47 protein-coding genes and 1 pseudogene are annotated in these 54401 nt (G+C 72.4%); 30 read left to right on the plus strand and 18 right to left on the minus strand.

The window, feature by feature from the left end; genetic code table 11:
• On the minus strand, window positions 1–195 hold the full coding sequence (locus IPZ69_RS29440) for a DUF397 domain-containing protein (RefSeq protein ID WP_235457643.1): 195 nt from the start codon (window positions 193–195) through the stop codon (window positions 1–3).
• Window positions 155–998 (minus strand): annotated as a pseudogene (locus IPZ69_RS29445) (helix-turn-helix domain-containing protein). Before IPZ69_RS29445 ends, IPZ69_RS29440 begins: the two are co-directional and overlap by 41 nt.
• A 119-nt stretch (window positions 999–1117) precedes the next feature.
• Here IPZ69_RS29445 and IPZ69_RS29450 point away from each other — a divergent pair.
• From IPZ69_RS29450 to IPZ69_RS29490, 9 genes are all read left to right on the plus strand, one after another.
• Window positions 1118–1912: a TIGR03084 family metal-binding protein gene (locus IPZ69_RS29450; RefSeq protein ID WP_235457645.1), complete on the plus strand. Its 795-nt coding sequence runs from the start codon at window positions 1118–1120 to the stop codon at window positions 1910–1912.
• Window positions 1909–3582, plus strand: a complete 1674-nt coding sequence (locus IPZ69_RS29455) for an acyclic terpene utilization AtuA family protein (RefSeq protein WP_308407556.1) — start codon at window positions 1909–1911, stop codon at window positions 3580–3582. The genes IPZ69_RS29450 and IPZ69_RS29455 overlap by 4 nt, the downstream gene beginning before the upstream one ends.
• Complete coding sequence (locus tag IPZ69_RS29460; RefSeq protein WP_235457646.1) at window positions 3579–5177, plus strand: acyl-CoA carboxylase subunit beta; 1599 nt, start codon at window positions 3579–3581, stop codon at window positions 5175–5177. The genes IPZ69_RS29455 and IPZ69_RS29460 overlap by 4 nt, the downstream gene beginning before the upstream one ends.
• 5 nt (window positions 5178–5182) lie before the next feature.
• Window positions 5183–7024 carry an acetyl/propionyl/methylcrotonyl-CoA carboxylase subunit alpha gene (locus IPZ69_RS29465; protein ID WP_235457647.1) on the plus strand — a complete coding sequence of 614 codons (1842 nt, stop codon included), beginning with the start codon at window positions 5183–5185 and terminating at the stop codon, window positions 7022–7024.
• An 83-nt stretch (window positions 7025–7107) separates the two neighbouring features.
• Window positions 7108–8268 (plus strand): acyl-CoA dehydrogenase family protein, encoded by a 1161-nt coding sequence (locus tag IPZ69_RS29470; protein ID WP_235457648.1) that lies wholly within the window; start codon window positions 7108–7110, stop codon window positions 8266–8268.
• A gap of 39 nt (window positions 8269–8307) precedes the next feature.
• Window positions 8308–9921, plus strand: coding sequence for a 4-coumarate--CoA ligase family protein (locus IPZ69_RS29475; RefSeq protein ID WP_235457649.1), 1614 nt, complete (start codon window positions 8308–8310; stop codon window positions 9919–9921).
• A complete protein-coding gene (locus IPZ69_RS29480) occupies window positions 9918–10700 on the plus strand; it encodes an enoyl-CoA hydratase family protein (protein WP_235457650.1) in 783 nt (260 codons plus the stop codon). Before IPZ69_RS29475 ends, IPZ69_RS29480 begins: the two co-directional genes overlap by 4 nt.
• Before the next feature lie 7 nt (window positions 10701–10707).
• Complete coding sequence (locus tag IPZ69_RS29485) at window positions 10708–11310, plus strand: TetR/AcrR family transcriptional regulator (RefSeq protein WP_235457651.1); 603 nt, start codon at window positions 10708–10710, stop codon at window positions 11308–11310.
• Window positions 11311–11728: 418 nt separating this feature from the next.
• Window positions 11729–12760 carry an isopenicillin N synthase family dioxygenase gene (locus tag IPZ69_RS29490; RefSeq protein WP_235457652.1) on the plus strand — a complete coding sequence of 344 codons (1032 nt, stop codon included), beginning with the start codon at window positions 11729–11731 and terminating at the stop codon, window positions 12758–12760.
• Between the two features lie 69 nt (window positions 12761–12829).
• Here the strand turns inward: IPZ69_RS29490 and IPZ69_RS29495 are convergent, their stop codons facing one another.
• Complete coding sequence (locus IPZ69_RS29495; RefSeq protein WP_235457653.1) at window positions 12830–13930, minus strand: citrate synthase 2; 1101 nt, start codon at window positions 13928–13930, stop codon at window positions 12830–12832.
• Between the two features lie 256 nt (window positions 13931–14186).
• Between IPZ69_RS29495 and pdxH the strand changes: the two genes are divergently transcribed.
• From pdxH to IPZ69_RS29515, 4 genes are all read left to right on the plus strand, one after another.
• Window positions 14187–14861: a pyridoxamine 5'-phosphate oxidase gene (gene pdxH, locus IPZ69_RS29500; RefSeq protein WP_235457654.1), complete on the plus strand. Its 675-nt coding sequence runs from the start codon at window positions 14187–14189 to the stop codon at window positions 14859–14861.
• A 337-nt stretch (window positions 14862–15198) separates the two neighbouring features.
• On the plus strand, window positions 15199–15585 hold the full coding sequence (locus tag IPZ69_RS29505; RefSeq protein ID WP_235457655.1) for a RidA family protein: 387 nt from the start codon (window positions 15199–15201) through the stop codon (window positions 15583–15585).
• Between the two features lie 29 nt (window positions 15586–15614).
• Window positions 15615–16055: a GNAT family N-acetyltransferase gene (locus tag IPZ69_RS29510; RefSeq protein ID WP_235457656.1), complete on the plus strand. Its 441-nt coding sequence runs from the start codon at window positions 15615–15617 to the stop codon at window positions 16053–16055.
• Window positions 16056–16203: 148 nt separating this feature from the next.
• Window positions 16204–17655, plus strand: coding sequence for a PAS domain-containing protein (locus tag IPZ69_RS29515; protein ID WP_235457657.1), 1452 nt, complete (start codon window positions 16204–16206; stop codon window positions 17653–17655).
• A gap of 20 nt (window positions 17656–17675) precedes the next feature.
• On the opposite strand, the gene IPZ69_RS29520 is transcribed toward IPZ69_RS29515, so the two are convergent.
• Window positions 17676–18431, minus strand: a complete 756-nt coding sequence (locus tag IPZ69_RS29520; protein WP_235457658.1) for an SIS domain-containing protein — start codon at window positions 18429–18431, stop codon at window positions 17676–17678.
• Between the two features lie 238 nt (window positions 18432–18669).
• On the opposite strand from IPZ69_RS29520, the gene IPZ69_RS29525 reads away from it, so the two are divergent.
• Window positions 18670–19362: a metal-dependent transcriptional regulator gene (locus IPZ69_RS29525; protein ID WP_116150442.1), complete on the plus strand. Its 693-nt coding sequence runs from the start codon at window positions 18670–18672 to the stop codon at window positions 19360–19362.
• 511 nt (window positions 19363–19873) lie between these two features.
• Window positions 19874–20749, plus strand: coding sequence for an alpha/beta fold hydrolase (locus tag IPZ69_RS29530; RefSeq protein WP_235457659.1), 876 nt, complete (start codon window positions 19874–19876; stop codon window positions 20747–20749).
• A gap of 26 nt (window positions 20750–20775) precedes the next feature.
• On the opposite strand, the gene IPZ69_RS29535 is transcribed toward IPZ69_RS29530, so the two are convergent.
• The 3 genes from IPZ69_RS29535 to IPZ69_RS29545 all read right to left on the minus strand — a co-directional run bounded on the left by IPZ69_RS29535 (window position 20776) and on the right by IPZ69_RS29545 (window position 23941).
• Entirely contained in the window at window positions 20776–22362 is a 1587-nt protein-coding gene (locus IPZ69_RS29535; RefSeq protein ID WP_235457660.1) for a transporter, read from the minus strand.
• Window positions 22359–23156, minus strand: coding sequence for an ABC transporter ATP-binding protein (locus IPZ69_RS29540; RefSeq protein WP_235457661.1), 798 nt, complete (start codon window positions 23154–23156; stop codon window positions 22359–22361). The genes IPZ69_RS29535 and IPZ69_RS29540 overlap by 4 nt, the downstream gene beginning before the upstream one ends.
• A 122-nt stretch (window positions 23157–23278) precedes the next feature.
• Window positions 23279–23941: a bifunctional DNA primase/polymerase gene (locus IPZ69_RS29545; RefSeq protein WP_235457662.1), complete on the minus strand. Its 663-nt coding sequence runs from the start codon at window positions 23939–23941 to the stop codon at window positions 23279–23281.
• Window positions 23942–24195: 254 nt separating this feature from the next.
• Between IPZ69_RS29545 and IPZ69_RS29550 the strand changes: the two genes are divergently transcribed.
• Window positions 24196–25581 carry a transcriptional regulator gene (locus IPZ69_RS29550; RefSeq protein ID WP_235457664.1) on the plus strand — a complete coding sequence of 462 codons (1386 nt, stop codon included), beginning with the start codon at window positions 24196–24198 and terminating at the stop codon, window positions 25579–25581.
• A gap of 201 nt (window positions 25582–25782) precedes the next feature.
• Window positions 25783–27366 (plus strand): hypothetical protein, encoded by a 1584-nt coding sequence (locus IPZ69_RS29555; protein WP_235457666.1) that lies wholly within the window; start codon window positions 25783–25785, stop codon window positions 27364–27366.
• 68 nt (window positions 27367–27434) lie between these two features.
• Here IPZ69_RS29555 and IPZ69_RS29560 read toward each other — a convergent pair whose 3' ends face one another.
• On the minus strand, window positions 27435–28751 hold the full coding sequence (locus tag IPZ69_RS29560; RefSeq protein WP_235457668.1) for an ABC transporter substrate-binding protein: 1317 nt from the start codon (window positions 28749–28751) through the stop codon (window positions 27435–27437).
• A 117-nt stretch (window positions 28752–28868) separates the two neighbouring features.
• Here IPZ69_RS29560 and IPZ69_RS29565 point away from each other — a divergent pair, with 117 nt between their 5' ends.
• Window positions 28869–29369: an SCO4402 family protein gene (locus IPZ69_RS29565; RefSeq protein WP_235457669.1), complete on the plus strand. Its 501-nt coding sequence runs from the start codon at window positions 28869–28871 to the stop codon at window positions 29367–29369.
• Window positions 29370–29415: 46 nt separating this feature from the next.
• Window positions 29416–30300, plus strand: coding sequence for a formyltetrahydrofolate deformylase (gene purU / locus IPZ69_RS29570; RefSeq protein WP_235457670.1), 885 nt, complete (start codon window positions 29416–29418; stop codon window positions 30298–30300).
• 43 nt (window positions 30301–30343) lie between these two features.
• Here the strand turns inward: purU and IPZ69_RS29575 are convergent, their stop codons facing one another.
• Together IPZ69_RS29575 and IPZ69_RS29580 are read right to left on the minus strand one after the other, a co-directional pair.
• Entirely contained in the window at window positions 30344–31579 is a 1236-nt protein-coding gene (locus IPZ69_RS29575; RefSeq protein ID WP_235457697.1) for a zf-HC2 domain-containing protein, read from the minus strand.
• 329 nt (window positions 31580–31908) lie between these two features.
• Window positions 31909–32487, minus strand: coding sequence for a sigma-70 family RNA polymerase sigma factor (locus tag IPZ69_RS29580; protein WP_235457671.1), 579 nt, complete (start codon window positions 32485–32487; stop codon window positions 31909–31911).
• Window positions 32488–32840: 353 nt separating this feature from the next.
• On the opposite strand from IPZ69_RS29580, the gene IPZ69_RS29585 reads away from it, so the two are divergent.
• Both IPZ69_RS29585 and IPZ69_RS29590 read left to right on the plus strand, forming a co-directional pair.
• A complete protein-coding gene (locus IPZ69_RS29585) occupies window positions 32841–33221 on the plus strand; it encodes an STAS domain-containing protein (protein ID WP_235457672.1) in 381 nt (126 codons plus the stop codon).
• A 125-nt stretch (window positions 33222–33346) separates the two neighbouring features.
• Complete coding sequence (locus tag IPZ69_RS29590; protein WP_235457673.1) at window positions 33347–33856, plus strand: EF-hand domain-containing protein; 510 nt, start codon at window positions 33347–33349, stop codon at window positions 33854–33856.
• On the opposite strand, the gene IPZ69_RS29595 is transcribed toward IPZ69_RS29590, so the two are convergent.
• Complete coding sequence (locus IPZ69_RS29595; RefSeq protein ID WP_235457674.1) at window positions 33835–35343, minus strand: class I adenylate-forming enzyme family protein; 1509 nt, start codon at window positions 35341–35343, stop codon at window positions 33835–33837. The two genes, IPZ69_RS29590 and IPZ69_RS29595, sit on opposite strands and share 22 nt — an antisense overlap.
• A 139-nt stretch (window positions 35344–35482) precedes the next feature.
• Here IPZ69_RS29595 and IPZ69_RS29600 point away from each other — a divergent pair, with 139 nt between their 5' ends.
• The 3 genes from IPZ69_RS29600 (at window position 35483) to IPZ69_RS29610 (ending at window position 38546) form a co-directional block, all read left to right on the plus strand.
• Complete coding sequence (locus IPZ69_RS29600; protein WP_235457675.1) at window positions 35483–36637, plus strand: acyl-CoA dehydrogenase; 1155 nt, start codon at window positions 35483–35485, stop codon at window positions 36635–36637.
• Between the two features lie 8 nt (window positions 36638–36645).
• Complete coding sequence (locus IPZ69_RS29605) at window positions 36646–37527, plus strand: acyl-CoA dehydrogenase family protein (protein ID WP_235457676.1); 882 nt, start codon at window positions 36646–36648, stop codon at window positions 37525–37527.
• Window positions 37528–38081: 554 nt separating this feature from the next.
• Window positions 38082–38546, plus strand: a complete 465-nt coding sequence (locus IPZ69_RS29610) for an ATP-binding protein (RefSeq protein ID WP_235457698.1) — start codon at window positions 38082–38084, stop codon at window positions 38544–38546.
• Window positions 38547–38788: 242 nt separating this feature from the next.
• Here IPZ69_RS29610 and IPZ69_RS29615 read toward each other — a convergent pair whose 3' ends face one another.
• A complete protein-coding gene (locus tag IPZ69_RS29615) occupies window positions 38789–39715 on the minus strand; it encodes a cyclase family protein (RefSeq protein ID WP_235457677.1) in 927 nt (308 codons plus the stop codon).
• An 85-nt stretch (window positions 39716–39800) separates the two neighbouring features.
• On the opposite strand from IPZ69_RS29615, the gene IPZ69_RS29620 reads away from it, so the two are divergent.
• The 4 genes from IPZ69_RS29620 (at window position 39801) to IPZ69_RS29635 (ending at window position 44310) form a co-directional block, all read left to right on the plus strand.
• Window positions 39801–40715, plus strand: a complete 915-nt coding sequence (locus tag IPZ69_RS29620) for an SDR family NAD(P)-dependent oxidoreductase (protein ID WP_235457679.1) — start codon at window positions 39801–39803, stop codon at window positions 40713–40715.
• Between the two features lie 31 nt (window positions 40716–40746).
• Window positions 40747–41901 carry an acyl-CoA dehydrogenase family protein gene (locus IPZ69_RS29625; protein WP_235457681.1) on the plus strand — a complete coding sequence of 385 codons (1155 nt, stop codon included), beginning with the start codon at window positions 40747–40749 and terminating at the stop codon, window positions 41899–41901.
• Entirely contained in the window at window positions 41901–42950 is a 1050-nt protein-coding gene (locus IPZ69_RS29630) for a Zn-dependent alcohol dehydrogenase (protein ID WP_235457683.1), read from the plus strand. The genes IPZ69_RS29625 and IPZ69_RS29630 overlap by 1 nt, the downstream gene beginning before the upstream one ends.
• 88 nt (window positions 42951–43038) lie before the next feature.
• Window positions 43039–44310 carry an MFS transporter gene (locus tag IPZ69_RS29635; protein WP_235457685.1) on the plus strand — a complete coding sequence of 424 codons (1272 nt, stop codon included), beginning with the start codon at window positions 43039–43041 and terminating at the stop codon, window positions 44308–44310.
• Here IPZ69_RS29635 and IPZ69_RS29640 read toward each other — a convergent pair.
• Window positions 44212–45234: a GlxA family transcriptional regulator gene (locus IPZ69_RS29640; protein WP_235457687.1), complete on the minus strand. Its 1023-nt coding sequence runs from the start codon at window positions 45232–45234 to the stop codon at window positions 44212–44214. The two genes, IPZ69_RS29635 and IPZ69_RS29640, sit on opposite strands and share 99 nt — an antisense overlap.
• Before the next feature lie 71 nt (window positions 45235–45305).
• On the opposite strand from IPZ69_RS29640, the gene IPZ69_RS29645 reads away from it, so the two are divergent.
• Window positions 45306–46616, plus strand: coding sequence for an MFS transporter (locus IPZ69_RS29645; protein ID WP_235457688.1), 1311 nt, complete (start codon window positions 45306–45308; stop codon window positions 46614–46616).
• 9 nt (window positions 46617–46625) lie between these two features.
• Here the strand turns inward: IPZ69_RS29645 and IPZ69_RS29650 are convergent, their stop codons facing one another.
• Window positions 46626–47228 carry a flavin reductase family protein gene (locus IPZ69_RS29650; protein ID WP_235457690.1) on the minus strand — a complete coding sequence of 201 codons (603 nt, stop codon included), beginning with the start codon at window positions 47226–47228 and terminating at the stop codon, window positions 46626–46628.
• A gap of 97 nt (window positions 47229–47325) precedes the next feature.
• Between IPZ69_RS29650 and IPZ69_RS29655 the strand changes: the two genes are divergently transcribed.
• Window positions 47326–48234 (plus strand): hypothetical protein, encoded by a 909-nt coding sequence (locus tag IPZ69_RS29655; RefSeq protein ID WP_235457691.1) that lies wholly within the window; start codon window positions 47326–47328, stop codon window positions 48232–48234.
• A 25-nt stretch (window positions 48235–48259) separates the two neighbouring features.
• On the opposite strand, the gene IPZ69_RS29660 is transcribed toward IPZ69_RS29655, so the two are convergent.
• From IPZ69_RS29660 to IPZ69_RS29675, 4 genes are all read right to left on the minus strand, one after another.
• A complete protein-coding gene (locus IPZ69_RS29660; protein WP_374294251.1) occupies window positions 48260–49075 on the minus strand; it encodes an enoyl-CoA hydratase/isomerase family protein in 816 nt (271 codons plus the stop codon).
• Window positions 49072–51300, minus strand: a complete 2229-nt coding sequence (locus tag IPZ69_RS29665; RefSeq protein ID WP_235457693.1) for an acetate--CoA ligase family protein — start codon at window positions 51298–51300, stop codon at window positions 49072–49074. Before IPZ69_RS29665 ends, IPZ69_RS29660 begins: the two co-directional genes overlap by 4 nt.
• 149 nt (window positions 51301–51449) lie before the next feature.
• Window positions 51450–52958: a flavin monoamine oxidase family protein gene (locus IPZ69_RS29670; RefSeq protein ID WP_235457694.1), complete on the minus strand. Its 1509-nt coding sequence runs from the start codon at window positions 52956–52958 to the stop codon at window positions 51450–51452.
• 151 nt (window positions 52959–53109) lie between these two features.
• On the minus strand, window positions 53110–54300 hold the full coding sequence (locus IPZ69_RS29675; protein WP_235457695.1) for a flavin-containing monooxygenase: 1191 nt from the start codon (window positions 54298–54300) through the stop codon (window positions 53110–53112).
• Window positions 54301–54401: the final 101 nt, after the last annotated feature.

Genomic DNA, 54401 nt, shown 5'->3' on the forward strand with positions numbered 1-54401 from the left:
TCACTTCGCGGCGTGCGTGAGGAAGCCGGCCCAGGCGGTGGCGGAGAAAGTCACGTAGGGGGCAGTGGGGTTCTTGGAGTCGCGGACGGCCATGTGGGGGGTGAGGTCGGCGACCTCGACACAATCACCGCCGGTGCCTCTGCTGTAGGACGACTTACGCCACTGGGCTTCCGGCAGCTTCCGGCTGTTCGGCATAGCGTTCCTCCCGTACACGGGCGATCAGCTTCGCCGAGTCCTCGATGGAGAGGGCTGCGGCCTGAAGATGATCGTAACGATGCGAACAGTCCTTGGCGACGCGTGGATTGGCGCTCATGTACCCCGAGTCGTAGATCTCCGAATAGACGATGTCCGGGTGGTCGTCGAACCGCAGGACATTGAATCCGCCTGCTGTTGCGGGGTGTTGCCCCACCCCGAGCGGCAGCACCTGCACGCGTACTTCTCGATGTTCTTGGAGGATCAGCAGGCGCGTCAGTTGCTCCCGCATGACCTCCCGGCTGCCGAACGGCCTGTGCAGGACTACCTCGTCCAGCACCGCCCACACCAGCGGCGGCTGCTCCCGTCAGGATCCGCTGCCGCTCCAGTCGTGCCGCCACCTGCTCGTCGACCCTCTTCGTCAAGCCCGCGTCCAGCACCGCGCGTGCGTATTCGGGGGTTTGAAGCAGGCCGTACACCACCTGGGACTGGTAGGTGCAGATGCTCGTCGCCATGGACTCCAGCTCTGCATAGGGCTGAAACCAACTGGGCAATTGGCTCCGCAGAACCAACCCCACCAGCCGAGAAAAGAACCCATCCGTCCCCAGCGCCGCATCCAACCGCTCCGAGAAGTCCCGCCGTGGAACCTTCGCCGCCGTCTCGATCTGGCCGATCAACGACCCGGTGCAGAAGACGACCGACCCCAGCTGCGCCAGAGTGAGCCCCGCCCCCTCCCGAGCCCGCCGTAGCTCGTAGCCGTAGTAGTCCAGGGGTGACGCGCTCGGGTCGAGTTCGCGGCTTCGCATGGTGACCACCTCTGGTCACTGAGAGTAGCGAGACGTGCGCAATCAGGTGACTGGTTGTGGAAAAACAAATTCATGCAAGCGTGCTTGATTGTTTCCGGGGGCGCTGCCATGCTCGCCCCATGTCCGATCCGACCCCCGTGTTCGACGACCTGCGTGACGAAAGCGATGAACTCGACCGGCTCGTGGCCGAGTTGAGCCCGGGACAGTGGGCGCTCCCGACCCCCGCGCCGAACTGGACCGTCGCCCACCAGATCGCCCACCTCGCCTGGACCGACCACTCGGCCCTGCTCGCCGTCACCGACGCGGACGCGTTCCGTGGCCTGGTCGAGAAGGCCCTCGCCGTGGCGGAGACGTTCGTGGACGAGGGCGCCGAGACCGGAGCCCGACTCCCGTCCGCCGAACTGCTGGCGCGGTGGCGGCATGGGCGGGCCGAGCTCGACCGGGCGCTGCGCGCGTCGCAGCCCGGCGCCCGCTTCCCCTGGTACGGCCCGCCCATGTCCGCCGCCTCCATGGCCACCGGCCGGATCATGGAGACCTGGGCCCACGGTCAGGACGTCGCCGACACCCTGGGTGTGGTCCGCGCCCCCACCGACCGGCTGAGGCATGTGGTCCGCATCGGTGTGCGGGCACGGGACTTCGCCTTCGGCGCGCATGGGCTGCCCGCTCCCACGGAGGAGTTCCGGGTGGAGATCATCGGCCCCTCCGGCGACACCTGGACCTACGGCCCCGAGGACGCCCCGCAGCGCGTCACCGGTCCCGCCCTCGACTTCTGCCTCCTGGTCACCCAGCGCGCCCACCGCGCCGACCTCGCCGTACGTGCCGAAGGGCCCGACGCCGACCGCTGGCTCGACATCGCGCAGGCCTTCGCGGGCCCGCCCGGCGATGGACGTTCCCCGAAGGGGGACGCGGGGTGACCCTGCGCATCGGCAACGCGTCGGGCTTCTACGGCGACCGCTTCGACGCCATGCGCGACATGCTCACCGGCGGCGAACTGGACGTCCTGACCGGCGACTACCTCGCCGAGCTCACGATGCTGATTCTGGGCCGGGACCGGCTGAAGGACCCGGCCGCCGGCTACGCCCGCACCTTCCTGCGGCAGCTGGAGGAGTGCCTCGGCCTGGCGCACGAGCGGTCGGTCAAGATCGTGACCAATGCGGGTGGCCTCAATCCCGCCGGACTCGCCGACGCCGTACGGCAATTGGCCGACCGGCTCGGCATCCCGGTGCGCGTCGCCCACGTCGAGGGCGACGATCTCACCGCGGAGCACCCGGGCAGCCTCGCCGCCCATGCCTACCTCGGCGGCTTCGGGATCGCGGAGTGCCTGCGCGCGGGCGCCGACATCGTGGTCACCGGGCGGGTGACCGACGCGGCCCTCGTCACCGGGCCCGCCGCCGCGCACTTCGGCTGGCGGCCGGGGGAGTACGACCGGCTCGCGGGCGCCGTCGTCGCCGGGCATGTACTGGAGTGCGGGACGCAGGCCACCGGCGGGAACTACGCGTTCTTCGGCGAGGGCGACGTGCGCCGGCCCGGCTTCCCGCTCGCCGAGCTCCACGAGGACGGCAGCTGCGTCATCACCAAGCACCCCGGCACCGGCGGGTTCGTGGACGTCGGCACCGTCACCGCGCAGCTGCTGTACGAGACCGGCGGTGCCCGGTACGCCGGGCCCGACGTCACCGCCCGCCTCGACAGCGTGCGGCTCACCCAGGACGGTCCCGACCGGGTGCGCATCGAGGGGGTGCGGGGAGAGGCCCCGCCGCCCACGCTCAAGGTCGGGCTGAACCGGCTCGGCGGCTTCCGCAACGAGGTCGTCTTCGTGCTGACCGGGCTCGACATCGAGGCCAAGGCCGCGCTCGTGCGGGAGCAGATGGACGACGCCCTGGCCAAGTCGCCGCCCGATGACGTGCGGTGGGAACTCGTCCGGACCGACCGGGGCGACGCGGACACCGAGGAGACGGCGAGCGCGCTGCTGCGGCTCGTCGTACGGGACCAGGACCAGGCCGTCGTCGGACGCGCGCTGAGCGGGGCGGCCATCGAGCTGGCGCTGGCCAGCTACCCCGGCTTCCATGTGGTGGCGCCACCGGGGAAGGGGGCGCCTTATGGGGTGTTCGAGGATGTGTACGTCCCCCATGGTGCCGTCGACCAGGTGGCGGTCGTAGACGATGGGCGGCGCATCCATGTGGCCGCGCCCCAGGAGACCGCCGACCTCATGGACGTACCCCGGCCGTCCCTGCCGGAGCCCCTGCCCTCGGGCCCGACGCGTCGCGCGCCCCTGGGCCTGATCGCCGGTGCCCGCAGCGGTGACAAGGGCGGGAACGCCAACGTGGGGGTCTGGGCGCGCACGGACGAGGCCTGGCGCTGGCTCGCGCACGAGCTGACGGCGGACCGGTTCCGGCAGCTGCTGCCCGAGAGCCGCGAGCTGACCGTCGTCCGGCACCCGCTGCCGAATCTGCGTGCCCTGAACTTCGTCGTCGAGGGAATCCTCGGCGAGGGCGTCGCCGCCCAGCACCGCTTCGATCCGCAGGCCAAGGCCCTCGGCGAGTGGCTGCGCTCCCGCCACCTGGACATCCCGGAGGCCCTGCTGTGACCGTTCTGAACACCTCCCTGGACCCCAGGGGCGCCGACTACCAGGCCCATCGTGAGGCCATGCTCGCAAGGCTCGACGACCTGGAGACCGAGCACGCCAAGGCCCTCGCGGGCGGCGGCGAGAAGTACGTCCAGCGGCACCGGGGGCGCGGCAAGCTCCTCGCCCGCGAGCGCATCGAGCTGCTCCTCGACCCGGACACCCCGTTCCTGGAGCTGTCCCCGCTGGCCGCCTGGGGCAGTGACTACGCCGTCGGCGCCTCCCTGGTGACCGGGATCGGCGTGGTCGAGGGCGTCGAGTGCCTGATCACCGCCAACGACCCGACCGTGCGCGGCGGCGCGAGCAACCCGTGGAGCCTGAAGAAGGCCCTGCGCGCCAACGACATCGCGCTCGCCAACCGGCTGCCCTGCATCAGCCTGGTGGAGTCCGGGGGCGCCGATCTGCCGTCCCAGAAGGAGATCTTCATCCCCGGTGGGGCCATCTTCCGGGACCTGACCCGGCTGTCCGCCGCCGGCATCCCGACCGTCGCCGTCGTCTTCGGCAACTCCACCGCAGGTGGCGCCTACATCCCCGGCATGTCCGACCACGTGATCATGGTCAAGGAGCGGGCGAAGGTGTTCCTCGGCGGGCCGCCGCTGGTGAAGATGGCGACCGGCGAGGAGAGCGACGACGAGTCCCTGGGCGGCGCGGAGATGCACGCGCGCGTGTCCGGCCTCGCCGACTACTTCGCCGTGGACGAGCAGGACGCGCTGCGCCAGGCCCGGCGGGTCGTGTCCCGCCTCAACCACCGCAAGGCGCACGAGGATCCGGGCCCGGCGGCCCCGCCGAAGTACGACCCGGAGGAGCTGCTCGGCATCGTCCCGGGCGACCTGAAGATCCCGTTCGACCCGCGCGAGGTCATCGCCCGGATCGTCGACGCCTCCGACTTCGACGAGTTCAAGCCGCTGTACGGCACGAGCCTCGCCACCGGCTGGGCGAGCCTGCACGGCTACCCCGTCGGCATCCTGGCCAACGCCCAGGGCGTCCTGTTCAGCGAGGAGTCGCAGAAGGCCGCCCAGTTCATCCAGCTCGCCAACCAGCGCGACATCCCGCTGCTGTTCCTGCACAACACCACCGGCTACATGGTCGGCAAGGAGTACGAGCAGGGCGGGATCATCAAGCACGGCGCGATGATGATCAACGCGGTCAGCAACAGCCGGGTGCCGCACCTGTCGGTGCTGATGGGTGCCTCGTACGGCGCCGGGCACTACGGCATGTGCGGGCGGGCCTACGACCCCCGCTTCCTGTTCGCCTGGCCCAGCGCCAAGTCGGCCGTCATGGGCCCGCAGCAGCTGGCCGGCGTCCTGTCGATCGTCGCCCGGCAGTCGGCGGTGGCGAAGGGGCAGCCGTACGACGAGGACGCGGACGCCGCCCTGCGCGCGATGGTGGAGCAGCAGATCGAGTCCGAGTCGCTGCCGATGTTCCTGTCCGGGCGGCTGTACGACGACGGCGTCATCGACCCGCGCGACACCCGTACCGTCCTCGGCCTGTGCCTGTCCGCCATCCACACCGCTCCCTACGAGGGCGCGCGCGGTGGCTTCGGCGTCTTCCGGATGTGAGGCTCATGATTTCGACTCTGCTGGTCGCCAACCGGGGCGAGATCGCCTGCCGGATCTTCCGCACCTGCGGTGAGCTGGGCATCCGGACGGTCGCGGTGCACTCGGACGCGGACGAGAACGCGCTCCACGCGCGCGTGGCCGACACGGCGGTACGGCTGCCGGGGGCGACGCCCACGGACACGTATCTGCGCGGCGATCTGATCGTGAAGGCGGCGCTGGCCGCCGGCGCGGACGCCGTGCACCCCGGGTACGGCTTCCTCTCCGAGAACCCGGAGTTCGCCCGTGCCGTCCTGGACGCCGGCCTGGTCTGGATCGGGCCGCCGCCGGAGGCGATCGAGGCGATGGCGTCCAAGACGCGCGCCAAGGAATTGATGGGGATCGCGCCGCTCGGCGAGGTCACCGAGGCCGACCTGCCGGTGCTGGTGAAGGCGGCGGCGGGCGGCGGCGGGCGCGGTATGCGCATCGTGCGCCGCCTGGAGGAGCTGGGCGCCGCCTTGGAGGGGGCGCGTGCCGAGGCCGCGAGCGCCTTCGGTGACGGCGAGGTCTTCGTCGAGCCGTACATCGAGCAGGGGCGCCACGTCGAGGTGCAGATCCTCGCCGACACCCACGGCACCGTCCGGCCGCTCGGCACCCGCGACTGCTCCCTGCAGCGACGCCACCAGAAGGTGATCGAGGAGGCTCCCGCACCGGGTTTGACCTCCGAACTCACCGAGGAGCTGTACACGCTGGCCGTCCGCGCGGCCCGTTCGGTGTCCTACGTGGGCGCCGGCACGGTCGAGTTCCTGGTCGCCGACGGCCGGGCCCACTTCCTGGAGATGAACACCCGTCTCCAGGTCGAACACCCCGTCACCGAGGCGGTCTTCGGGCTCGACCTGGTCGCCGAGCAGATCCGCGTCGCCGAGGGCCACGCCCTGCCGGCCGACCCGCCGCGCGCCGAGGGCCACTCCGTGGAGGCCCGCCTCTACGCCGAGGACCCGGCCCGCGACTGGGCCCCGCAGACCGGCACCCTGCACCGCCTCGCCGTACCCGCGGGCGTCCGCCTCGACACGGGCTACACCGACGGCGACGAGATCGGCGTCCACTACGACCCGATGCTCGCCAAGGTCGTCGCCCACGCCCCCACGCGCGCGGAGGCGCTCCGCAAGCTCGCGGGCGCCCTGGAGCGGGCGACGCTGCACGGCCCGGTCACCAACCGCGACCTGCTGGTCCGTTCGCTGCGCCACCCCGAGTTCGCCGACGGCCGCATGGACACCGGCTTCTACGACCGCCACCTCACCGAACTGACCGCCTCCGCACCCGACCCGTACGCCCCCCTGGCCGCGGCCCTGGCCGACGCGCACGGCCGCTCCCGGTTCGGCGGCTGGCGCAACCTCACCTCGCAGCCGCAGGTCAAGCGGTACGAGATGGGCGGCGAGGAGCACGAGGTCCACTACCGGCACACCCGCCGGGGCCTCGCGGCCGACGGCGTCCGGGTCGTCCACGCCGACGCGCGTCTGGTCGTACTCGAAGTGGACGGCGTACAGCGGCGCTTCGAGATCGCGCGCTACGGCGATCGGATCCACGTCAACGCCACCGCCCTCACCGCCCTGCCCCGCTTCCCCGACCCGACGGCCCAGCTGGCCCCCGGTTCCCTGCTCGCCCCGATGCCGGGCACGGTCGTCCGGGTCGCCGAGGACCTGACCGAGGGCGTCTCCGTGGCGGCCGGCCAGCCCCTGATCTGGCTTGAGGCGATGAAGATGCAGCACCAGATCGCCGCGCCCGCCGCCGGCACGCTCAGCGCCCTGCACGTCAAGCCGGGACAGCAGGTGGAGCCGGGCATGTTGCTGGCGGTGGTCGAACCCGGCTAGAGGCGAGGGGCCGCTGTATCGATCGGCGGCCACCGCCGCGCGAGCGCGAGCAACCACACACAACCCGCACGCGGAGGAATCGCATGACCACCCTCATCGAGCCCGAAGAGCACAAGGCACTGCGAGCCGCGGTCGCCGCCCTCGGCAAACGCTACGGTCGCGAGTACATCGCCCGTACCGTCGCCGAGGGCCGCCACCCCACCGAACTCTGGGCCGAGGCGGGCAAGCTCGGCTACCTCGGGGTCAACCTTCCCGGGGAGTACGGCGGCGGAGGCGGCGGCATCGCCGAACTCTCCATCGTCCTCGAAGAGCTGGGCGCCGCGGGCTCCCCGCTGCTCATGCTCGTCGTGTCGCCGGCCATCTGCGGCACGGTCATCTCCCGCTTCGGCACCGAGGAGCAGAAGCGGGCCTGGCTGCCGGGACTCGCCGACGGCTCCCGGCTGATGGCCTTCGGCATCACCGAACCCGACGCCGGCTCCAACTCCCACCGCATCACCACCACGGCCCGCAAGGACGGCGCCGACTGGCTGCTCACCGGCCGCAAGGTCTTCATCTCCGGCGTCGACATGGCGGACGCCGTCCTGATCGTCGGCCGCACCGAGGACGCCCGCACCGGACGTCTCAAGCCCTGCCTGTTCATCGTCCCGACGGACGCCGAGGGCTTCCAGAAGCAGCCCATCGACATGGAACTCAACGCCGCCGAGAAGCAGTTCGAGCTGGTCCTCGACGACGTACGGCTGCCCGCCGACGCGCTCGTCGGCGACGAGGACGCCGGCCTGCTGCAGCTGTTCGCCGGCCTCAACCCCGAGCGGATCATGACGGCCGCCTTCGCGATCGGCATGGGGCGCTACGCGCTCGCCCGGGCCATCGAGTACGCCCGTGACCGCACGGTCTGGAAGGCACCGATCGGCGCCCACCAGGCCATCGCGCACCCCCTGGCGCAGGCGCACATCGACCTGGAACTGGCCCGGCTGATGATGCAGAAGGCGGCGCACCTGTACGACGCCGGGGACGACATCGGCGCCGGTGAGGCCGCCAACATGGCCAAGTACGCGGCCGGGGAGGCCTGTGTGAAGGCCGTCGACCAGGCCGTGCACACCCTCGGCGGCAACGGGCTCACCCGTGAATTCGGGCTCGCCACCTTGATAACGGCGGCGCGTGTGGCTCGTATAGCTCCGGTGAGCAGGGAGATGATTCTCAACTACGTCTCCCATCAGAGCCTTGGACTGCCCAAGTCGTACTGAGCGCTCACCGTCGCAGCCATCGCCGTACGAGGAGGAACCGTGTTCCGCAGCGAGTACGCAGACGTTCCGGCCGTCGAACTGCCCATCCACGAAGCCGTCCTGGGCCACGCCGCCGAATTCGGCGACCGGCCCGCGCTGATCGACGGCACCGACGGCACCACCCTCACGTACGAACAAGTGGACCGGTTCCACCGGCGGATCGCCGCCGCGCTCGCCGACGCCGGTGTACGCAAGGGCGACGTCCTCGCCCTGCACAGCCCGAACACCGTCGCCTTCCCGACCGCCTTCTACGCCGCCACGCGCGCGGGTGCCACCGTCACCACCGTGCACCCGCTCGCCACGCCCGAGGAGTTCGCCAAGCAGCTGAAGGACTCGGCAGCCCGCTGGATCGTCACCGTCTCACCGCTGCTGGAGGCGGCCCGCCGGGCGGCCGAACTCGCGGGCGGCGTCCAGGAGATATTCGTCTGCGACAGCGCTCCCGGACACCGCTCCCTGATCGACCTGCTCGGCTCCACCGCGCCCGAACCGGACGTCGCCATCGACCCGGCCGAGGACGTCGCCGCGCTGCCGTACTCCTCCGGCACCACCGGCATCCCCAAGGGCGTGATGCTCACCCACCGGCAGATCGCCACCAACCTCGCCCAGCTCGAACCCGCCGTCACCGCCGGACCCGACGACCGCATCCTCGCCGTCCTGCCCTTCTTCCACATCTACGGCCTCACCGCGCTCATGAACGCGCCGCTCAGGCACGGCGCCACGGTCGTCGTCCTGCCCCGCTTCGACCTGGAGACCTTCCTCGCGGCCATCGAGACCCACCGCATCACCGGCCTGTACGTCGCCCCGCCGATCGTCCTCGCCCTCGCCAAGCACCCGGCCGTCGCCCGCTACGACCTGTCGTCCCTGAAGTACGTCATCAGCGCCGCCGCACCCCTGGACGCCCAGCTCGCCGCCGCCTGCGCCCGGCGCCTCGGCCTGCCGCCCGTCGGCCAGGCCTACGGCATGACGGAACTCTCGCCCGGCACCCACGTCGTGCCGCTCGACGCCATGCACCAGGCGCCCCCCGGCACGGTCGGCAGGCTCATCGCCGGCACCGAGATGCGCATCGTCTCCCTCGACGAACCCGGCAAGGACCTCGGCGTCGGCGAGAGCGGCGAGATCCTCATCCGCGGACCGCAGATCATGAAGGGCTACCTGGGCCGCCCCGACGCCACCGCCGCCATGATCGACACGGACGGCTGGCTGCACACCGGCGACGTCGGCCATGTGGACGCCGACGGCTGGCTGTTCGTCGTCGACCGGGTCAAGGAGCTCATCAAGTACAAGGGCTTCCAGGTGGCACCCGCCGAGCTGGAGGCCCTGCTGCTCACCCACCCGGGCATCGCCGACGCGGCCGTCATAGGCGTCTACAACGAGGACAACAACGAGGTCCCGCACGCCTACGTGGTCCGTCAGCCCACCGCCACCGACCTCACCGAATCCGAGGTCATGATGCACGTCGCCGAACGCGTCGCCCCCTACAAACGCGTCCGGCAGGTCACCTTCGTCGACGGCGTGCCCCGGGCCGCCTCCGGCAAGATCCTCCGCCGGGAACTGCGGGAACTGCGGGAACTGCGGGAACTGCGGGAACTCAGGGAACTCAGGGAGAAGTCATGACGTTGATCGGACGTACGCGCGCGCGGGGCGTCGAAACCCTCAGCCTGGACTCGGCCGACACCCGCAACGCGCTGTCGGCCGCGCTCGTCGGCGAACTGGCCGACGCGCTGACCGACTGCGCCAAGGACACCGACGTACGGGCCGTCGTCCTCACCCACACCGGCAACACCTTCTGCGCCGGAGCCGACCTGCGCGACCCTTCCCCAAGTTCTCGGCTTCGCTCGAACAGGGGAGGCCCCCATCACCCCGACGCCCTGGTCCAGCTGCTGCGGCAGATCGTCGAGCTGCGCAAGCCCGTGGTGGCCCGGGTGACGGGGCACGTCCGCGCGGGCGGCCTGGGACTCCTCGGCGCCTGCGACATCGCGGCCGCCTCCGCCGAGTCCAGCTTCGCGTTCACCGAGGTACGCATCGGGGTGGCGCCCGCGGTCATCTCGCTGTCGGTGCTCCCGCGCACCGACCCGCGTGCCGTGGCCCGGTACTACCTCACCGGCGAACGCTTCGACGCCGCCGAGGCGGCCCGGATCGGCCTGCTGACCGTGGCCGGGGCCGCCGGCGAGGACATCGACGCCGTCCTGGAACCCGTACTCGACGGCCTGCGCCGCTCCTCGCCCCAGGGCCTCGCCGAGACGAAACAGCTGCTCACGGCTAGGGTGCTGGAAGTCTTCGACCGGGACGCGGCCGATCTCACCGCGCTCTCGGCCCGGCTGTTCTCCTCCGCGCAGGCCCGCGAGGGGATGACGGCCTTCCTGGAACGACGGGATCCCTCATGGGTGATGTGAGCGCAAGATGAGTGTGAGCACGGCCGAAGGCGACCGCCTTCCCAAGCAGGACCGCAGCAGGGCCACCCGGCAGCGGCTCCTGGAAGCCGCCGTGGCCTGTCTCGCCGAGCACGGCTGGGCAGGCTCCACGGTCTCCGTCGTCGCCGAGCGCGCCGGCGTGTCCCGTGGCGCCGCCCAGCACCACTTCCGCACCCGCGAGGACCTCTTCACGGCGGCCGTCGAGTACGTCGCCGAGGAACGCTCCACCGCGCTGCGCGCCCTGTTCCCCGAGGGCGCCGCCGACCGCCGGGTCGTCGTCGCCGCCCTCGTCGACCTCTACACCGGCCCGCTCTTCCGGGCCGCCCTCCACCTGTGGGTCGCCGCCTCCGACGAGGACCAGCTGCGCCCGCGCGTGACCGAGCTGGAGGCCCGCGTCGGCCGTGAGACCCACCGCATCGCGGTGGAACTCCTCGGCGCCGACGAATCCCGCCCCGGCGTCCGCGAAACGGTCCAGGGCCTGCTGGACATGGCCCGCGGCCTGGGCCTCGCCAACCTCCTCACCAACGACACGGCCCGCCGCGAACGGGTGGTGGCGCAGTGGGGTGCGCTGATGGAGGAGACGCTGGGCTGAGGGGCCGCGCGAAGCCCCGGGAGTCCGGGGCCGGACGCACGGCCGCGGCGGCCGCCGGCGGGATTCGGGGCGTCGAGGGCGGGCCTTGAGCGGGCGTCGAGGGGCCTGGGGATGGCCGGTGGGCTTGAGGGGCGCGTAGACGCGCACAGAGGCACGACGGGCAGCCGCGGGGCCGCGCCGGGCCGGTGACGGGGCCGGGGGCGAGGGCCCCGGGGTTTGTTCGAGGGGCGCGTTACTCTTGGCGCATGCTTCCGATGCTCGTTCGACGCCGCCACGTGGACTACGTGCGCGTCACGAGCATGGGCTGTCGCCTTTCGGCCTGAATCAGCCCCTTTATTCTCCTCTTTCTTACGGCATCCTGGGCGCCGCCCTACCCTCGGCGGCCTGCCCGTGGCCCACACACCCTGTGGACGCATCCATGACGACGCACTCCGCGACGACCCCGTCGTACGACCAGCTCCCGATCATCGACCTGTCGGCCGCCGACCGCGGTTCCCAGGCTCGCGCCCAGCTCCACGCCCAGCTGCACAGCGCCGCCCACGACGTGGGCTTCTTCCAGCTCGTCGGACACGGCGTCACCCGGACGGAGACCGACGCGCTGCTCACGGCCATGCGCGCCTTCTTCGCCCTCCCCGAGGCCGACCGCCTCGCCCTCGACAACGTGCACTCGCCCCACTTCCGCGGCTACACACGCACCGGCGACGAACGCACCCGGGGCGCCCGGGACTGGCGCGACCAGCTCGACATAGGCGCCGAGCGGCCCGCCCACGTCCCCGGCCCGCACGAGCCGCCGTACTGGTGGCTGCAGGGCCCCAACCAGTGGCCCGCCGCCCTCCCCGAGCTGCGCACGGCCGCCCTCGCCTGGATCGACACCCTCAGCGACGTCGCCGGCCGCCTGCTGCACGAGTTGCTGGCCGCCATCGGCGCCCCCGCCGACTTCTACGACCCGGTCTTCGGCGACCACGCCCACCCGCACCTCAAGCTCGTCCGCTACCCCGGCAGCGCCACCGACGGCACCGACCAGGGCGTCGGCGCGCACAAGGACTACGGCTTCCTGACGCTGTTGCTCCAGGACACCGTCGGCGGACTCCAGGTCCAGCGCGAGGACGGCCTTTTCCACGACGTGCCGCCGCTGGAGGGCGCCTTCGTGGTCAACCTCGGCGAGCTGCTGGAGGTGGCGACGAACGGCTATCTGATCGCCACCAACCACCGCGTCGTCAGCCCGCCCGGCGCCACCGAACGCTTCTCCGTGCCGTTCTTCTACAACCCGCGCCTCGACGCCCGCGTGGAACCGCTCCCCTTCCCGCACGCCTCCACCGCCCCCGGTGTCACGGACGACCCGGCGAACCCGCTGTACGCCGAATACGGCTACAACGAGCTCAAGGGCAAGCTGCGGGCCCACCCGCTGGTGGCGGAGAGCCACCACGCGGACCTGCTCAGCCGGGCCTGATCGCGACGCCCGAGGGGCGCGGGCGGTGCCGCACCCGCCCGTGCCCCTTCCGCGATGCGACTCCTTGACCTAGTGGGAGATGTCCGAGAACCCCTCGACGTCCCGCGGGCTGCGCGGCCCCGGTCCCACGTACCGGGCGGACGGCCGCACCAGCCGTCCGGTCCGCTTCTGCTCCAGGATGTGCGCCGACCAGCCCGCCGTCCGCGCGCACGTGAACATCGACGTGAACATGTGCGCCGGGACCTGCGCGAAGTCCAGCATGATCGCCGCCCAGAACTCCACGTTCGTCGCCAGGACCCGGTCCGGACGCCGGTTGTGCAGCTCCTCCAGGGCCGCTTTCTCCAGCGCCTCCGCGATCTCGAAGCGCGGCGCGCCCAGCTCACGGGCGGTACGGCGCAGCACCCGCGCGCGCGGGTCCTCGGCCCGGTACACCCGGTGCCCGAAGCCCATCAGCCGCTCGCCCTTGTCCAGCGCCCGCTTGACGTACGCCTCCGCGTCGCCTGTCCGCTCGATCTCCTCGATCATGCCGAGCACCCGGGACGGAGCGCCGCCGTGCAGCGGCCCGGACATGGCGCCCACGGCACCGGACAGGGCGGCGGCCACATCGGCGCCCGTGGAGGCGATGACCCGCGCCGTGAAGGTGGAGGCGTTCATGCCGTGCTCGGCGGCGGAGGTCCAGTAGGCGTCCACGGCCGCGACGTGCTTCGGATCGGGCTCGCCCCGCCAGCGGATCATGAACCGCTCGACGACCGAACCCGCCTTGTCGATCTCCCGCTGCGGCACCATCGGCAGCCCCTGTCCGCGTGCGGACTGGGCGACGTACGACAGGGCCATCACCGCGGCCCGGGCGAGGTCCGCGCGGGCCTGCTCCACGCCGATGTCGAGCAGCGGTTTCAGGCCCCACACCGGGGCGAGCATGGCCAGCGCCGACTGCACGTCCACCCGGATGTCACCCGAGTGGACCGGGATCGGGAACGGCTCGGCGGGCGGCAGGCCGGGATTGAAGGCGCCGTCCACCAGGAGTCCCCACACATTGCCGAACGAGACGTGCCCGACCAGTTCCTCGATGTCGACGCCCCGGTACCGCAGGGCCCCGCCCTCCCTGTCCGGTTCGGCGATTTCCGTCTCGAACGCGATGACTCCTTCGAGTCCGGGTACGAAATCGGACATGAGGCGGCTCCTAGTGCTCTGTACGCGATGTGTACGGCGGATGGCCGGGAAGGCGGGCGTCCGCGGCTGCCGAGACGGCTCCGCGGTCGTTCTCAGGACTCGCGGTCCGGCACGGTCACCCCGGTGATGCCCCGAGCGGTCGGTGCTCACCCCAACCGGAACGGCATCTGCACGATATCCCCGAGTGCCATCAATGGGGAGTCTGCACGGCACTCAGTGCCACGCAAGTCGTACGTGCATACGGCAAGATGACCGCGTGACCGACCGTGACCCCATCCTCGACCCGGCTGCCATGCGCAAGCAGTACCGCGTCGAGGGCTTCGACGAGACCGACCTGGCCGCACACCCCATGGACCAGTTCACCCGCTGGTTCGAACAGGCGGCGCGGGCAGCCGTACACGGCACGATCTACGAACCCAACGCCATGGTCGTCTCCACGGCCGACGCCGAGGGCCGCCCCAGCTCACGCACGGTCCTGCTGAAGCAGTACGACGCCCAGGGCTTCGTCTTCTACACGAACTACGAGTCCCGCAAGGCCCTCGACCTCGCCGTGAACCCGTACGTCTCGCTGCTCTTCCCGTGGCACCCGCTCGCCCGCCAGGTCGTCGTCACCGGCACCGCCCGCCGCACCGGCCGCGACGAGACGGCCGCGTACTTCCGCACCCGCCCGCACGGCTCGCAGCTCGGCGCCTGGGCCAGTGCCCAGTCCTCGGTGGTCGCCTCCCGCGCCGCGCTCGAAGCCTCGTACGAGGAACTGCACGACCGCTACCCCGAGGGCGAGCAGGTCCCCGTTCCCCCGCACTGGGGCGGCTTCCGCGTCGCACCTCAGATGGTCGAGTTCTGGCAGGGCCGCGAGAACCGGCTCCACGACCGCCTGCGCTATGTCTCCGAGGCGGACGGCTCCTGGCGCGTGGAGCGCCTCAGCCCCTGACCTGCCCCCTCGGGCCGCCGCCCCGCCCGAACGCAGACGACCCGCGAGCTCGGGTCCTCCGCCTGGCGGCGGAGAGCCGGCCGGACGTACCGGCGAGCTCGCGGGTCGGGTGACTGCTGGGATTGGGCCGGCTGCACGCGTCGTTCACGTGCTGGTCCGGCACCGCACTGAGTGTGGTGGCGAGCCGCTAGCCCGCAGTCACCTCACGCGTCCGGTATTCATACATCTGCCGAACCACCTCCCTTCTCGTGTGCTCCATACCCTAGGAACCCTTCGGTCCCCGATCAACAGCTTTTTCCCATGGACGTATCCGCGCAGGTCACCTAGCGTTCGGCGCATGGTGGAGCGGTGGGCCGTGCTGAGCGGGTCGGAGTTCGAGGAGCGCATCGGGTACGCGCGGGCGGTGGTGGACGGGGACTGGGTGCACGTCTCCGGGACCACGGGCTTCGACTACGCGACGATGACGATCTCCGAGGACGTCGTGGAGCAGGCCGAGCAGTGCCTGCGGAACATCGGGGACGCGCTGGAGCGGGCGGGCTGCGGGTTCGGTGATGTCGTGCGGGTGCGGTATCTGCTGCCCGAGCGGGAGGACTTCGAGCCGTGCTGGCCGGTGCTGCGGCGGGCGTTCGGCGAGGTGCGGCCGGCGGCGACGATGATGGTGTGCGGGCTCGCCGACCCCCGGATGAAGATCGAGATCGAGGTGTACGCGCGACGGCCCGCCTAGCGTGCCCCGGTCCTCGTAGTCTTCCCGGTGTGACTGATCTTCGAATAGAGATCGTGGACGGCGAGGCCATGCTCGAACAGTGGCGGCACGTCCACAACACGATCGTTCCGCCCGCCGCGATGGACCTGGACGAGGTGCGGGAGCGGGCGGGGCGCAATCGGCTGGAGAACGCGTACGTCGGCGATGTCCTCGTCGGCAATTCCACGGTGCGCCCGCCGACGGGGGAGGACGGCGTGGCGACCGTGATCGCCCGGGTACTGCCCGAGTACCGGCGGCGCGGGTACGGCGCAGCCCTGTACGCGCACACGCTCGCCCACACGCGCGTGCTCGGCGCGAAGGTGATCGAGACGTGCGTCCTGGCGGTCAACGAGGACGGTCTGCGCTTCGCCGAGCGGCAGGGGTTCGTGGAGATCGAGCGCTACGTGCTCGACGGCGAGAGCGACCAATGGGTCGACCTCAGGCTGGCCTAGGGATCATGGCGGCGCCAGCGGCCCGGCGCTTAACGATTTTCTCAATCTTGTGGGAACCAAGTGTGTGCTGCGTCACGTTCGAGTTGAATGAAGGGGAGTGAGCGAACCTTCGCGCCGTACGTGCGGACGCAGCCTGCAGGGGGTCCAGGTGAGTGCTTCCCGGCGTAGTGGGACGACCGACGAGCTGGGGCCAGACGAGCCCGAGCGCGACGGCGGCTCGGCCTCGGCCGGTCCGGAGAGCCCGGGTGACCCGGGCGACCCGGGCGGTTCCGACCTGCTCGCAGCCCTGCTCGACGGTATGGACGCGGCCCTGTGCGCCTTCGACGCGGACGGGGTGGTGACGCACTGGAACCGCGAGGCGGAGCGCATCCTGGGCTGGACCGCGGCCGAGGCCGTGGGCCGCAAGGGCTTCGCCGGCTGGGCGGTGCGCAGCGCGGACGCCGAGGAGGTCGAGGGGCGCCTGCTGTCCGCCATGCACGCCCCGGGCCGGCAGGTCCACGAGTTCGCGCTGCTGACCAAGGACGGCGGACGGGTGCTCGTCCGGACGCAGTCGGCCGCCGTGCGCGGACCGGACGGCGAGCCCGCGGGCGTGTACTGCGCCTTCAGCGAGGTGCACGCGCAGATCGACCTGGAGCGGTCCATCGCGCTGAGCGAGGCGCTGTTCGAGGACGCGTCGTGGGGTGTCGTCCTGGTCGACGCGGACCTGCGGCCCGCCGTGGTGAACGCCCACGCGGCCCGGGCGCTGGGCACCGGGCGCACGTCCGTGCTCGGGCGGCCGCTCGGCGAGCTGCTCGCGCAGGGCGTCGAGGAGCTGGAGGCCGCGCTCACGCACGTGCTGGCGGAGGGCGCGCCGCCCGCGCCGGCCGAGATGTGGGTGAGCGTGCGGACGCCGGAGGGCGAGAAGCGGCGGTGCTGGCGCAGCGGGTTCGTGCGGCTGGCCTCGCCGCTCGCGGAGGAGCCGGTGCCGCTCGGAGTGGGCTGGCTGTTCCAGGACGTGACCGAGGCCAAGCAGGGCGAGCAGGAGGCGGCACAGCTGCGCTTCCGTGCCAACCAGCTGCACCGGGCGGCGCGGGCCGCGGCGGAGTGCGAGGACCCGGCGGAGGCGGTGACCGTCCACCTGGACTTCGCGCTCGCCGGCTTCGCCGACCACGCGCTGATCGACCGGGTGGCGGGCGGAGCGCGGGCCGACGGGGAGGCCGGTGAGGTGCGGCTGGTGCGGGTGGCCACGACGCCCGCCGGGGCGCCGGGGCCGAGCGTGCTCACCGGGCACGCCGGGCTGCCCCTGCGCTACGAGGAGGGGCATCCGGCCCTGCAGTGCGTCGACCGGGCCGGGACGGTGCGGGCGGACGCCGGTTCCGTGCCGGCCGAGCGGGCGCGCGAGTGGGCGCTGGCCCGCCAGTGGCCCGGTGACTGCGTGCACGCCCTGTGCGCGGTGCTGCGCAGCCGGGGCCGGACGCTGGGGGTCGTGACGTTCCTGCGCGGCGCCGGACGCAACCGGTTCGAGCGGGCCGACGCGACGTACGCGGAGGACGTGGCGGTCCGGATCGCGTCGGCATTGGACCTGGCCTCCGAGGTGGGCGGGGAACCGCCCCTCGGCTGACCCGCCCGGCCGACCGCGCCTCAGCGCTGGTAGAAGATCCGGTCCCGGTACTCCCGCATGATCCGGCGGTTCCACTCGTGGCCGCCGTCGACGTTGCCGGAGCGCAGGAGCGGGGGCTCGGTGCCGCGGTCGGCCAGGGTGCCGGCGGCCGTGGCCATGACGGCCTGGAGCAGGGCGCTGGTGACGACCGTGGAGGCGGGGGCGAAGGGGGCCGGGATGCTGTCCAGGGTGAGCTCCGCGTCGCCGACCGCGATCTTCGAGTCGAGGACGCGGTCGCAGTGGTCCTTCAGGTAGGTGCCCGAGCCGTGCCGGGATTTCGTCTGCGAGGCGTAGGCCACCGAGGTGACGCCGATGACCTTGACGCCCATGGCGCGGGCGGTCATGGCCATCTCCACGGGGAGGGCGTTGCGGCCGGAGAGGGAGATGATCACGAGGGCGTCGCCGGCCCGGAGGGGCGAGGTGTCGAGGACGGCCGTCGCGAGCCCGTCCACGCGTTCGAGGGCGGAGCCGAGGGTGGCCGGGACGACGTCGACACCCAGGGCGCCGGGGACGACGAGCAGGTTCATCAGGGCGAGACCGCCGGCGCGGTAGACGACGTCCTGCGCGGCGAGGGAGGAGTGTCCGGCGCCGAAGGCGAACAGGCGGCCGCCGGACTCGACGGTGTCGGCGAGGAGCGTGCCGGCCGCCGTGATCGCCTCCGACTCCTCGTCGCGGACCCGTTGCAGCAGGCCGATGGCGGCGTCGAAGAACTGGTCGGCGAGCGTGCCGTCGCTCATGCGGTGCCCCTTCGCAGCGTCTGTGTCGCGGATCACCGTGCGGTCTGGACCAGTGTGCTGTCAATACGGCGGTACGTGGCCGGGGCCGCGCCCGGCGCGGGGCCGACGCACCCAGTTGTCACCCGGGGTTTCGGCGGCGCGGCACGGTTGTCAGTGGTATGCGTCAGAATTGAAGCCAGGGCCAGCGCACGCGCCGGATTAGCGGTGAGCTTCCGGCAGAGGTAATCGAGGGGCACGTATGTCCGGACTGATCGACACCACGGAGATGTATCTCCGCACCATCCTCGAACTCGAAGAGGAAGGCGTGGTCCCGATGCGCGCCCGGATCGCGGAGCGGCTCGACCAGAGCGGGCCGACCGTGAGCCAGACGGTGGCGCGGATGGAGCGCGACGGGTTGGTGTCCGTGGCGAGCGACCGGCATCTGGAGCTCACCGACGAGGGACGTCGGCTGGCCACGCGGGTGATGCGCAAGCACCGCCTCGCGGAGTGCCTGCTCGTCGACGTGATCGGCCTGGAGTGGGAGCAGGTGCACGCCGAGGCGTGTCGCTGGGAGCACGTGATGAGCGAGGCCGTGGAGCGGCGCGTGCTCGAGCTCCTGCGTCACCCCACCGAGTCGCCGTACGGGAACCCGATCCCCGGCCTGGAGGAGCTCGGCGAGAAGGACGGGGCGGACCCGTTCCTCGACGAGGGCATGGTGTCCCTGGCCGACCTCGACCCGGGCACGGACGGCAAGACGGTCGTCGTCCGCCGCATCGGTGAGCCGATCCAGACGGACGCGCAGCTGATGTACACGCTGCGCCGCGCGGGTGTGCAGCCCGGCTCGGTGGTGAGCGTGACGGAGTCGGCGGGCGGTGTGCTCGTGGGCAGCGGCGGCGAGGCCGCCGAACTGGAGGCGGACGTGGCCTCCCACGTGTTCGTCGCCAAGCGCTGACCGCCGCGGCGCACGCCACCTCGGGGAAGGCGCTCCACCCCCGGAAATTGGGCCAACTCCCGCTGCGGCAGGGGCAGTTGTGGTGTCCTGTCGAACGCGTCGATGCCAAGATTCAGTGAGCCGAATCGCAGCGCTTCGACGCTTCGCGTGCAAGGCTGTCGCGAGAGGCATATGACCTGAGGGGGGCGGGGAGGATGTGCCGCAGGCATGGGTATGGCCCCGGCGCCGATGAGCGCCGGGGCCAGTCCTCCCCTGTGCTGACCCGGAGCCCCGAGCTCTCAGGGTCATTCCCCTCGGACCGATTTCCCCGAGCGGTCCGCCTCCCGCTGAAGAACTCCCCTCGGCGGCGGCGATCATGCCTCGTGGAGGGTCACTCGTACGAGGGGTGTTGTTGGCCCGGACAGAATTTTCGAATAGATATTCGATAATCTGGGGTCGCCAACAACGGCACGCAGCGGTACGACGGCACAGCAGCGGTACGGTCCGAGCGGAGCTAGGGGGGTGCCAGCCCATGGCACGGCGCATCGACGTGAGGGGAACCGGTGGCGTACGCCTCGCCGCCTGGGAATTCGCCGACCCTCCCAAGGCGGACCCGGTGGAGGCCGGCCCGGGCCCGGGGGAGCCCGGCGTGCTGTTACTGCACGGCCTGATGGGCCGCGCCTCGCACTGGGCGTCCACCGCCCGCCGGCTCTCCGAGCGCCACCGCGCGGTCGCACTGGACCAGCGGGGCCACGGACAGAGTGAGAAGCCCCCACAGGCCGCGTTCACCCGTGAGGCCTACGTCGAGGACGCCGAGGCGGCCCTCGAACAGCTCAATCTCGCCCCGGCCGTCCTCATCGGCCACGCCATGGGCGCGCTGACCGCCTGGCAGCTCGCCGCCAAGCGCCCGGACCTGGTGCGCGGTCTGATCATCTGCGACATGCGGGCCTCCGCGCTCGGCGCGACCTCGCAGCGCGAGTGGGCCAACTGGTTCAAGTCCTGGCCCGTCCCCTTCGCCACCCTCGCCGACGTGCGCAAGTGGTTCGGCGAGGACGACCCCTGGGTGGAGCGCCCGAACCCGGCCCGCGGCGAGTTCTACGCCGAGGTCATGCACGAGTCCTCCGACGGCTGGCGCCCCGTCTTCGAACCCGAGCAGATGCTCAAGTCCCGCGAGACCTGGGTGTACGACGCCCACTGGGAGGAGCTCACCCAGGTGAGGTGCCCCGCCCTGGTCGTGCGCGGCCTCGACGGGGAGCTGGGGCGGGCCGAGGCCCAGGAGATGGTCCGGGTGCTGCCCCTCGGCGAGTACGCGGAGGTCGCGGACGCGGGCCACCTGGTGCACTACGACCAGCCGGAGGCTTGGCGGGGGGCCATCGAGCCGTTCCTCGATCGGGTCCTGGCCGGATGACACCGGGGGCCCGCCGGACCCGCCCGTCAGCCCTTGCTCACCGCCGTCAGGATCTCCGGCAGGTACCGCGCCGTCCGTGGAGCCGCCAGCCGTAGCCCCGTCCCGGTGACCACGGCCCCGTACACCGCCCCCACCGGCAGCAGCAGCCACGTCCACGCGTCCCCGTCCGCGCTCACGTTCACCCAGATGGTCAGCGCTATGACGGGGGCGCAGACCAGGGCCGCCGCGACCATGCCGCCGAAGATGGAGATCCAGGCGAGACCCGCCTGGCCGGGCGCCACGTTCTTGTGACCCTCCTGCGGGATGGAGTACGGGAAGCGGGCCGACGTCCACGCGCCGGTCGCCAGCATCGCCCCGAGCAGCGCGAAGGACAGCCCGAGGACCTCGGGCAGCCGGGCCCAGTCGCCCAGCATCGCCGTGGTCAGCACGGTCACCAGCGTGGCGTACGGCAGGGTGATCACCAGCAGGGCCAGCGCTCGGCCGCGCAACTCGGCGTACGCGTCCCGCGGCGACGAGATCGCCGTCGCCACCAGCCAGAAGGCGGAGGTGTCCTGGCCGAACTGGTTGTACATCTGGATGCCGAGCATCCCGGCGGCGAAGCACGCGAAGTAGATCGAGCCGGTGCCCTGCAGCGCGTTGAACACCGGCACGATCAGGCCGATGGCGAGCGAGGTCACCCAGGCGGCCTTGGTCTTGGGATCGCGCCAGATGTAGCGCAGGCTGCGCTCCATGACCGTACCCGTGCGGCCCGTGGGCAGCAGCCGGCCGAGCCCGCTCGACGGGCGTTCCCGGGTGCCGGGGTCGGCTGCCTGGACAGTGGACCCGTCGGGGTAGGTCATCAGCCGGGTCAGGCTGCCCGCCCATCCCCCGACCAGCAGCGCCAACGCGGCCACGGACAGCAGCAGTTGCGCCGTGGCCGTGCCGTAGGACCCCTCGCTCACCGAGTGCACCGCGCCCACCGCCGACGCGGGCGGCAGCCAGCGCAGCACGTCCGCCACCGGCGCGAGCTGACCGAGCCCGGCCGAACCCAGCCGCTGCGCGCCGAAGTTGACCAGCTGCGCCCCGACCGCGATGACCAGCCCACTGAGCACGGCCAGGTCGCGTCCCTTGCGGCTGGTCAGCAGCCGCACGTTGGCGGTGGCCACGGCCCGCGCGAGGGCCACGCAGACCAGCAGCGCGAGGGCGAGGGCGACGACGCCGGTGACGTACGCCGCCGCCCCGTGCGCCACGGACAGGACGCAGCCCGCCAGCAGGAGCAGCGTGAACAGCGGCCCGATCCCGACCAGCGAGGCCGCCAGCAGGGCCCCCACCAGGGGGCGGGGCCGCAGCGGCAGCATCACCAGGCGGGTCGGGTCCAGGGTCTCGTCACCGCTCGGGAAGAACAGCGGCATCACCGCCCAGCCCAGCCCCAGCACGGCCGTCCCGAGGAGGGCGACGGCATCGGCGTGCGCATGTCCGCGCAGGGCCAGCAGCCCGAGCAGTTGCAGCGCGGCGAACAGCAGCGCGACGACGGCCGACGCCACGAACGCGGCCCGCCGGCCGCCCGACTGCCGCAGCCCGTTGCGCAGCAGCGACAGCTTCAGCCGTACGACGGTGGAGGTGAGGCCCGTCATCGGGCGGCCCCGCCGCCCAGCCAGTCCAGATTCGACGCGGCGTCACGCCCCCGCGCGCCGACGAGCTCCAGGAACGCCCCCTGGAGGGTGGGATGGTCGCCGCGGACCTCGGCCAGCGTTCCGGTCGCGCGAATGCGTCCCGCGGCCAGTACGGCCACCCAGTCGCACAGCGACTCGACGAGTTCCATGACGTGGGACGAGAAGACCACGGTGGCGCCGGAGGCCGTGTACCGCTCCAGGACGCCCCGGATGATCTGCGCGGACACCGGGTCGACTCCCTCGAACGGCTCGTCGAGGAAGAGGACTTCGGGGTTGTGGAGGAGAGCGGCCGCGAGCCCGATCTTCTTGCGCATGCCGGTCGAGTAGTCGACGACGAGCTTGTGCTGGGCCCCGGCCAGATCCAGCACCTCCAGCAGCTGCGTGGCCCGCTTGTCCACCTCGGCGCCGGGCAGCCCGCGCAACCGGCCGCAGTAGCCGAGCAGTTCCCGCCCCGACAGCCGCTCGAACAGCCGCAGTCCCTCGGGCAGGACACCGATCCGCGCCTTGACCGCCACCGGGTCCCGCCACACGTCGTGCCCCACGACCTCGACGGACCCCTGATCGGGTCTGAGCAGCCCGGTCACCATGGAGAGGGTGGTGGTCTTGCCGGCCCCGTTGGGTCCCACCAGCCCGATGAACTTCCCCGCCGGCAGGTCCAGATCGATCCCGGCGACGGCGACCTGCTGCCCGAACCGCTTCCAGAGCCCCCGCACCCGAACGGCTGCCGCCGTTTCCACCACCGCTGCGTCCGTCATGGTGAAACCCTACGGCGCGGCCGCCGACCGGAAAGGGCGCGAGGAACCCCGACAAACGGCGACGGCCCCACGGCCGCACAGCGACACGGGGGGCGCACAAGAAGGCGAAGGCTGCCGGTCCGCTACCGGTCCCGCCCGCAGGCGTAGGCGAGCGACGAGATCAACTCCTCGGCGTCGGGCAGCCATCGGTTGGCCGGGGTGGGGCGGCAGGCCCACTGGACGGCGCCGCTGGAGCCGAAGCGGGTCGGGGGAGCGGCGACGTAACCGCCCTCGCCGAGCGCGAGCAGATCAAGCGACCCCAGCGCCCAGCCGAGCTTGCGGACCAGGTCGGGCACCTTCACCGACCCGCCCGGCAGCACGAAGAAGTGCATGCGCCGGTCCGGGGAGAGCGTCACCGGGCCCGGGGACAGCTCCATGCGCTCCATCCGGGCCAGCGCGAGGAACCCGGCGCTCTCCGGGACCGACAGGCTGTCGAAGGTGCGTCCGGTCGGCAGGAGGATCGACGACGTGGGCTGCGTCTGCCACAACCGGCGCGCGACGGTCGCACTGCCGGTGGTCTGCGCCGCCCAGTCCGCGTGCCTGGGGTGCGCGCCCGGCGCGGGGCACCCGGTGTCACCGCAGCAGCAGTACTGCACCCCGTCGAGGGCTTCCAGCCAGGTGCCCGGGAACACGTCCCAGTGGCGTTCCTCGGCGTACCGTACGGCGGTCTCCAGCAGCGATTCCCCGCGCTGCTTCGGAATCTGGGCGGTCTCGGGACCCACGATCGTCTCTTCCACGCTCAACACAACTCCCGCACCCACCTGGAGTTACGGGGGTAACGCGCGCGGGGGAGGAGCATCGGTTCCTCAACTGGGGCGCATGGGTGCACGTCTGGGGGCGCGCAGGAGGAACCGGGGCGTGTGCTGGGTAGCCAGGAGTGGGGTGGGCAACCGCCTTTACCCCGGCAATCCTCGCATGCCTCGCATTTTCGGTATGTGCGCGGGGCAGTGATCTTCACGGCCGGAACTTTTCGCTCCAGGGGTTCGCAGGGGGTTATGCCATGGCCGCAAGGCCTCTCGTGGCGCGGCAGCCGAACGAACGGCTGCAGGCGCTCATCCAGGAGGCGGGGTGCTCGAACGCCGGGCTCGCCCGCCGGGTCAACATGTGCGGCGCCGAGCACGGTCTCGACCTGCGCTACGACAAGACGTCCGTGGCCCGCTGGCTGCGCGGCCAGCAGCCGCGGGGCCGGGCACCGGCGATCATCGCCGAGGCACTGGGCCGCAAGCTGGGCCGCACGGTCACGATCGACGAGATCGGGATGGCCAACGGCAAGAACCTCGCCTCGGGCGTGGGTCTCCAGTTCTCGCCGACGGTACTGGGGGCCATCGAGCAGGTCTGCGAGCTGTGGCGCAGCGACGTGGGCCGCCGGGACTTCCTGTCCGGCTCGTCCGTCGCCGCGTCCGCGCTGGTGGAACCGAGCCGCGACTGGCTGATCTCGGCGCCGGACCAGCAGGTGGCGCGCCAGGCCGGGCCGCGTGTGGGGCTGTCCGACGTGGCGGCGGTGCGCGCGATGACGCAGGCGCTGACCGACCTCGACCACCAGTACGGCAGCGGGCATGTGCGCCCGGTCGTCGTGCACTACCTCAACAGCGTCGTCTCCGGGCTGCTCGCCGGCTCCTACCGGGAGGCCGTCGGCCGGGACCTGTTCTCGGCGGTGGCGCGGCTGACCGAGCTGGCCGGGTACATGGCGGTCGACACCGGCCAGCCGGGGCTCGCCCAGCGCTACTACATCCAGTCCCTGCGCCTGGCGCAGGCGGCGGGCGACCGCGGGTACGGCGGCTATGTGCTCGCCGCGTCCATGAGCCACCTCGCCGCACAGCTCGGAAACCCGCGGGAGATCGCGCAGTTGGCCCGTGCGGCGCAGGAGGGGGCGCGGGGGCGCGTGACCCCGCGCGCGGAGGCCATGTTCCATGCGGCGGAGGCCCGCGGCCACGCGCTGCTGGGGGACGCGCGGGCGGCCCAGGCGGCGTCCGGCCGGGCGGTCACGGCCATGGAGTCCGCCGACGCGGCCTCCGGGGACGACCCGGCCTGGATCGCGCACTTCGACGAGGCCTACCTTGCCGACGAGCTGGCGCACTGCCACCGGGACCTGGGGCAGGCGGAGGCGGCGGCGCGGTGCGCGGAGCAGTCCCTGGCCGGGCATCCCGAGACGCGGGCGCGCCGGCGCGCGATCGGCTATGTGCTGCTCGCCACGGCCCAGGTGCAGCAGCGTGAGATCGAACATGCCTGCCACACCGGTATGAAGGCGGTCGAGCTGCTGGAGACGCTGCGGTCCAACCGGGGCGCCGAGTACCTGGACGACTTCCAGCAGCGGCTGGAGCCGTTCCGCGACGAGCCGGTGGTCAGGGAGTTCGGGGCGCGGCTGGACCTGCAACAAGCCGCGTGAACACATGCCCCGCGGATGCGTGAACGGGCGGCAAACCGCCGGTCGGTCTGCGGGAGGTGACGTTAACAGCGCACCGCGGGGCGGTTTTGTTACAGCGGTCACAGGCAACAAGATCGCGCCCTGAGCTGCGTGGCACCCGGCTCGGGGGACCCGGTAGCGTGAGCCGACGATTCCGAAGGTCCCCCATTCGTAGGAGTCCCGGTGACGCAGAGTGGACAGGGCGAGCCCGCGCGCGAAGGCATCGTGCTGCCCTCCGACGGCGGCGAGCCCGTGCTGCCGGGCATGACGGGCGGACCCGCCCAGGTGCCGGCCGCCCCGACCGGCCAGACCCCGGCGGCCGCCCCCACCGGCGGCCAGGCCTGGGGCCGGCCGTGGGGTCCCGACCAGCCGCAGCCCGAGCAGCCCCACCAGCCCGGCCAGGGTTGGCCCCCGGCGGCCGCCCAGCAGTGGGCCACCCAGGAACAGCAGCCCGGCGACTGGAACCCCCAGTCCGCCCCCGCCGCGTCCGGCCCGGGCCCGCTGCCCCCGGAGGGCGCGCCCGCCACGTACGGCGGCCAGGCCTACGGCTCGGCCGACCACGGCGTGCAGAACGCGGCCTACGGCTCCGGCGCCCCGCAGCCGCAGTACGGCACCGACCCGCACCAGCAGCAGTACGGGCAGAGCGGTCACGGGTCCGTGAGCGCCCCCCTGCCGCCCGCGGTGCACGGCGGCCCGGGCGTGCAGAGCGCTCCGCTGCCTCCCGCCGACGAGGGCGCGACCCAGTACATCCCGCCGGTCCCCGCGGCCGGCCCCGCTCCCGGCGGTGTCGACGAGGGCGCCACGCAGTACATACCCCCGGTGGGTCCGGGCGCGTATCCGGGCCAGGGCACCGACCAGGAGACGCGGTTCCTCGGGCAGCCCGTGCAGCCGCAGCCCGGGGGCCACTCCGATGCCGACGCGACGCAGTACATCGCCCCGGTGGCGGCGTCGTACGGCGGCGACCGGCAGCCGCCGTCCGAGTTCGACAACCTGTTCCGCAGCGCCGCCGGCGAGGGCCCGGCCGGGTCCACCCAGCAGCTGCCCCGCGTCCAGGAGCAGCCGCCCTCGTACGGCGGACCCTCGTACTCCCCGCACGACTCGTACGACGACGGCGGCGGTGGCGGTCGTGGCCGGCGCACCGGCTCGCGCGTGCCGGTGATCGCGGCCATCGGCGTCGGCCTCATCGTCGTCGGTGTGGGCGCCGGCGCGCTGCTCGGCGGCGGTGACGGCGACAAGGGCGGCGACAAGAACAAGACCGTCGCCGCCTCGGCCCCCGCGACCGAGGGCTCCGCCTCCGCCGCGGCCGACCCGGCCAAGGAGCAGGCCGTCGCGCTGGACAAGCTGCTCGCCAGCAGCGGCAGCAGCCGCGCGTCGGTGATCAAGGCCGTGGCCGATGTGAAGGCGTGCGACAACCTGGACACCGCCGCCTCGAACCTGCGGGACGCGGCCAAGCAGCGCAGCGGCCTGGTGATCCAGCTGTCGAAGCTGTCCGTCGACAAGCTGCCGAGCAACGCCGAGCTGACCGCCGCGCTCACCAAGGCCTGGCAGGCGTCCGCGTCGGCCGACAACCACTACGCGGCCTGGGCCGACCAGGTGGGCGGCGGCAAGCGCGGCTGCCGCAAGGGCCAGGCCCGCGGCACCGGCCAGACCCAGGCCGGCAACCGGGCGAGCGGTGTCGCCAGCGCCGAGAAGGCCAAGGCGGCCGGCCTGTGGAACGCGATCGCGCAGAAGTACGGCCTGACCCAGCGCCAGCCGACCCAGCTGTGAGCCAGGGGATCTGAAGACGCACCCCGAGGCCTGTCCGGCGGATCACGCCGGGCGGGCCTCGGCCGTCGTCAGCCGATGTCGGCGTTCTCCAGCGTCTTGGTCACGTTGATGACGCCGCCGTTCTTGGCCGCCACCAGCTGGCCCTGCCGTACGACCTGGAGGGTCACGTCGGCGTTGACCAGCCGGGCGAAGCCGACGGCGGAGAGCTTGCCCCGGTAGGGCTGCCATTCGAGGGTCGGCGTGAGGCCGCCCGTACCGATCTTGAGCCCGTCGTCGAGGGTGTGCCGCACGTTGGCCGCGCTCACCTCACCGCTGCCGATCTTCTCCAGGACGGCCTTCAGGACGGTGTAGGCGATCCACGTGGTCTGCACACCGGCGTCCGCGGGGTCGATGCGGTTGTCGCCGAAGGCCTCCTCGTTGATGACCTTCTTCATCCGGTCCCAGCGGTGGTCCGAGCTCACCGGGTACCAGCCGGTGATGTACGCGCCCTCGTACGGCCCGTGTGCACCGCCCGTCGCGTTGATCACCGACTGGTCGACGCTGCCCAGCACGGTCGCGGTCCGCACGGCGGGGTAGCCCTCGCGGGCGCGCCGGAAGGAGTCCATGAACGTGTCCGTGCGGTCCCCGAGCGCGGGCACCACGCAGCCCTTGCGCGCCAGGTCCTTGGTGGCGGACGACAGGGCCTGCTCCGACGGGGTGGTGTACTCGGTGGCGTCCTCGGCCGCGAGCTGGTCGTCGGCGACCGTGTGGCCGCCGGCCTTCAGCCCCGAGTCGAGCAGCGGGGCCAGCTCGTCGCCGGCGATGCTGTCGGGCCGTATCAGGGAGACGGGGCCGCAGCTGCCGGCGAGGGCCGTGCCGAGGCCGGCCAGGAGCGAGGGCTGGCCGCCGTTGACCGGGTAGGACACGATGCTGGTGAACTCGGAGTTCGTGACGCCGTACCCGCCGATGTAGGCGATGCCCTCGCTCTCCAGCGGGGCCAGGTAGGAGTCGCCGAACTGGCTGTAGGAGCCGACGACCGCGACCACGTTCTCGTCCACCGCGCGCCGGGCGCACTTCGCCGCGTACACGCTGTCGTTGCGGTCGTTGCAGGTCAGGACCTTGAGCTTGCGTCCGGCGATGCCGCCGTGGGCGTTGATCCAGCGGGCGTAGGCCAGGGCCATGGCGGGCATGCCCGGCTTGTTGGTGGCGCTGGTGTCCTCCGGCGCCCAGGTCATGACCTTGATCGGGTCATCCCCGGAGCCCCCCGTGGCACCGGGGATGACCCCGCATCCGGCGGTCAGCGACGCACAGGCCACCAGGGCCCCGGCGGACAGCGCGGTGGCTCTCCTGACGGGACGGGTGAGGGTGGAGAAGATCGTGCTGGGGAAGCGTCGCCTGCCGGTCATGGACACGCACGATTCCGTCACACAGCCAACCTTGGAGTGACCTTCGGTCAACGGATGGTGACTCCAAGGTGAATTACGGGGGCCGATGCTCCTCCCTGAGTGGAGAACGTACGATCGGTGACCGTGCAAGGTTCGGAGAACTCTTCCCGTCGAGGCCGTCGCTCATCCACCATGGGCGGCATGCCACTGAACGACATGCCGTGGTGGCGCTGGCGCAGCAATGTGCGCTCCGCGCTGCACATGCTCTCCGATCCCGTGTTCCAAAGAGACGTCTGGCTGGCCGGCGTCGACGGATACGGCGACTTCACCGACGCCGTGTACCGCCTGGTCGAGGACACCTGGCTGGACAACTGGTCGGCCGAGAAGTACGTCGGCACGATCTTCCGCGACTCGCAGGAGGCGGCGCTCGTCGACACCGCCGTGCTGCGGGTGCTGCGGATCATGCACCAGGTCGGCCCCGACGCGCAGGTACAGGCGTACCTCGACCACCACGCGTGGCCGGAGGCGGTCCGGGCGGCGCGGGACGCGCACGTACGGCTGTCGGCGGCCGACGGGGAGGACCCGGACGCGCCGCCGCGCACGCTGGAGGTGCTCCGGATACTCACCCGGTCCGCGTGACGGGACGACAATCCGGACAGGGCCCGTTTGTGGGACCCTGTGCTGCATGAACGAGCAGCCCAGCCGAGCCTCGGCGACCCTCGCCGACCAGTACGTCATCACTCTGTCCTGCCCGGACAAGATGGGCATCGTGCACGCCGTGTCGAGCTATCTGTTCATGACCGGCTGCAACATCGAGGACAGTCAGCAGTTCGGCGATCACGACACGGGTCTGTTCTTCATGCGCGTCCACTTCTCGGCGGAGGCGCCGGTGACGGTGGAGAAGCTGCGGGCGAGCTTCGCGGCGATCGGTGACTCCTTCCAGATGGACTGGCAGATCAACGAGGCCGACGAGAAGATGCGCATCGTCCTGATGGTCAGCAAGTTCGGCCACTGCCTGAACGACCTGCTGTTCCGGGCCCGTATCGGCGCGCTGCCGGTCGAGATCGCGGCGGTGGTGTCGAACCACACCGAATTCGCCGAGCTGGTGGACTCCTACAACATCCCCTTCCACCACATTCCGGTGACGAGGGACAACAAGCCGGAGGCCGAGGCGCGGTTTTTGGAGATCGTGCGCACGGAGGGCATCGAGCTGGTCGTCCTCGCCCGCTACATGCAGGTCCTCTCCGACGACCTGTGCAAGGAGCTCAGCGGCCGGATCATCAACATCCACCACTCGTTCCTGCCGAGCTTCAAGGGAGCGAGGCCGTACCACCAGGCGCACGCCCGCGGTGTGAAGCTGATCGGCGCCACGGCCCACTACGTGACCGCCGACCTCGACGAGGGCCCGATCATCGAGCAGGAGGTCGCGCGCGTCGGCCACGACGTGACCCCGGACCAGCTGGTCGCCGTCGGCCGCGACGTGGAGTGCCAGGCGCTGGCGCGGGCCGTGAAGTGGCACGCGGAGCGGCGGATCCTGCTCAACGGGCGCCGGACGGTGGTCTTCGCCTAGGAGCCGTCCTGTGCGGGCGGCTCGCCGACTTCGGCTCGGGTGACTACATCCGGCTCAGCGACGCCGCCGCGAACAGGACGTCCCTGATCGCCTCCCGGTCACCCCCCTGTCCGGCCGCGGCCTCCTGCGGGGAGACATGGCCCGCGGCCAGGCGGCAGAACTCCACGCCGTCCAGGGCCACATGGGCGACCTCGTGGTCGGCGGAGCCGGCCGCGCCGGGCGAGTCGAGCGGGATGAGCCACTCGCCGCCGCCCGAACCCTCGATCTCCAGGCGCAGGGTACGGCCCGGGGTGCCGGCCGGGACGAGATGGCGGGCGGCGCCGGGCGCGGCGAGCCCCTCGCGCCGCCGCGCCGCGAGCACGGCCGGCAGCATCCGGGCGGCCAGGTCGATCATGCGGTTCAGATGGCGCGGCGCGGGCGGCTCGTACGGGTAGTCCACCGCCTCCGCGATGTCCTCCGCGTGTACCCAGCACTCGAAGGCCCGGTCCAGCATCGCGTCGTGCAGCGGCAGCGTGAAGTCGCCGTACGGGACGGCCAGGGCGCCGGTGCTGCCGCCGGTGAAGGACACGGTCCGCACGAGGTGGTGGCTCTGCTCCCGCCACGGCACCCGCACGGAGCGCGTCGGCGGGAAGCGCGAGGCCCGCCAGAACGCCTCGGTGCGCGCGGCCGATCCCCGCGCGCCCTCGGCCTCCGGATCGCCGAGCGGGTCCTCCAGGCCGAGCGCCACCGCGACCAGCCCGTCGACCGACAGCAGGTGCGCGATCACCCCGGCGACGGTCGTACGGCGGCTCATCGTGCCGTTGCCCTCGAACCAGCGCAGCCGCACCGGGGCGTGCCACTCGGCGTCCCCGAAGTCCTGCAGCAGCGCGTCCAGACGCGCCGACTCGGCGTCGTACGGGGCCGCCCACCCGGGCACCGGGATGCGCGGCGGCCGCCGGTCGAGGCAGCCGTCCAGGACGCGGGTGCGCAGCGTCGGATCCAGGTCGAGGCTCTCCGGCTGGTGCAGCAGGCCGACCGCCCCGCGCAGCCGCAGCGCCTCCTCGGCGCAGGCGCCGCAGGTGCCGAGGTGCTCCTCGACGGCCGCCGTTTCCGCGGCCGAGCAGGCGGCCAGCGCCCACGCCCCGAGGAGCGACTTCAGGACGTCGTGCGGCAGGACCAGCGGGACGGGCGGGAGGTCGTCGAGCCGGGGCAGCGGCAGCCCGCTGTCCTCGACGGAGGCCCGGGGCATCGGTATGCGGGGCGGCCGCTCGCGGTCCCCGCCACGGCCGTTCCCCGCCACGGGCTCGTCGGGCCCGCCGAAATCCCCGAAGTCCTCGGAATCGCCGAAGTCGTCGGAGTCGCCGAACTGGTCGGAGTCGCCATGGCCGCCGGAGTCACGGGAGTTGCCAAAGCCCTCGGAGTCGCCGAACCCGTCGGAGTCCCCGAAGCCACCGGAGTCACCCGAGTTGCCGAAACCCTCGGAATCATCGAACTCGCCGGAATCACCGAACCCGCCGGTGCCGTCCGGCCCGTCGAATTCGTCGGTCTCTTTCCGCCCCTCGAATCCGCTCCCGTACCGCCCCTCGAACCCCGCGTGTCCGTCGTACGCCTCGAAGCCTCCCGGTCCGCTCACACCGCACCCCCGTATCCGGGCGGTGCCCCGGTGTCGTGGGCGGTGGACAGGAGTTGCAGGCCGAGGCGGAGCCGGCGGCGGGCCTCGTCCTCGGTGACGCCGAGGTCGGCGGCGGTCTGGCGGTAGTCGCGGCGCTGGAAGTAGGCCAGTTCGAGGGCGGCGCGCAGCGGGGTGGGCATGGAGTGGACGATGTAGTCGGCGCGGGCGGCGACCGAGGCGTGGCGCACCTTGCGCTCCAGTTCCTCGGCGGAGCCGGGGCCGCTCTCGTCCAGGCAGAGCGCGGCGGTCTCGGTGGCGCGCAGCCGCTGCACGGCGAGCCGGTGGGTGAGCGCGGCGACCCAGGAGCGCAGGGGGCCCTGCTTGGGGTCGTAGGCGTCCGGGTGTTCCCACACGTGCGCGAAGACCTCACGGGTGATGCCGTCGGCGGCGCGTTCGTCGCCGAGGACGCGGTGGGCGAGGCCGTGCACGAGCGAGGCGAACCGGTCGTAGAGCTCGCCGAGGGCGGCCGCCTCGCCGCGGGCGAGCCGCTGCTGCATCTTGCGGTCCCAGCGGGGTGGTGCGTCCTTCTGTGTCATGAGGCCCCCTCCCCGTGCCCGTGTCCAGCGTGTATCCACCGTCTCCCCGAATGTAGTCGGCACTTCCGATGACGCACGCCCCTTTGTGGCAATGTGCGCCCCCCGGCGGTCGGCCGGTGGTAGAGGCCGGTGACCCCTGGCTCGCCTGCCGCCGCGCCTACCCATCCGCCCCCCTCTCACTCCGATTCACCCCGATCGAACAGGATCGGAAGTGACCGAAACAAGCCCTTTGGTGATCGGCTTTTGTTTCTTGTCTCGTGTTTCAGGGAACGGCCGGTGGGCAGCCGCGCGGAAAGAAGCGTAGGAACTGCTTCCGTTTCCGGGTGGTTCCGCAATTGTGGCGAGCGGAGGGCGTGGCCGTGGCATTCAAGGTGACCTGCGTGGAACAGGGCGAGTGGGCCGTGCTGCGGGTCTCGGGGGAATTGGATCTCGTGACCTCGCCCGCACTGCGTCAGCGGGTGCACGACGCGGTCGCGGAGGGCAGTCACGACCTGGTCGTCGACCTGTCCGACGTGTTCTTCTGCGACTCCAGCGGCGTCGGCGTGCTCATCGCGGCCCGCCGGCTGATCCGCTCCTGCCAGGGCCGGCTGCGGCTGATCCTGCCGGCCCGCGGCGCCAGCGAGGGCTCGCACGTCAACCGGGTGCTCGGCGCGCTCGGCGTACGGCGTCTGTTCGACGTGTACCCCGACATCGACAGCGCGGTGGCGGACGAACCCGACCCGCTCTCGGCGTGACACTGTTGTCCCGGAATTCCCCCGGTCTTGGCACAAGCGTCGTTTTCCCGCTCCCGGACCGGCCCCGGCGTCGTACGCTCCGTGCCAGATGTACGCCCACGTGAAGTAAGGCGGCCCGAACAGACATGGTCAGCACCGAGTACGAGCGCAGGATCGCCGCCCGGTTCGCCACCTTCGACCAGGACGGCAACGGCTGGATCGACCGGGAGGACTTCAACGCGGCGGCCAAGGCGCTGCTCGCCGAGTTCAACGCGGCGGCCCGGTCCGCCAAGGGGCAGGCCCTGTACGCCGGCGCCGAGGCGTTCTGGCAGGGCATGGCCGGCATAGCGGACCGGGACGGCGACCAGCGCATCACCCGCGAGGAGTTCGTCACCGGCGCGGTCAAGCGGCTGCGCGACAACCCCGAGCGGTTCGGCGAGATCGCCCGCCCCTTCCTGCACGCGACCCTGGACCTCATGGCGGGCCCGGACGGCATGGTCGCCGTCACGGACACCGAGCGCGTGCTGAGGGCGCTCGGGGTGCCCGAGGCCATCGCCGCGACGGTCGCCGCCACGCTGGACCCCGACGGTGACGGCAAGGTGGGGGAGGCGGAGATCGTGCCCGCTTTCGCCCGTTATTTCACCGTGCCCGAATAGCGTTCGCGCAGCTTGTACTTCAGCACCTTGCGCAGTGTCTCGTTGCGCGGGAGGGCGTCGACCAGCTCCAGCTGCTCCGGCAGCTTGTACACCGACAGCCCTTCCGCGCGCAGATGGGCGGTCACCGCCGCAAGGGTCAGCTCGGCGGCCCCCGGCGGCTGTTCGACCACCGCGCACACCCGCTCCCCGCGCTCGGCGTCCGGCAGCCCGATCACGGCCACGTCGCCGACGTCCGGGTGCCGGTGCAGCAGGTCCTCGATCTCCTTCGCCGAGACGTTCTCGCCCTTGCGGATGATCACGTCCTTGAGCCGGCCGGTGAGCACCAGGTGCCCGCCGGCGGTCAGCCGCCCCAGGTCCCCGGTGCGCAGGAAGCCCTCCGCGTCGAAGGCATCCTTCGTCTGCGCCGGATCGAGATAGCCCTGGCAGACGGCCTCCCCGCGCAGCCGCACCTCCCCGTCCACGATCCGGATCTCCATGCCCTTCGGCGGCCGCCCCTCCGTCGTCGCGAGGTTCTCGGCCGAGTCGTCCGGCGAGCCCATCGTGATCATCGGGACCTCCGTCATGCCGTACCCGTGGGTGAGCTGCACGCCCATCTCGCGCACGACCGAGTGATAGACCTCCGGCGGCTTGGGCGCCCCGCCGCCCGCGAGCAGCCGCAGGGTCGGGATCACCTTCCGGTCCGGCCGCTTGCGCTGCTCGGCGAGGAACATCGAGTAGAACGCCGTCGAGCCGCCCGCCACGGTCACCCCGTGCCGGCGGTACCCCTCCAGCGCGTCCGGCATCGCGAACTGCTCGAACAGCACCGCCGGGAAGCCGTACAGCAGGAGCATCACCGTGTAGTCGGGGCCCGCTATGTGCGCGTACGGGAAGGCCATCGAGCCGACGTCCTCGGACGACAGGTGCAGGGCGTGCGCGAGGCAGGAGCCGCCCGCGATGAGCGAACGGTCGGTGTGCAGCACGCCCTTGGGGTCGGAGGTGGTCCCCGAGGTCCAGTAGATCCAGCGGACGGAGGTGCCCTCGGCGGGCGGGTCGGGGAGCACGCCCGGATCGCCGTCGGGCAGGTCGTCGTACGCCTCGAAGACCCCCTTGGCCCCCAGTCGTCGCGCCATCCCCGTGTGGTCGAAGCCCCGCCAGGTGCCCGGTACGGCGAAGTACGCCGCCTGTGACCGACTGAGCGCGAAGCCGACCTCCCGGTCCCGGTAGAAGGGGATGACCGGGGACTGCACGGCGCCCAGGCGGGCCAGCGCGAAGGACAGCAGGGCCGTCTCGATGCGGGTGGGCAGCTGCCAGGCGACGACCGTGCCGGGGCGTACGCCCATGCCGTACAGGCCCGCCGCCACGCGCTCGGCGCGGTCGTGCAGCTCGCCGAAGCTCAGGGTGCGGTCGTCCTGGAGGAACACCGGGCGGTCGGGGGTGAGTTCGGCGCGGCGGGCGACCAGCTCCCACAGGGTGCGGGCGGTGCCGAGTTCGTGTGCGGTGGCGTTCATCTGCGTGGGCCCCCTACAGCTGACGGTTCGTCAGATCGTGCGCAGAGCGTAGGGCCCGCCGCCTTGTCGGTCCAGAGGCGCGGGGCTAGCCTGCTGGGCGGAAAGCGGATCTGACACTCCATCAGACAGCGGGGCGGCCATGGACCTGTCGTACACGCCCGAGGAGGAGGACTTCCGGGCGCGGCTGCGGGAGTGGCTGGCGAAGGCGCTGCCCACCCTGCCGGCCAGACCCTCCCCCGACGACTGGCCGGCCCGCCGCGCCTACGACGCCGGCTGGCAGCGGATGCTGTACGACGCCGGGTACGCGGGCCTGCACTGGCCCGTCGACGCGGGCGGCCGGGGGGCCACGCCCACCCAGCACCTGATCTTCCTGGAGGAGACCGAGAAGGCGGGCGCGCCCTACGTGGGGGCCAACTTCGTCGGGCTGCTGCACGCCGGACCGACGATCGCCGCCGAGGGGACGCCGCAGCAGCGCGCGCGCTGGCTGCCGCCCGTCCTGCGCGGCGACGAGGTGTGGTGCCAGGGCTTCAGCGAACCGGACGCCGGATCCGACCTCGCGTCGCTGCGCACGCGCGCGTGGCGCGACGGCGACGCCTACGTGGTGAGCGGCTCCAAGATCTGGACCTCGCACGCCGAGGTCGCCGACTGGTGCGAACTGCTGGTGCGCACCGACCCCTCGGCGCCGAAGCACCGGGGCATCACCTGGCTGGCCATGCCCATGGACGCGCCGGGCATCACCGTACGGCCGCTGCGTACCCTCGCCGGGTCGGCGGAGTTCGCCGAGGTGTTCCTGGACGAGGTGCGGGTGCCCGTGGCCAACCGGGTCGGCGCGGAGAACGACGGCTGGCGGGTGACCATGGTGACCCTGTCCTTCGAGCGCGGCACGGCCTTCGTCGGCGAGGTCGTCGCCTGCCGCCGCGTCCTGGGCGAACTGGCCCGTCAGGCCCGCAGGAACGGCCGCTGGGACGATCCGGTGCTGCGCCGCCGGCTCGGACGGCTGAACGCCGAGTTCCGCGCGCTGTGGCGGCTGACGCAGTGGAACGTCAGCGAGGCCGAGGCGGGCGGCGGAGTGCCGGGCGTCGGGGGCTCGGTCTTCAAGCTGAGGTACTCGCACGCGCGCCAGGAGCTGTACGACACGGCGGCCGAGGTGCTGGGCGCGGACTCGCTCGACCTCGACCGGACCTGGGTCCTCGACCGGCTCTCCTCGCTCTCGTACACCATCGCCGCCGGCACCTCGCAGATCCAGCGCAACATCGTGGCCGAGCGGATCCTGGGACTGCCGAAGGGCCGGTGACCTCTCGCATGCGCTTCCAACTGACCGAGGACCAGCGGGCGTTGCGCGACGGCGTACGACAGCTGCTGGCGCGCCGCTTCGACGCGGACGCGCTGCGGGTTGCCGTCGCCTCGCCGGGCCCGGACCGTGCGCTGTGGCGCGAGCTCGGCGCGGCGGGCCTGTTCGCGCTGCGGCTGCCGGAGGCGGAGGGCGGGGTCGGGCTCGGACTGCCCGAGGCGGTGCTGGCCTTCGAGGAGACCGGCCGGGCCCTGCTGCCGGGCCCCCTGATCGCCACGCATCTCGCGGCCGGGACCGTGCCCGGAGCGGACACCGGGGAGGCGGTCGTCACCGCCGTGGACGGCTCCCTGGTGGAGTGGCTGACGCAGGCCGACGTCGTGCGCGGGGACGCCTCCGGGGCCGTACCCCTGCGATCGGTGGATCCGCTGACGCCGCTGCACCGGGTGGGCCCAGACACGCCCGGCGCCGCCGTGGCCGCCCCCGACCCCGTCGCCGTACTCCTGACCGCCGCCGAACAGCTCGGTACCGCCACGCGCGTGTGCGAGCTCGCCGTGGGACACGCGCGGACGCGGGAGCAGTTCGGGCAGCCGATCGGGGCGTTCCAGGCGGTCAAACACCTGTGCGCGGACATGCTGGTGCGGGCCGAGACGGCCCGTGCGGCGGTCTACGCGGCCGCCGTCACCGCCGACCCGGCGGACGTCGCGGCGGCCCGGCTGCTCGCCGACGAGGCCGCCGTACGCGGCGCCCGCGACTGCCTCCAGGTCCACGGCGGCATGGGCTTCACCTGGGAGGCCGAGGTGCATCTGCACCTCAAACGGGCCTGGGTGCGCGCCCAACGTGGCGGGGGCGTCACGGAGAGTGAGGAGTCGCTCGCCGTCGATCTGGTCGGCTGACGCGCCCGAACCCCCGCTGGTCTGCGGAGTTCTTGTTCCGGATGTGCATGATGTCGCGGATCGTGGCATACCGGATTCACTGAGCGTCGATACCGGGTTGTGTCCAACGCGTGACTCGTCACGGCCTGGAGTCGACGACTCGCTCCGGTACCTTCTGTGGGATGCGAGTGGTTCCGAGCACGAGCCATGCCGGTGTTGCCCCAGGGGTGGCCCCGTGTGCGGCGGTGCGTGCCGCTGCTCGCAGGGCGGTAAGGGCTTGTGCCGCCACCTGTTCGACTCCCCGACACGAGCGTCGCACAGTATGCCGCACGCGTACTCCTTCGCGCTGGAATATGCCCGAAGCGCTTGTTGGGGTGACTGTACGTCAACCATGCTGTCTCGTAAGGGAATCACAGTCCGTGACCCTTGCTCTGGCCGTTGTTCTGGCCATGCAGAAAATGGCTACGATCGTGGCCCTCGTCGTGCTGCTCGTCGCGACTGACGTCGTGACGTACGCACGGCGTCGGGTCATGTGTCCGCCGGTTCGGATGGTGTGAGCGGTGCAGGTGCTTCAAGTGCAGCTGGAGATCCGGCCCGACCCCGCGGAAGTGGGGCGGGCCAGGCGGTGGGCCCGCTCACGTCTCGCCGGGTCCGGGATAGCGGACGACGAGCCGCTGGCCGAGACGCTGATCCTGCTCGTCTCCGAACTGGTCACCAACGCCGTGGTGCACACCGGCCGCCCGGCCGTGCTGCGACTGTGCCTGCCGGGGTCGGACGGCGAGGCGGCCACCGTGCGCCTCGAAGTGACCGACACCAGCACCCGCGCCCCCGTGCCGCGCTGCGTGGACGGCAATGCGACCGGCGGCCGCGGGCTGGCCCTCGTCGACGGCCTCGCCGACCGCTGGGGCTGGAGCCCCGAGGGCGGCGGCAAGCGCATCTGGTGCGAACTCGACCGCTGTACGCAGCGCGCCGAGAGCACAGCGGCGGCGTACGGGGGCGGGATCTCGGCATTCGACGGGCTGGCGTTCGAAGCCGTGTAGGGCGATGCGGAGGGGTGCGCCGGGTGTGCACCCGTGCGCTTCGTCTGCAAAAGGGATGTAAGTCATAAATCGCCGTACCGGTGTTGACGCCTCGTGGCCGCCTGATCACGCTGGAGGTCAGCGATTCGCCGCGAGGGGACGACGAGAGCCCGGGCGACGGGACCCTTGTCGAGCGTGGGTCGAACCGGTGGCGGCGCGCGGGAGCGTGCCCGCGCCGCCAACCGGAGCCGCCGCCGTCGGAGTCAGAGGACGGCCACCGGTGCCACCGGAGTTCCCGTCGCCCCCACGAACGGTTCGGGCATCGCCGACAGCAGGAACGCGTACCGTCCCACTTCTCCACAGGCTGTGGACAACTCTTCGAGATTCCAGTTCTGGCCCTGGAGCATCCCCATCTCCACCAGGTCGAGGGCGTGCACGGGCAGCCACAAATTCTCGATCTCGGGCGGAAATATCTCAAACGTGAGCGTGTCGTTCGCCACGGCCGCGACATCGCGCGCGTGGAACCACTCCGGAGCGCGCACCGACAGACCCGGCGACGGATACCCGTACCCGTGCTTGTCCCCCGCCAGATACACCCGCACCTGCCCGGTCCGTACGAGCGCGATGTCGCCGGCCCGCACGCGCGTGCCGGCGAACTCCTCGGCCGCCTCCAGGTCCTCCGGGGTGACCGCGTGCCCGCCGTCGAGCCGGTCCACGCCGCGCGCGCGTGCCACGTCGAGCAGCACCCCGCGCGAGACGATGTGCCGCGCCTTGTCGATGCCGCTGAACTCGGCGCCGCCGTGCGCGGTCACGGTGTGTGCGGGGCGGCCGTTGTAGAGCCTGCCCGAGTGCGAGACGTGGGTCAGCGCGTCCCAGTGGGTGGCCGCCTGCAGCCCCATGGTCACGGCGTCGTCGCTGCACGCCACCGTCCCCGGCCCGAAGAGCTCCTGATTGATCTGCACCATCGCGTGCAGCGGATTGACCCGCCCCGGGATCATCCCGGTCTGCACACCGTCCTGCCGCAGGGGCAGCGCGAGCGGCACGCGCCGGCCGGTCCTGACGCAGGCCACGGCCTCGCGCACCACCTCGTCGGTGATCAGGTTCAGGGTGCCGATCTCGTCGTCCGCCCCCCAGCGGCCCCAGTTGTTCACGCGCTTGGCGATGGCATGGAACTCGTCCGGCAGTGACATCGGACCCTCCCCGGGGCTTGTCCTGAGCAGTCTGACGCGCCATAAAATCTAACGGTCCGTCAGAAACCGCGGGAAGGGGCCGGGCGTGGGGAACTTCTTGGCAGGCAAGGTCGTCGCCGTGACGGGCGCCGGTCGCGGCATCGGCCGGGCGGTCGCGCTCGCGGCCGCCGCCGAGGGAGCACGGGTCGTCGTCAACGACTACGGCGTGTCCACCGACGGCACCTCACCCACCAGCGAGGTCGCCGAGGCCGTCGTCAAGGAGATCGAGGCGGCGGGCGGCGAGGCGGTCGCCGTGGCCGACGACATCTCCACGATGGCGGGCGGGCAGCGGGTCGTCGACGTCGCCCTGTCGTCGTACGGGCGCCTCGACGGGGTCGTCTGCGTGGCCGGGATCCTGCGGGAGCGGATGCTGTTCAACATGAGCGAGGAGGAGTGGGACCCCGTCGTCGCCACCCACCTCAAGGGCACCTTCACCGTGTTCCGGGCCGCCTCGGCGGTCATGCGCACGCAGCGCACCGGCACGCTCATCGGCTTCACCAGCGGCAACCACCAGGGCTCGGTGTCGCAGGCCAACTACAGCGCCGCGAAGGGCGGGATCATCTCGCTCGTGCGCAGCGCCGCGCTCGGCCTGCACAAGTACGGGGTGACCGCGAACGCGGTGGCCCCCGTGGCGCGTACGCGGATGTCGGCGGGCGTGCCCATGGAGCTGAAGGAGATCGGCGAGCCGGAGGACGTGGCCGCGCTGGTGGTCTATCTGCTGTCCGAGCGGGCGCGCGAGGCGGAGGTCACCGGGCAGGTGTACACGATCGCCGGGCCCAAGATCGCGGTGTGGGCCCAGCCGCGGGAGCTGCGCGCGGCCTACTGCGAGGGGTCCTGGACGCCGGAGCGGATCGCGGACTTCCTGCCGGGGGCGGTGGGGGTGGATCCGATGCCGATGCTGGCGCAGCTGGCGGCGATGGAACGGGCGGCCCGGGAAGGCTCTCGGCCCAACGCCCAGTAGCTGATGTCACCGGCGCTGAGAGGAGACGTCCGTGGACTTTGGATTCACCGCCGAGGACGACGCGTTCCGTGCCGAGGTGCGGGCGTGGCTGGCGGCGCATGCCCAGGAAGCGCGGGATCGGCGTGCCTGGGAACGTGCGCTGGGGAAAGCGGGCTGGATCGGACTCGGGTGGGCCCAGGACGGGTACGGCAATCGCACGGCGTCCCTCACCCAACAGGTCGCCTGGGCCGAGGAGTACGCCCGCTCGCCGGCGCCCCCGCGCTCCGGGCACATCGGGGAGAACCTGCTCGCCCCCACCCTGATCGTCCACGGCACCGACGCTCAGAAGTCCCGGTTCCTGCCGCCGATCGCCGCCGGTGACGAACTCTGGTGTCAGGGGTACAGCGAACCCGGAGCGGGATCGGACCTGGCGGGTGTGCGGACCGTGGCCGCGCGGGAGGCGGGGGAGCCGTACTTCCGGATCACCGGGCAGAAGATCTGGACCTCGCTCGCCCACGAGGCCGACTGGTGCTTCGTGCTGGCGCGGACGGACGCCGGATCGCGGCGGCACCACGGTCTGAGCTTCCTGCTGGTGCCCATGGACCAGCCGGGGCGGGTCGAGGTCCGGCCGATTCGGCAGATGACCGGGACCAGCGAGTTCAACGAGGTCTTCTTCGACGGGGCACGCGCGCACGTGGAGCACGTGGTGGGCGGCGAGGGTCAGGGCTGGAGCGTGGCGATGAGCCTGCTCGGTTTCGAGCGGGGGGTGTCCACGCTCGCCCAGCAGATCGGTTTCGCCGAGGAGTTGGCGGCGGTGGTGCGGACGGCCGTGGCGACCGGTGCCGCTCGCGACCCGGTCGTCCGGGACCGGATCGTGCGCCAGTGGGCCGAGCTGCGCACCATGCGCTGGAACGCCCTGCGCACCCTGGGCGGTTCGGGCGGACCGGGTGCGCCGAGCGTGGCCAAGCTGCTGTGGGCGGGCTGGCACCAACGGCTCGGCGAGCTGGCGGTGCTGGTGCGCGGGGCGGCGGCGGGCGTCGGCCCGGCCGACTGGTCGCCGGACGCGCCGTACGGACTCGACACCGCACAGCACCTGCTCCTCTTCTCCCGGGCCGACACCATCTACGGCGGCTCGGACCAGGTACAGCGCACGATCATCGCCGAGCGCGTGCTCGGTCTGCCGAGGGAGCCGAAGGGGGTCGTGTGATGCGCGGCGTGCTGTTCGACGGCAAGCAGGTCCAGGTCGTGGACGATCTGGAGGTACGGGATCCGGGGCCCGCGGAGGTGCTGGTCGCGATCGCCGCGGCGGGGCTGTGCCACAGCGACCTGTCCGTGGTGGACGGGACCATCCCCTTCCCGGTGCCCGTGGTGCTGGGGCACGAGGGGGCCGGGGTGGTGGAGGCGGTCGGCGCGGGCGTCACCCATGTCTCGCCCGGCGACCATGTGGCGCTGTCCACGCTCGCGAACTGCGGAACGTGCGCGGAGTGCGACCGGGGCCGGCCGACGATGTGCCGCCAGGCCATCGGCCGGCCCGGCCGGCCCTTCAGCCGGGCGGGCCGGCCGGTCCACCAGTTCGCCTCCAACTCGGCCTTCGCGGAACGTACGGTCGTCAAGGCCGTGCAGGCCGTGCGGATCCCGAAGGACATCCCGCTGCCGTCGGCCGCGCTGATGGGCTGCGGAGTGCTGACCGGGGTGGGGGCCGTGCTCAACCGCGCCCGCGTGGACCGCGGGGACACCGTGCTGGTCATCGGCACGGGCGGGATCGGCCTGAACGTCATCCAGGGCGCCCGGATCGCGGGCGCGCTGCGGATCGTGGCGGTGGACGCCAATCCGGCGAAGGAGGAAGTGGCCCGGCAGTTCGGCGCCACGGACTTCCTGTCCTCGACGGAGGGAGTGAAGGAGATCCTGCCGAACGGCGCGGACCACGCCTTCGAGTGCGTGGGCCGGGTGGAGCTGATCCGGCAGGCGATCGACCTCCTCGACCGCCACGGCCAGGCGGTCCTGCTCGGGGTGCCGCCCGCCACGGCCGAGGCGTCCTTCCTCGTCTCCGCCATGTACCTGGACAAGTCCATCCTCGGCTGCCGCTACGGCTCATCACGCCCCCAGCGCGACATCGCCCTGTACGCCGAGCTCTACCGCCAAGGCCGCCTGCTCCTGGACGAGTTGGTGACCGGCACCTACCCGGTCGAGGACTTCGAGAAGGCCCGGGCGGACGCGGAGGCGGGCCGGGTGGCCAGGGGGGTGCTCACGTTCTGAGCCGCCGCGGAGGGCGGCCGTCCCGAGTTGTCCACAGGCGGGGGAAATTCGGTCGGCCACTGTCGGTGCCGACCCCTACCGTCATCGCATGAGCTACCGCGACGTCGCCTCCCAACAGGTCCTGACCTGGGCCTGCGTGGCCATCGGTGCCCGTATGCCGGTGGCCATGGCCCCGCTGGCCCTGGTCTTCCTGGTCCGGGAACGCCCCGGCGGCTACTCCCTGGGCGCGGCCCTCGCCGCCGCCTACGTGATCGGGGAGATCCTCGGCGCCCCCGTCCTCGGCATGCGTCTGAAGCCCGACCGCGCCCGCCCCCACCTGGCCGCGGGCCTCGCCGCCGGAGCCGCCGGCTTCGCCGGCCTCGGCCTGCTGCCCACCGCACACCCCGTCATACTCGCGGCGTTCGCCTTCCTCGCGGGCGCCGGCCCCTCCGCGGCCCCCGGCGGACTGCGCACCCTGCTCACCTCGCTGGTCCCGGCGCGCGCGGCGACCCAGGCGCTGTCCTTCGAGTCGATGCTCACCTTCGGGGTGTGGGCCCTGTCCCCGGCCGCCGTCACCGGCCTCGCCCTCGGCGTCGCACCGTGGCTCCCACCGCTGCTCGAAGCCGCCCTGATGGCGTCCTCGGTCGCGGGACTGTGGCTGCTTCCCGCCGGCTGGGCGGCGGACGCGCGGGAGGACGAGGAGGGCACCTCCCGGCTGCGCGTCCTGACCCGCGCCTGGCCGGTGTATGTCACGGGCGCGGCGAGCCTGTCGCTGCTCGCCCTCGCCGAACTCGTCCTGCCCGCCCTGCTGGAGCAGCGCGGCATCGGCGTCGGCTGGTCCGGCCCGCTGCTCACGGTGATGTCGGTGACCTCGGCCGTCGGCGCGTTCCTGTACGGGCTGCGGTCCTGGCCGGGGCGGCTGCGGACGCGCAGCCTGGTGCTGATGTGCGGGATGTCGGCGGCGCTGATCCTGCTCGCGCTGATACCCGCAGCCCCTGGGGTCGCCGCCGCGCTGGCCGTGGCCGGCCTGCTCCAGTCGGGCGCCATGCTCACCCGCAACCTGTCCCTGCGCGAGGCACTCCCGCCGGGCGCCCTGGCCGCCGGCTACTCGGTCATGTACGCGGCCGTCGGCGCGGGTTACGCCGCCACCGGCTCCCTGGCCGGAGCCCTGCTCGACGTCGTCGCCCCCTCGACGGCGATCCTGGCGGGCGTGGCCCTGACCCTGGTGCTCACGGCGATCGGCTGGTGGGGCGAGCGACGTGCCGAGGCACGCGCGGGCGGTTCAGCGGGTGACGCCGACACCGCAGTAGCGCTCGGCGCCGCCGCCGGAGCGGAACGTCCGCCGGTACGCGGTGGGGGTGACCCCGAGCGCCGCCTGTAGGTGCTGGCGCATCGACTGGGCCGTGCCGAAGCCCGCGTCCCGGGCCACCTGGTCGACGGAGAGGTCGGTGGACTCCAGCAGGTGCCGGGCGCGTTCGACGCGCTGCTGCGTGAGCCACTGGCCGGGGCTGATGCCGACCTCCTCGCGGAAACGGCGGGTGAAGGTGCGCACCGACATGGACTCCTGCTCGGCCATGTCCCGCAGCTGGATCGGCTCGTGCAGCCGGCCCAGCGCCCAGGCGCGGGCGGCGGTCGTGGTGGCCAACTGGGGGTCCGGCACGGGCCGGTGGATGTACTGCGCCTGACCGCCGTCGCGGTGCGGCGGTACGACCGTGCGGCGGGCCACCTCGTTGGCGATCGCGGTGCCGTGGTCGCGGCGCACGATGTGCAGGCACAGGTCGATCCCGGCGGCGACGCCCGCCGAGGTCAGCACGTCGCCGTCGTCCACGAACAGCACGTCCGCGTCCACCTTGATCCGCGGGAACACCCGCTGGAAGCGTTCGGCGTCGGCCCAGTGCGTGGCCGCCGGGCGGCCGTCCAGGTAGCCGGCGGCGGCCAGGACGTAGCCGCCGGTGCAGATGGCGGCGAGCCGGGTGCCAGGGCGGATGTGGGCGAGCGCGGCGGCGAGTTCGTCGGTCAGCACGCCCTCGTCGAAGACCGGGCCGAGCTCGTACGACGCCGGGACGACGACCGTGTCGGCGGTGGCCAGGACCTCCGGGCCGTGGGGCACGTGGATGTGGAAGTCGGCGTCCGTCTCGACCGGGCCGGGCGGCCGGATCGAGCAGGTGAGGACCTCGTAGAGGTGGCGTCCCTCGGCGTCCTTCGGACGGCCGAAGATGCGGTGCGGGATGCCCAGCTCGAAGGGGAGCAGCCCGTCGAGGGCGAGGACGACGACGCGATGCGGGTGGAGCGCGGTCCGATCCATGGCCCGATCCTAACCAATGCTGGCCTTCGGGCCACTCGATGAAGGAGAACGCGGAACGGAAGCTTTATGTCGTGACCCAGACAAGCGAAGCCGCAGCCGCCATACAGGCCCCGCCCGCCAGGAAGCGGAACCGCATCCACCGGGCGTGGTTCGTCGCCGCCGTCACCTTCGTCACGATCGTCGGCGCGGCGGCCTTCCGCTCGCTGCCCGGCCTGCTCATCGACCCGCTGCACCAGGAGTTCGGCTGGTCGCGCGGCACCATCGGCGCCGCTGTCTCCGTCAACCTCGCGCTGTACGGGCTCACCGCGCCGTTCGCGGCGGCGCTGATGGACCGCTTCGGCATCCGCAAGGTGGTCGCGGTCGCGCTGACCGTGATCTCGATCGGCTCGGGCCTGACCGTCTGGATGACGGCGGCCTGGCAGCTGATGCTGTGCTGGGGCCTGCTGGTCGGACTGGGCTCCGGTTCGATGGCCCTCGCCTTCGCCGCGACCGTCACCAACCGCTGGTTCACCGAGCGGCGCGGCCTGGTCAGCGGCATCCTCACCGCCGGCTCCGCCTCCGGCCAGCTGATCTTCCTGCCGCTGCTGTCCTGGATGGTCGAGACGTACGACTGGCGTCCGGCCGCCGTGACGGTCGCCCTCGCGGCCCTCGCGGTCGTCCCGTTCGTCTGGCTGCTGCTGCGCGACCACCCGGCCGACGTGGGCGTGAAGCCGTACGGCGCGAGCGCGTTCGTACCGAAGCCGCAGCCGGTCACCGGTGCCGCCCGACGCGCCCTCACGGTCCTGTCCTCCGCCGTCCGCACCGGCCCCTTCTGGCTACTGGCCGGCACCTTCGCGATCTGCGGCGCCTCCACCAACGGCCTGATCCAGACCCACTTCGTGCCCGCGGCGCACGACCACGGCATGCCCATCACGGCGGCGGCCTCGCTGCTCGCGGTCATCGGCGTGTTCGACGTGGTCGGCACGATCGCCTCCGGCTGGTTCACCGACCGCTTCGAACCGCGCCGTCTGCTCGCCGTCTACTACGCCCTGCGCGGCATCTCGCTCCTGTTCCTGCCCATGCTGCTGGCGCCGAGCGTGCACCCGCCGATGATCTTCTTCATCGTCTTCTACGGCCTCGACTGGGTCGCCACCGTCCCGCCCACCCTGGCCCTGTGCCGGGAGCAGTACGGCGAGGACAGCGCCATCGTCTTCGGCTGGGTGCTCGCCTCCCACCAGGTGGGCGCGGCCCTCGTCGCCTTCCTCGGCGGCGTGGCACGGGACGCGTTCGGCTCCTACGACATGGTCTGGTACGCCTCCGGCGCCCTGTGCGCGGCGGCCGCCCTGATGGCCCTGGTGATCAGGCGCCGACCGGCGGCCGTGGCGGCGGTGGTGCCGGCCTGAGGCCCTTGGTCACCCGTCGAGTCGCCTGAACTTCCCCCGATGGAACATCAGCGGTCCGTCGGGGGCCTCGCCCGTGTCCAGGGCGTCCACCCGGCCGACCACGATGAGGTGGTCGCCGCCGGTGTGCACGGCCTGGATCGTGCAGTCGATCCAGGCGGCGGTCCCGGTCAGGCGCGGGGAGCCGGAGACCGGCGCGGCGTCGTAGGGGACGCCGGCGAACTTGTCCGCGCCGCTCACCGCGAAGCCGCGGCACAGCTCGCCCTGGGCGGCGTTCAGGACGTTGACGCAGAAGACGCCTGCGCGGGCGATGCGTGGCCAGGTCGTCGACGTACGGCCCACCATGAAGATGACGAGGGGCGGGTCGAGGGAGAGGGAGGCGAAGGACTGGCAGGCGAAGCCGGCCGGGGAGTCCTCGCCCTCGGCGGCCGGGGCGGTGATCACGGTCACCCCGGTCGCGAAGTTCCCGAGCACGCGCCGGAACTCGTCCTGGGCGACCGGCGCCCGTTCGTCCTCGCCGACGCACCGCAACGTTGGGCGCGGCAGCGTCTCCACGGGCCCGGGGGCCGACCTGAGGTACCGGACGGCGGCGGCCGCCGCCCCTGCGTGTCCCATCACCCCTCCATTGAAGCTGACGGTGTGTCAGATGGGAAGGGTGGCGGCAGGCTCGGCGCGGGCACCTTCGTAGGCTGCGTCCATGGGGTGGGGGAACATGCGCGAACGAGTCGGTGACGGCGGGCTGTACTGGACGTCCGCCGATCGCAGTGCGGCGGCCGCGCTGAGCGGGGCCCAGGTTCCGGCGGCCGGGCTGCTGCTGTGGATCGAGAGCTTCGGCCGCGACGACTACGGCGCCGGGAACGGCGGTGCCCTCGGCGGGCTCTGCCTCCTGGTCGGCGTCCCGCTGTTGCTGCCCGTGGTGGGCATGGCGCTGACGTTCGTCCTGACCCTGCCCTCGGTGGTGCTCGCCCGCCTCGCCACGCGGCGCCTGGGCGGCCCCTCCTGGCTCTGGCACCTGGTGGCCCCGGTCGCTCCGGCTCTCGTCTGGGGCACGGTGACCGCCCTGCCGTTCTCCTGGCCGCTCACCACGACGGTCGGGGTCCTGACCGCGCTGGGCGTCCTGCCCACGCTCGGCGTCGCCTACGTCCGCGGGCGCAGCTGGCTGCCGGGGGGTGTCTGGTGGCGCGCGGCGCTCGGCTCGGCCGGCCTGTTCGTCCTGGCCTTCGGTGGCGGGGTGCTGGCCACCGAGAGCGGCCTGATCAAGCAGTACGAGCCCCCGAAGCTCAGCGCCGCCCGGCTCGTGGGGGAGTGGCACGGCCCGCACGGGGCGGTCCTGCGGCTGGGCCCGGACGGGCACGCGGAGGCCACCGGGCTGCCGGCCGAGCCTCCCGTCGACGACTGGCCGGAAAAGGAGTTCGTCCGGTGCGACGGCACCGGCACCTGGGCCCGCGAGGACGGCGAGAGCGACGGCGGCCGTGAGGGCATCGGCCTGCGTCTGAAGGGGGACTGCGGAGACGAGACCCACTGGTCCTTCGGCGGCAGCGTGGACGCCCCCGAACTCTTCGTGATCTTCGGCGAACTGGACGGGGGCGAACCCACGATCCTCCGGCCGGCCCGGAGCTGAGCCGTACCGCCCCCGACCGCCGCGCTCACCGCCCCCGGAACTCCGCCTCCCTGCGCTCCACGAACGCCCGCAGTCCTTCCCGGGCGTCCTCGGTCGTCATGTTGATCTCCTGCGCGGCGGCCTCGGCGGCGAAGGCGGACGCCCGGTCGCCGTCGAGGGACGCGTTGACGAGCTGCTTGGTCAGGGCGAGCGCCCGGGTCGGCCCGGCCGCCAGCCGGGTCGCCCACTCCCGGGCCGTCTTGTCCAACTCCCCGTCCGGCACGACCCGGTTGACGAGGCCCAGCCGCTCCGCCTCCGGCGCGGTCAGCGCGTCCCCGAAGAACATCAACTCCTTGGCCCGCTGCGGGCCGATCAGCCGGGGCAGGAGGTAGGCGCCGCCGGCGTCCGGTACGAGCCCGCGTCGTACGAACACCTCGATGAACCGGGCGGATTCGGCGGCCAGTACGAGATCGCAGGCGAACGCGAGATGGGCGCCGAGCCCGGCAGTCGTGCCGTTGACGGCGGCGATCACCGGTTTCTCGCAGTCCAGCACGGCCGCGATCAGCCGCTGGGCACCCAGCCGCAGCGTGCGCGCCACATCGCCGGGGATCCGCTCCCCGGCACCGGCCCCGGCACCGGCCCCGGCACCGGCACCGCCGCCCCGCAGATCCGCGCCCGCGCAGAAACCGCGTCCCGTCCCCGTGAGGACCACGGCCCCCACGTCCGGGTCGGTGGAGGCCTCCGACAGCAGCCGGACGACCTCCTCCCGCTGGTCCGGCGTCAGGGCGTTGAGGGCCTCCGGGCGGTTGAGGGTCAGGTGCGCGACCCGCTCGAACCGCACCTGCACCACCTGGGCGGTCACCGGCACACCACCAGCGCGTCCAGCGCCACCGCGCCCTGCCCCCGCGGCAGCACCATGAGCGGATTGATGTCCAGCTCCGCGATGTCGTCCCCGAGTTCCAGCGCCATGCGCTGCACCCGCAGGACGACCTCCACGAGCCCGTCGACGTCGGCGGGCGGCCGCCCGCGCACCCCGTCCAGCAGCGCCCGCCCGCGCAGTTCGGCGAGCATGTCCCGGGCCTGCTCCTCGCCGAACGGCGGCACGCGGACGGCGGCGTCCCGCAGCACCTCGACGAGGACCCCGCCCAGCCCGACGGTCACGGTCGGCCCGAACAGCGCGTCGTGCGTGGCGCCGACGACCATCTCCACGCCCCGCTCGACCATCTGGCACACCAGGACGCCGTCCAGACAGACTCCCTCGTAGCGGGCGATGTCGGTCAGCTCGCGGTAGGCGTCCCGCACCTGGCTGGCCGAGGTCAGCCCGATCTTCACCAGGCCCAGCTCGGTCTTGTGGGCGATCTGCGCACCGGACGCCTTCATCACCACGGGGTAACCGACCTGCGCGGCCGCCCGGACGGCCGCCGCCGCGCTGGTGACCAGCTGCTCACGGGGCACCCGGATGCCGTACGCGCGCAGCAGCTGCTTGGCCGCGTGCTCGCTCAGCTGCTGTCCCGGCCGCATCAGGTCCCGGACCTTGCGGAACGACGGGGAGGGGGTGCGGGGCGCCTCGTCGAAGGGGGAGCGGTAGGAGCGGACGAAGCGGTGGTGGTCGAGGTAGGCGCGGACGGCGGTGAGGCAGTTGCCGACGGTGCGGAAGGTGGCCACGCGGGAGGAGCCGAGCAGCACCTCGCGGTACGCCGGCTCGGTGCCGACCGGCGATCCCCACACCACGCATACCAGCTTGTCGGTGTGCTCCGCCGCGTCGACCAGGTCCCGCACGAGCCGGTCGCTCAGCGGCGGGAAGGGGCCGGTGACCGGACAGATCAGGACCCCCACCTCCGGGTCGTCGAGGATCGAGTCGATGATCTTCCGCCCGCGTTCGTCCCCGACCGGATGCCCCCCGTTGTCGACGGGGTTGGCCACGCTCAGGTACTCGGGTATCCACTGGTGCAGCTCGGCCTGCCGGGCCTCGGACAGGACCGGGAGCCTCAGGCCCGCCCCGGTGGCCAGGTCGGCGACGTGCGCGCCCGTGCCGCCCGAGATCGAGTAGACGACCACGCCCTCGGCGCGCGGCGGCCGGGCCCGCGCCAACAGGGCGGCGGTGTCCTGGAGTTCGTCGAGCCCGTCGACCCGGACGACGCCGAACTGCCGCATCGCCGCGTCCACCACGTCGTCGGCCCCGGTCAGCTTGCCGGTGTGCGAGGCGGCGGTCCGGGCGCCGACCTCCGTGCGGCCCACCTTGACGGCGACGACCGGCACCTGGCGGCGGGCGGCGCGGTCGGCGGCGAGCAGGAAGGATCGGCCGTCCTTGAGGCCCTCGACGTAGCAGGCGATGGCGCCGACCTCGGGCCGCTCGGCGAAGTACGAGATGAAGTCGGCGGTCTCCAGATCGGCCTCGTTGCCGGTCGGGGCCCAGTGGGAGAGCCGGATGCCGAGCTCCTGGAGGGCGAAGACGGGGCGCCCCTGGTGCCCGGACTGGGTGATGAGCGCGATCGCCGGGCCCTGGAGGTCCTCCCGGAACCGCTCGAAGGCGTTCAGGTTGGTGTTCGGCCCGAGCAGCCGGAGCCCCGACCGCCGGACGGCGGCCGCGAGCCGTGCCTGCGCCTCGGCCCCTTCCTCGCCCGTCTCCGCGAACCCGGAGGCGAAGGCGACGGCGAACCTCACCTTGGCCTCGGCGAGTTCCTCGACCACCGGGAGGGGGTCGGCGACCAGCAGTACGGCGAGGTCGATCTGCTCGGGCAGTTCGGCGACCGAACGGGAGCAGGGGATGCCGAACACGGACGGCCGGGTGGGATGCACGGGGTGCACCCGCGCCCCCACCCGGGCGGCCCAGTCGAGGAGTTGCCGGGTGATCCCGGTGTTCGGCCGGCCCTCCGTGTCCGAGGCGCCGATCACGGCGACGGACCCGGGCCGGAAGAAGCGCTCCAGATCCGGGACGTCCGAGTAGAGCGGCCGCCCGCTCACGTCCAGGTCGTCCACGTCGGCCGCCCGGCCGTGGACGGCGGGCCCGGGGTGCTGCTCGCCGCAGGCGATGACCCGGGCCCGGCGGGAGTCGGTGGTGAGGGTGCCGTGGGTTGATCCAAGCATCGTTTCCGCCCGCTCCTGTGTGACTGCTCATTTAACTGACACAGTGTCAGATTACTGAACTGACGCTGTGTCAGGAACTGGTCTGCGCGGGCAAAGTTCGCACCCGGCGCGAAGGGGGCGGCCGGACGCCCGTGGTGCGGGCGGCCGGATCAGAGCGCGGCGAGCACCTCTTTCGCCACTCGCTCGCCCGAGCGCACCGCACCGTCCATGTACCCGTTCCAGTACGTGGAGGTCTCCGTACCGGCCCAGTGGATCCCGCCCACCGGCTCGCGCAGCGCGTCCCCGTACCCGGTCAGCACACCCGGCGGCGCGTACGCGACCGGGCCGCCCCGCGAGAAGCCCTCGTTGTCCCAGCGCTGCACGACGAAGTGGGTGGGGGACTTCGCCCGGTCCCCGAAGTAGTTCGCGTAGTCCTTCAGCACGGCGGCCCTGATGTCGTCCGTGCTCGCCGCGTCGTACGCCCGCATCTCGTCGCCCTCGATGAAGCCCATCAGCGCGCCGTACGACCCGTCGAGCGGCGAGTTGTCGAAGGTCGACCGGACGACACCGGTGTCGCTGACCGCCTGCCCGTTCAGGCCGTCGGCCCGCCAGAAGGGGGTGTCGTACACGGCGATCGCCTTGCCGACCGACCCCATCGGCAACCGCTGGCACAGCTGGTCGCGGGTGGCGGGCAGCAGCGGGTCGTAGGAGATGCGCGCGGCCAGCGGCGGCGGCACCGCGACGACCACCCGGCTCGCCGTCACGGTGATCCCGTCCGCGGTGACCAGGTACGCGCCGCCCGACCGTACGACGGACCGCACCGGCGCGCCCAGCACCACCCGGTCCCCGAGCGTCGCCGCCAGCTTGATCGGCACCTGCTGGGAGCCGCCGACGAAGCGGGAGTCCTGGGCGCCGTTCGCGGTGTCGGTGAGGCGCTCCAGGGTGCCGGCCGTGGACTCGTTGCCGGCCGCGGCGATGTAGTACAGCACGTACAGGAGGGAGAGTTCGCGCGGCTGCGCCGAGAAGATCGACGTACAGGCCACGTCGAGCAGGAACTTGGCCGAGGGCACGACGGCGTGGGCGTTCAGCCAGCTCTCGAAGGTCTGCCGGTCCCACTCGGCGGCCTTGGCGGCGGTCCAGGGCGCGTCGACCGGCACCTGCTTGGCCATGCCGTCGAGCTGGGACTGCACGATCGCGGCGTTCGCGAGTCCGGCCGCGTCCACGGGCGGCACGGAACCGAGGATGCCGTCCGTCGCGTACGGCGTCCGCTTCCCGTCCTTGTAGAGCAGGTTCTTGCCCGCGTTGTACGTCGGGAACGTCGCCACGCCGAGCGAGTCGGCGAGGGCCCTGAGGCGGTCCTGGGTGGGGCCGATGAACTCGCCGCCGCCCTCGGTGACGCCGCCGTTCGCGAGCTTCAGGTTCACCACCCGCCCGCCGACCCGGTCCCGTGCCTCCAGGACGACCACGGACCGGCCGCCCGCCACCAGGTCGCGGGCCGCGGTGAGTCCGGCCAGCCCGCCCCCGACGACACAGACGTCGGCGGTGCGGGTGGCGGCCGCGGACGCCGCAGAGGCGGCCGTGGCGGCGGTGGCGGAGAGGCCGGCGGCCCCGGCCGCGCCGCCGAGCAGGGAGCGCCGGGAGAGCCGGGGAGACCGGGGGAGCTGTCTTTCGCGTGCCACGTGCGTCCTCCGTCGGGGCGAGAGGGGGTGGAGCCGGAAAGTTGAGCGGTGCTCACATTCTGACCCCGCACGAGGGCGCCGTACAGCTCTCGCGCCACAACTGACTCCGAAGTAACGAGATGTGCACGTAGGCGAGTTGAGGTGTCCTACGTCAGACCGGGAGTCGGGACAGTGACTCTCCGGCACCCTTCGCCAGCGCCTTCGCGATCTTCTCCGCGTCGATCGCCAGCTCGCGGAACATGCCGCTGATGGGGTTGGTGAAGCCGGTGAAGTACAGGCCGGGGGCGTTCTGCGGGCTGCGCGCCCCGTGCACGACCGGTCTGCCCCGGCCGTCGAGCACGTCCAGGTGACCGACGAGGTCCTCCAGGCCGCGGACGTAGCCGGTGGCCGCGACGACGGCGTCCGGTTCGACGCGGGTGCCGTCGGCGAGGACGACCTTGCCGTCCTCGAAGGAGTCCACGGCGGCGACCACCTCGACCCGCCCCTTGCGCACGGCGTCGATCAGACCGACGTCCAGGACCGGGACCGCCCCCGCCTTCGCGCGGGAGTACAGGCCGGTGTCGGGACGCGGCAGCCCGTGCGCCGACAGGTCCGGCACACTGATCCTGGCCTGCGCCCTGCACAACCGGTCGACGAGCCCCACGGGCAGCCGCCGGATCAGCATGGCGGAGTACTGCGAGGCCCACCCCGCGGTGGACCGGCGCACGATGTGCGGAGTCGTACGGACGCTCAGGCGCACCCGCGCCGCGCCCCCCTCCACCAGGTCCACGGCGATCTCGGCGCCCGTGTTGCCGACGCCGACCACGAGGACGTCCCGCCCGGCGTAGGGCTCGGCGTTCCGGTACCGGCCGGCGTGCAGGAACTCGCCGCCGTACCCGTCCAGGCCCGGCCAGTCGGGCAGGCGCGGGGTGTGGTTGAAGCCGGTGGCCACGACGACCGCGCCACCGGTCAGCTCGCGCCCGCCGGAGGCGTGCAGCAGCCAGCCCGTGCCGTCGTCCGTACGCTCCACGCGCGACACCTCGACACCGGTGACGATCTCCAGCTCGTGGTGCTCGGCGTACTTCTCCAGGTAGCGCACCACGTCGTCGCGGGCCACCCACCGCCCGAACCGGCGCGGCATCGGCAGCCCCGGCAGGGCGGACAGCCGGCGGGTGGTGTGCAGGCGGAGCCGGTCGTAGTGGCGTCGCCAGGAGGCGCCGACCCCGTCGGACTTCTCCAGGACGACTGCCCGTATGCCCCGGGCCCGCAGCGCGTACGCGACGGCCAGTCCGCCCGGGCCGCCGCCGATGACGTAGACGGGGCGGTCGGCGGGGTGTCCTGCGGGGATACGGGAGTTGGCCATGAGCGGGAGCGTAATCACATCGCAGGTTGATGGGTCTCGGTCAAGACCGGAATTGGTTGCGGATTGATCACGCCTGTAGGAGGAGTGCGGGGGACCGGTGA

The organism is Streptomyces olivochromogenes, assembly GCF_021538895.1.
Classification (GTDB): domain Bacteria; phylum Actinomycetota; class Actinomycetes; order Streptomycetales; family Streptomycetaceae; genus Streptomyces; species Streptomyces olivochromogenes_A.

Excerpts from the sequence above, each read along its gene's own strand:
- IPZ69_RS29580 (WP_235457671.1), bottom strand. The coding sequence starts at position 32,487 with ATGACACAGAAGGACGCACCACCCCGCTGGGACCGCAAGATGCAGCAG.
- IPZ69_RS29595 (WP_235457674.1), bottom strand. The coding sequence starts at position 35,343 with ATGAACGCCACCGCACACGAACTCGGCACCGCCCGCACCCTGTGGGAG.
- IPZ69_RS29630 (WP_235457683.1), top strand. The coding sequence starts at position 41,901 with ATGCGCGGCGTGCTGTTCGACGGCAAGCAGGTCCAGGTCGTGGACGAT.
- IPZ69_RS29490 (WP_235457652.1), top strand. The coding sequence starts at position 11,729 with ATGACGACGCACTCCGCGACGACCCCGTCGTACGACCAGCTCCCGATC.
- IPZ69_RS29495 (WP_235457653.1), bottom strand. The coding sequence starts at position 13,930 with ATGTCCGATTTCGTACCCGGACTCGAAGGAGTCATCGCGTTCGAGACG.
- IPZ69_RS29600 (WP_235457675.1), top strand. The coding sequence starts at position 35,483 with ATGGACCTGTCGTACACGCCCGAGGAGGAGGACTTCCGGGCGCGGCTG.
- IPZ69_RS29675 (WP_235457695.1), bottom strand. The coding sequence starts at position 54,300 with ATGGCCAACTCCCGTATCCCCGCAGGACACCCCGCCGACCGCCCCGTC.
- IPZ69_RS29655 (WP_235457691.1), top strand. The coding sequence starts at position 47,326 with ATGCGCGAACGAGTCGGTGACGGCGGGCTGTACTGGACGTCCGCCGAT.
- IPZ69_RS29535 (WP_235457660.1), bottom strand. The coding sequence starts at position 22,362 with ATGACGGGCCTCACCTCCACCGTCGTACGGCTGAAGCTGTCGCTGCTG.
- IPZ69_RS29665 (WP_235457693.1), bottom strand. The coding sequence starts at position 51,300 with ATGCTTGGATCAACCCACGGCACCCTCACCACCGACTCCCGCCGGGCC.
- IPZ69_RS29440 (WP_235457643.1), bottom strand. The coding sequence starts at position 195 with ATGCCGAACAGCCGGAAGCTGCCGGAAGCCCAGTGGCGTAAGTCGTCC.
- IPZ69_RS29520 (WP_235457658.1), bottom strand. The coding sequence starts at position 18,431 with ATGAGCGACGGCACGCTCGCCGACCAGTTCTTCGACGCCGCCATCGGC.
- IPZ69_RS29590 (WP_235457673.1), top strand. The coding sequence starts at position 33,347 with ATGGTCAGCACCGAGTACGAGCGCAGGATCGCCGCCCGGTTCGCCACC.
- IPZ69_RS29530 (WP_235457659.1), top strand. The coding sequence starts at position 19,874 with ATGGCACGGCGCATCGACGTGAGGGGAACCGGTGGCGTACGCCTCGCC.
- IPZ69_RS29550 (WP_235457664.1), top strand. The coding sequence starts at position 24,196 with ATGGCCGCAAGGCCTCTCGTGGCGCGGCAGCCGAACGAACGGCTGCAG.
- IPZ69_RS29470 (WP_235457648.1), top strand. The coding sequence starts at position 7,108 with ATGACCACCCTCATCGAGCCCGAAGAGCACAAGGCACTGCGAGCCGCG.
- IPZ69_RS29450 (WP_235457645.1), top strand. The coding sequence starts at position 1,118 with ATGTCCGATCCGACCCCCGTGTTCGACGACCTGCGTGACGAAAGCGAT.
- IPZ69_RS29465 (WP_235457647.1), top strand. The coding sequence starts at position 5,183 with ATGATTTCGACTCTGCTGGTCGCCAACCGGGGCGAGATCGCCTGCCGG.
- IPZ69_RS29505 (WP_235457655.1), top strand. The coding sequence starts at position 15,199 with ATGGTGGAGCGGTGGGCCGTGCTGAGCGGGTCGGAGTTCGAGGAGCGC.
- IPZ69_RS29650 (WP_235457690.1), bottom strand. The coding sequence starts at position 47,228 with ATGGGACACGCAGGGGCGGCGGCCGCCGCCGTCCGGTACCTCAGGTCG.
- IPZ69_RS29560 (WP_235457668.1), bottom strand. The coding sequence starts at position 28,751 with ATGACCGGCAGGCGACGCTTCCCCAGCACGATCTTCTCCACCCTCACC.
- IPZ69_RS29615 (WP_235457677.1), bottom strand. The coding sequence starts at position 39,715 with ATGTCACTGCCGGACGAGTTCCATGCCATCGCCAAGCGCGTGAACAAC.
- purU (WP_235457670.1), top strand. The coding sequence starts at position 29,416 with ATGAACGAGCAGCCCAGCCGAGCCTCGGCGACCCTCGCCGACCAGTAC.
- IPZ69_RS29485 (WP_235457651.1), top strand. The coding sequence starts at position 10,708 with ATGAGTGTGAGCACGGCCGAAGGCGACCGCCTTCCCAAGCAGGACCGC.
- IPZ69_RS29540 (WP_235457661.1), bottom strand. The coding sequence starts at position 23,156 with ATGACGGACGCAGCGGTGGTGGAAACGGCGGCAGCCGTTCGGGTGCGG.
- IPZ69_RS29480 (WP_235457650.1), top strand. The coding sequence starts at position 9,918 with ATGACGTTGATCGGACGTACGCGCGCGCGGGGCGTCGAAACCCTCAGC.
- IPZ69_RS29605 (WP_235457676.1), top strand. The coding sequence starts at position 36,646 with ATGCGCTTCCAACTGACCGAGGACCAGCGGGCGTTGCGCGACGGCGTA.
- IPZ69_RS29640 (WP_235457687.1), bottom strand. The coding sequence starts at position 45,234 with ATGGATCGGACCGCGCTCCACCCGCATCGCGTCGTCGTCCTCGCCCTC.
- IPZ69_RS29525 (WP_116150442.1), top strand. The coding sequence starts at position 18,670 with ATGTCCGGACTGATCGACACCACGGAGATGTATCTCCGCACCATCCTC.
- IPZ69_RS29635 (WP_235457685.1), top strand. The coding sequence starts at position 43,039 with ATGAGCTACCGCGACGTCGCCTCCCAACAGGTCCTGACCTGGGCCTGC.